This is a genomic window from Mesorhizobium sp. M0500, from assembly GCF_040321165.1.
GTDB lineage: Bacteria > Pseudomonadota > Alphaproteobacteria > Rhizobiales > Rhizobiaceae > Mesorhizobium.
This window is the reverse complement of the sequence record NZ_JAMYRB010000029.1, coordinates 1-52,902: the sequence shown is the minus strand read 5'-3', so window position 1 is coordinate 52,902 and position 52,902 is coordinate 1. Positions and strand designations below refer to the sequence as shown.

Annotated in this window: 48 protein-coding genes, 1 tRNA gene and 6 pseudogenes; 19 read left to right on the top strand and 36 right to left on the bottom strand. The window is 59.8% G+C overall.

Annotation, left to right across the window (positions count from 1 at the left end):
- Positions 1-322, bottom strand: a pseudogene (locus NKI70_RS29295) (OmpA family protein); the annotation flags it as partial.
- Between the two features lie 235 nt (positions 323-557).
- On the opposite strand from NKI70_RS29295, the gene NKI70_RS29290 reads away from it, so the two are divergent.
- Complete coding sequence (locus NKI70_RS29290; protein WP_023678278.1) at positions 558-1,004, top strand: YcgN family cysteine cluster protein; 447 nt, start codon at positions 558-560, stop codon at positions 1,002-1,004.
- A 242-nt stretch (positions 1,005-1,246) separates the two neighbouring features.
- Positions 1,247-1,606: a hypothetical protein gene (locus NKI70_RS29285; RefSeq protein WP_023678277.1), complete on the top strand. Its 360-nt coding sequence runs from the start codon at positions 1,247-1,249 to the stop codon at positions 1,604-1,606.
- A gap of 126 nt (positions 1,607-1,732) precedes the next feature.
- Here the strand turns inward: NKI70_RS29285 and NKI70_RS29280 are convergent, their stop codons facing one another.
- Positions 1,733-2,443: an SIMPL domain-containing protein gene (locus tag NKI70_RS29280; protein WP_023678276.1), complete on the bottom strand. Its 711-nt coding sequence runs from the start codon at positions 2,441-2,443 to the stop codon at positions 1,733-1,735.
- Between the two features lie 184 nt (positions 2,444-2,627).
- Here NKI70_RS29280 and NKI70_RS29275 point away from each other — a divergent pair.
- A tRNA-Ile gene (locus tag NKI70_RS29275) sits at positions 2,628-2,703 on the top strand.
- A 21-nt stretch (positions 2,704-2,724) separates the two neighbouring features.
- Here NKI70_RS29275 and NKI70_RS29270 read toward each other — a convergent pair.
- The 4 genes from NKI70_RS29270 to NKI70_RS29255 all read right to left on the bottom strand — a co-directional run bounded on the left by NKI70_RS29270 (position 2,725) and on the right by NKI70_RS29255 (position 8,872).
- Complete coding sequence (locus tag NKI70_RS29270) at positions 2,725-3,942, bottom strand: tyrosine-type recombinase/integrase (RefSeq protein WP_352623578.1); 1,218 nt, start codon at positions 3,940-3,942, stop codon at positions 2,725-2,727.
- 670 nt (positions 3,943-4,612) lie between these two features.
- Positions 4,613-5,926, bottom strand: coding sequence for an HlyD family type I secretion periplasmic adaptor subunit (locus NKI70_RS29265; RefSeq protein WP_352623580.1), 1,314 nt, complete (start codon positions 5,924-5,926; stop codon positions 4,613-4,615).
- Complete coding sequence (locus tag NKI70_RS29260; protein WP_352623590.1) at positions 5,901-7,676, bottom strand: type I secretion system permease/ATPase; 1,776 nt, start codon at positions 7,674-7,676, stop codon at positions 5,901-5,903. The genes NKI70_RS29265 and NKI70_RS29260 overlap by 26 nt, the downstream gene beginning before the upstream one ends.
- A 395-nt stretch (positions 7,677-8,071) precedes the next feature.
- Positions 8,072-8,872, bottom strand: coding sequence for a calcium-binding protein (locus NKI70_RS29255; protein WP_023678272.1), 801 nt, complete (start codon positions 8,870-8,872; stop codon positions 8,072-8,074).
- A gap of 497 nt (positions 8,873-9,369) precedes the next feature.
- Between NKI70_RS29255 and NKI70_RS29250 the strand changes: the two are divergent.
- Positions 9,370-9,687 (top strand): annotated as a pseudogene (locus NKI70_RS29250) (hypothetical protein); the annotation flags it as partial.
- Between the two features lie 77 nt (positions 9,688-9,764).
- Here NKI70_RS29250 and NKI70_RS29245 read toward each other — a convergent pair.
- From NKI70_RS29245 to NKI70_RS29205, 9 genes and pseudogenes are all read right to left on the bottom strand, one after another.
- Positions 9,765-10,027, bottom strand: a pseudogene (locus tag NKI70_RS29245) (hypothetical protein); the annotation flags it as partial.
- Between the two features lie 8 nt (positions 10,028-10,035).
- Positions 10,036-10,998 (bottom strand): LysR family transcriptional regulator, encoded by a 963-nt coding sequence (locus tag NKI70_RS29240; RefSeq protein ID WP_023678269.1) that lies wholly within the window; start codon positions 10,996-10,998, stop codon positions 10,036-10,038.
- Between the two features lie 67 nt (positions 10,999-11,065).
- On the bottom strand, positions 11,066-11,854 hold the full coding sequence (locus NKI70_RS29235; protein WP_352725765.1) for an ABC transporter permease: 789 nt from the start codon (positions 11,852-11,854) through the stop codon (positions 11,066-11,068).
- 3 nt (positions 11,855-11,857) lie between these two features.
- Complete coding sequence (nodI, locus tag NKI70_RS29230; RefSeq protein WP_352466668.1) at positions 11,858-12,769, bottom strand: nodulation factor ABC transporter ATP-binding protein NodI; 912 nt, start codon at positions 12,767-12,769, stop codon at positions 11,858-11,860.
- A 38-nt stretch (positions 12,770-12,807) separates the two neighbouring features.
- A pseudogene (locus tag NKI70_RS29225) lies at positions 12,808-13,056 on the bottom strand (carbamoyltransferase N-terminal domain-containing protein); the annotation flags it as partial.
- A gap of 35 nt (positions 13,057-13,091) precedes the next feature.
- Positions 13,092-13,688 (bottom strand): nodulation methyltransferase NodS, encoded by a 597-nt coding sequence (gene nodS, locus NKI70_RS29220; RefSeq protein WP_352623592.1) that lies wholly within the window; start codon positions 13,686-13,688, stop codon positions 13,092-13,094.
- A gap of 48 nt (positions 13,689-13,736) precedes the next feature.
- Positions 13,737-15,095, bottom strand: coding sequence for a chitooligosaccharide synthase NodC (gene nodC, locus NKI70_RS29215; protein ID WP_352725763.1), 1,359 nt, complete (start codon positions 15,093-15,095; stop codon positions 13,737-13,739).
- Between the two features lie 14 nt (positions 15,096-15,109).
- Positions 15,110-15,769, bottom strand: a complete 660-nt coding sequence (nodB, locus tag NKI70_RS29210) for a chitooligosaccharide deacetylase NodB (RefSeq protein ID WP_023678263.1) — start codon at positions 15,767-15,769, stop codon at positions 15,110-15,112.
- The gene (locus NKI70_RS29205) at positions 15,766-16,359 is read right to left on the bottom strand and encodes a NodA family N-acyltransferase (RefSeq protein WP_023678262.1); all 594 of its coding nucleotides are present in this window, start codon (positions 16,357-16,359) and stop codon (positions 15,766-15,768) included. Before NKI70_RS29205 ends, nodB begins: the two co-directional genes overlap by 4 nt.
- Positions 16,360-16,629: 270 nt before the next feature.
- On the opposite strand from NKI70_RS29205, the gene NKI70_RS29200 reads away from it, so the two are divergent.
- Positions 16,630-17,652 (top strand): LysR family transcriptional regulator, encoded by a 1,023-nt coding sequence (locus NKI70_RS29200; protein WP_023678261.1) that lies wholly within the window; start codon positions 16,630-16,632, stop codon positions 17,650-17,652.
- A 93-nt stretch (positions 17,653-17,745) separates the two neighbouring features.
- On the opposite strand, the pseudogene NKI70_RS34095 reads toward NKI70_RS29200, so the two are convergent.
- The 4 genes and pseudogenes from NKI70_RS34095 to NKI70_RS29185 all read right to left on the bottom strand — a co-directional run.
- A pseudogene (locus NKI70_RS34095) lies at positions 17,746-17,990 on the bottom strand (IS1634 family transposase); the annotation flags it as partial.
- 410 nt (positions 17,991-18,400) lie between these two features.
- Positions 18,401-19,432: a LacI family DNA-binding transcriptional regulator gene (locus tag NKI70_RS29195; protein ID WP_023678260.1), complete on the bottom strand. Its 1,032-nt coding sequence runs from the start codon at positions 19,430-19,432 to the stop codon at positions 18,401-18,403.
- A gap of 302 nt (positions 19,433-19,734) precedes the next feature.
- A complete protein-coding gene (locus NKI70_RS29190; protein WP_023678259.1) occupies positions 19,735-21,063 on the bottom strand; it encodes a dicarboxylate/amino acid:cation symporter in 1,329 nt (442 codons plus the stop codon).
- Between the two features lie 54 nt (positions 21,064-21,117).
- Positions 21,118-21,327, bottom strand: a complete 210-nt coding sequence (locus NKI70_RS29185) for a hypothetical protein (protein WP_156937379.1) — start codon at positions 21,325-21,327, stop codon at positions 21,118-21,120.
- A gap of 735 nt (positions 21,328-22,062) precedes the next feature.
- Here NKI70_RS29185 and nifA (NKI70_RS29180) point away from each other — a divergent pair.
- From nifA (NKI70_RS29180) to NKI70_RS29170, 3 genes are all read left to right on the top strand, one after another.
- On the top strand, positions 22,063-23,835 hold the full coding sequence (nifA, locus tag NKI70_RS29180; protein ID WP_352725770.1) for a nif-specific transcriptional activator NifA: 1,773 nt from the start codon (positions 22,063-22,065) through the stop codon (positions 23,833-23,835).
- A 235-nt stretch (positions 23,836-24,070) separates the two neighbouring features.
- Positions 24,071-25,210, top strand: a complete 1,140-nt coding sequence (hisC, locus tag NKI70_RS29175; RefSeq protein ID WP_352725761.1) for a histidinol-phosphate transaminase — start codon at positions 24,071-24,073, stop codon at positions 25,208-25,210.
- Between the two features lie 91 nt (positions 25,211-25,301).
- Positions 25,302-26,342: an LLM class flavin-dependent oxidoreductase gene (locus NKI70_RS29170; protein ID WP_352725759.1), complete on the top strand. Its 1,041-nt coding sequence runs from the start codon at positions 25,302-25,304 to the stop codon at positions 26,340-26,342.
- A gap of 604 nt (positions 26,343-26,946) precedes the next feature.
- Here NKI70_RS29170 and NKI70_RS29165 read toward each other — a convergent pair.
- From NKI70_RS29165 to NKI70_RS29085, 17 genes and pseudogenes are all read right to left on the bottom strand, one after another.
- Positions 26,947-28,842, bottom strand: a complete 1,896-nt coding sequence (locus NKI70_RS29165; RefSeq protein WP_352725757.1) for an ABC transporter ATP-binding protein — start codon at positions 28,840-28,842, stop codon at positions 26,947-26,949.
- Complete coding sequence (locus NKI70_RS29160) at positions 28,842-30,710, bottom strand: ABC transporter ATP-binding protein (protein ID WP_352623409.1); 1,869 nt, start codon at positions 30,708-30,710, stop codon at positions 28,842-28,844. Before NKI70_RS29160 ends, NKI70_RS29165 begins: the two co-directional genes overlap by 1 nt.
- Before the next feature lie 73 nt (positions 30,711-30,783).
- Positions 30,784-31,689: an SIR2 family NAD-dependent protein deacylase gene (locus NKI70_RS29155; RefSeq protein ID WP_352725755.1), complete on the bottom strand. Its 906-nt coding sequence runs from the start codon at positions 31,687-31,689 to the stop codon at positions 30,784-30,786.
- Positions 31,690-31,725: 36 nt separating this feature from the next.
- Positions 31,726-31,938 (bottom strand): putative nitrogen fixation protein NifT, encoded by a 213-nt coding sequence (nifT, locus tag NKI70_RS29150; RefSeq protein WP_352623411.1) that lies wholly within the window; start codon positions 31,936-31,938, stop codon positions 31,726-31,728.
- The gene (locus NKI70_RS29145; protein WP_031256099.1) at positions 31,935-32,255 is read right to left on the bottom strand and encodes a nitrogen fixation protein NifZ; all 321 of its coding nucleotides are present in this window, start codon (positions 32,253-32,255) and stop codon (positions 31,935-31,937) included. Before NKI70_RS29145 ends, nifT begins: the two co-directional genes overlap by 4 nt.
- A gap of 99 nt (positions 32,256-32,354) precedes the next feature.
- Entirely contained in the window at positions 32,355-32,549 is a 195-nt protein-coding gene (locus tag NKI70_RS29140) for a 4Fe-4S dicluster domain-containing protein (RefSeq protein ID WP_352457023.1), read from the bottom strand.
- Between the two features lie 31 nt (positions 32,550-32,580).
- Complete coding sequence (gene nifB, locus NKI70_RS29135) at positions 32,581-34,059, bottom strand: nitrogenase cofactor biosynthesis protein NifB (RefSeq protein ID WP_352725753.1); 1,479 nt, start codon at positions 34,057-34,059, stop codon at positions 32,581-32,583.
- Between the two features lie 237 nt (positions 34,060-34,296).
- A complete protein-coding gene (nifA, locus tag NKI70_RS29130; protein ID WP_352725751.1) occupies positions 34,297-36,060 on the bottom strand; it encodes a nif-specific transcriptional activator NifA in 1,764 nt (587 codons plus the stop codon).
- 182 nt (positions 36,061-36,242) lie between these two features.
- Positions 36,243-36,542: a ferredoxin family protein gene (locus tag NKI70_RS29125; RefSeq protein ID WP_352480510.1), complete on the bottom strand. Its 300-nt coding sequence runs from the start codon at positions 36,540-36,542 to the stop codon at positions 36,243-36,245.
- 11 nt (positions 36,543-36,553) lie between these two features.
- Positions 36,554-37,861, bottom strand: coding sequence for an FAD-binding protein (locus NKI70_RS29120; RefSeq protein WP_352450801.1), 1,308 nt, complete (start codon positions 37,859-37,861; stop codon positions 36,554-36,556).
- Between the two features lie 9 nt (positions 37,862-37,870).
- Positions 37,871-38,980, bottom strand: a complete 1,110-nt coding sequence (locus tag NKI70_RS29115) for an electron transfer flavoprotein subunit alpha/FixB family protein (RefSeq protein ID WP_352725749.1) — start codon at positions 38,978-38,980, stop codon at positions 37,871-37,873.
- A gap of 18 nt (positions 38,981-38,998) precedes the next feature.
- Positions 38,999-39,850 (bottom strand): electron transfer flavoprotein subunit beta/FixA family protein, encoded by an 852-nt coding sequence (locus NKI70_RS29110; protein ID WP_352639912.1) that lies wholly within the window; start codon positions 39,848-39,850, stop codon positions 38,999-39,001.
- A gap of 187 nt (positions 39,851-40,037) precedes the next feature.
- Positions 40,038-40,418 (bottom strand): nitrogenase stabilizing/protective protein NifW, encoded by a 381-nt coding sequence (gene nifW, locus NKI70_RS29105; protein WP_352480507.1) that lies wholly within the window; start codon positions 40,416-40,418, stop codon positions 40,038-40,040.
- A complete protein-coding gene (gene nifV / locus NKI70_RS29100) occupies positions 40,415-41,623 on the bottom strand; it encodes a homocitrate synthase (protein WP_352725747.1) in 1,209 nt (402 codons plus the stop codon). Before nifV ends, nifW begins: the two co-directional genes overlap by 4 nt.
- The gene (gene nifS / locus NKI70_RS29095) at positions 41,620-42,837 is read right to left on the bottom strand and encodes a cysteine desulfurase NifS (protein WP_352641273.1); all 1,218 of its coding nucleotides are present in this window, start codon (positions 42,835-42,837) and stop codon (positions 41,620-41,622) included. Before nifS ends, nifV begins: the two co-directional genes overlap by 4 nt.
- A gap of 45 nt (positions 42,838-42,882) precedes the next feature.
- A pseudogene (locus NKI70_RS29090) lies at positions 42,883-43,017 on the bottom strand (NifU family protein); the annotation flags it as partial.
- Between the two features lie 282 nt (positions 43,018-43,299).
- Positions 43,300-43,620, bottom strand: a complete 321-nt coding sequence (locus NKI70_RS29085; protein ID WP_352725745.1) for an iron-sulfur cluster assembly accessory protein — start codon at positions 43,618-43,620, stop codon at positions 43,300-43,302.
- A gap of 725 nt (positions 43,621-44,345) precedes the next feature.
- On the opposite strand from NKI70_RS29085, the gene NKI70_RS29080 reads away from it, so the two are divergent.
- The 11 genes from NKI70_RS29080 (at position 44,346) to NKI70_RS29030 (ending at position 52,817) form a co-directional block, all read left to right on the top strand.
- Entirely contained in the window at positions 44,346-45,413 is a 1,068-nt protein-coding gene (locus tag NKI70_RS29080; RefSeq protein WP_352725743.1) for a hemin-degrading factor, read from the top strand.
- 853 nt (positions 45,414-46,266) lie between these two features.
- Positions 46,267-47,484: a cytochrome P450 gene (locus tag NKI70_RS29075; RefSeq protein WP_352725741.1), complete on the top strand. Its 1,218-nt coding sequence runs from the start codon at positions 46,267-46,269 to the stop codon at positions 47,482-47,484.
- Between the two features lie 40 nt (positions 47,485-47,524).
- Positions 47,525-47,746 carry a ferredoxin gene (locus tag NKI70_RS29070; protein ID WP_352725739.1) on the top strand — a complete coding sequence of 74 codons (222 nt, stop codon included), beginning with the start codon at positions 47,525-47,527 and terminating at the stop codon, positions 47,744-47,746.
- Positions 47,747-48,074: 328 nt separating this feature from the next.
- Positions 48,075-48,695, top strand: coding sequence for a nitrogen fixation protein NifQ (locus tag NKI70_RS29065; RefSeq protein WP_352725767.1), 621 nt, complete (start codon positions 48,075-48,077; stop codon positions 48,693-48,695).
- 275 nt (positions 48,696-48,970) lie between these two features.
- Positions 48,971-49,381 carry a hypothetical protein gene (locus tag NKI70_RS29060; protein WP_352725737.1) on the top strand — a complete coding sequence of 137 codons (411 nt, stop codon included), beginning with the start codon at positions 48,971-48,973 and terminating at the stop codon, positions 49,379-49,381.
- Positions 49,369-49,773, top strand: coding sequence for a lysozyme family protein (locus NKI70_RS29055; protein WP_352725735.1), 405 nt, complete (start codon positions 49,369-49,371; stop codon positions 49,771-49,773). Before NKI70_RS29060 ends, NKI70_RS29055 begins: the two co-directional genes overlap by 13 nt.
- A gap of 5 nt (positions 49,774-49,778) precedes the next feature.
- Entirely contained in the window at positions 49,779-50,102 is a 324-nt protein-coding gene (locus NKI70_RS29050; protein WP_352725733.1) for a hypothetical protein, read from the top strand.
- A gap of 468 nt (positions 50,103-50,570) precedes the next feature.
- Complete coding sequence (locus NKI70_RS29045; protein WP_352725731.1) at positions 50,571-50,789, top strand: hypothetical protein; 219 nt, start codon at positions 50,571-50,573, stop codon at positions 50,787-50,789.
- Positions 50,790-51,074: 285 nt separating this feature from the next.
- A complete protein-coding gene (locus NKI70_RS29040; protein ID WP_352725729.1) occupies positions 51,075-51,386 on the top strand; it encodes a hypothetical protein in 312 nt (103 codons plus the stop codon).
- Positions 51,387-51,728: 342 nt separating this feature from the next.
- Positions 51,729-52,007, top strand: coding sequence for a DUF6959 family protein (locus tag NKI70_RS29035; RefSeq protein WP_352458679.1), 279 nt, complete (start codon positions 51,729-51,731; stop codon positions 52,005-52,007).
- A gap of 43 nt (positions 52,008-52,050) precedes the next feature.
- Positions 52,051-52,817, top strand: a protein-coding gene (locus NKI70_RS29030) for an IS5 family transposase (protein ID WP_352725727.1) whose coding sequence is annotated in 2 segments (ribosomal slippage) — positions 52,051-52,363 and positions 52,363-52,817 — 768 coding nt in all. Because the reading frame shifts where the segments join, the coding sequence is not laid out codon by codon here.
- The last annotated feature ends 85 nt before the right edge of the window (positions 52,818-52,902 follow it).

Here is a 52,902-nt window from a genome sequence, read left to right as displayed (position 1 = left end):
ATTCTGTTTGCTGCTGCTGATTGCGCCGCTTCTTGCGGGGTTGCTCGGACTCGGCTGGAGCGATCTGCTCGGCCGGAGCGGATTCCGTTTGCTGCTGCTGGTCGCGCTTCTTCTTTCTGGGCTGCTCTGCCTGCTGGCTTTGCGCGCAGGCCTCCGCCGACTCGCCCTCGGCGCAACTCGATTGCACTGGGATGAGCGGCGCTGCGGTACGTTGCACGGGGCTGAATGCGGCATTGCCTTGCAGCGGGAACGCGCCTAGCGGCGCGGACGCCATCAACAGGCCAAGCGCCGTGCCTGCCAGAATCCGTGGTTGGCGTTTCATCATAAACACTCCTTGTGGCGTCCCATCCCTGCCCAAACTTTCAGCAACCATGTTTGGTTCCTGTTTGTAGGTTCTAGCTGTGGCACAGGGCGATTGACCGGCGTTTTGAAGGCGACTTCATGTCATTCGTATGGTCCTGGCGCATGTTCCGGCGTATTGTCCCGGCGTATCGTTCGGACGAGGGTGCACGGTTGCCGTGCTTGACCTTGAAGCGTCCGAGGGCCACATGCCGACGATGGAAAAGCCATTCTGGAAGACCAAGACGCTCGAGGCGATGACCCCGGCCGAGTGGGAATCACTCTGCGACGGCTGCGGCAAATGCTGCCTGTCCAAACTCGAAGACGAGGACACCGGAGAGATCTACTGGACCAGCGTCGGCTGCCGGCTGTTCGACGCTGGAAGCTGCCGCTGCTCCGACTATGCCAACCGGCTGGCGCGTGTTCCGGATTGCGTCGGGCTGACGCCGCAGAATGTGCGCACCATCAGCTGGCTGCCCAAGACTTGCGCTTACCGGCTGGTGGCCGAGGGCCGCGATCTCTATTGGTGGCACAGGCTGGTGTCGGGAAGCGACGAGACCGTGCACGAGGCCGGCATCTCGATGCGCGGCCGGGTCAGCGCCAGCGAGACCGACCTTGCCGAGCCGGACGACTATTTCGACCATATGCTCGCGGACGAGCCTTAGGATTTTACCGCGAAATCGAGAATCCGGAACCGACGGCAAAACGGACGTTGTCCATCCACCATGCCCACCCTATGCAGCACCGCCGTCCATAACACCGGTTCCAGAAGCGAGAGACTATTCCGGTTCTGCCTCATGAACTGGAGATGAACGGCCGGTTCGCAAAAAATTCAGACAGACGGGTGCATTCTCCTCCCATCGGTTCGACGAAAACGTGTGGAAACCCTCAACAAGGAGAGAAGACAATGTTCAACACCATCAAGACGGCGGCTCTTTCGGCTCTTGTCGGCCTTGGCACGCTTGCTGCCATCCCCGCTCATGCTGACAGCATCTATCTCGGCTTCGGCAACAACCAGGATCCGCGCGTCGGCGTCTATACCGGCGACGAAGATGATGGTTACTATCGCGAACACCGCCGTCATGGCGGCTGGCGCCGGTCCTGTTCGCCGGAGCGTGCCATCGACAAGGCCGAACGCATGGGCCTGCACCGCGCCCGCATCATCGACATCAACCGCCGCACGGTCAAGGTCGCCGGCCGCCAGTATGGCGACCGCGTCGTGATCGTATTCGCCAACGAGCGCGGCTGTCCGATCATCTATCGCTAAGGTCTTCGGGCCTGCGGCCGGCTGACTTGCAGCCGGTAGAGTAGCGGAGCCCTTTCCGCCAGGAAGCGCGGCTCAAAAAACCCCGGAGGATCGATCCTCCGGGGTTTTTCATGCTGCAAGCGATGATCATTTCAATTCGAAAGTCACCGTCACCTGTGCGGTATAGGAATTTTCGCCGGCTTGCACCGGGACCGACGCACCGGCGGCATCGAATGCCTTGGCGTTGATCGGCATCGGCGGTGGTGCGAAATTCTGGTCGGTGATTTCCAGGACCCGGCCGATGCCGACGCCGGCCGCTTCGGCCAGCGTCTTGGCCTTGGCCATGGCATTGGCGACGGCCTTCTTGCGCGCCTCGGTGACGGCTGCCGCCGGATCGTCGTTGGAGAAGGAGATGCCGCCGCCCTGGTTGACGCCGAGCGACACCGCCTTATCGAGAATGTCGCCGGTCTTGTCGATGTCTCGGATGCGCACCGAAAGCGTGTTGGTCACCTGGTAGGCGACAAGCTCGGCCTCCTGGCTGCCGTCGGGCTTGTTGGTGTAGTTATAGCGCGGATTGATCTGGATGCCCGCGGTCTGCAGGTCGCGCTCCTTGATGCCGGACGATTTCATGGCAGCGATCACTGCGGCCATGGCGTCGTTATTGGCATCGAGCGCTGCACGTGCCGTCTTGGCTTCGCGCATGACGCTGAGCGTCAGCAGAGCCAGATCGGGTGCTATCGCCGCCTCGCCTTCACCGGTGACGACGATACGCGGCGGCGGTGGCGAATCGGCGGCGGCCGCGATCGCCGGAAATGCGATTGCGGCGGCAATCGCCAGGGGCAAAATACGTCTGGTCATGAAATCTCCTCGATCTGGGATCCCAAGACAGCCGAGTGTTGGCCGGCGTCCAATGGGCGACGTGCAATAGGTTATCAATATGGGCTGATTTGGGCGATCTCTGCCAGCCCCCTTGGAACGCCTGCTCGGAAAGGCCTCGGAAAGCCTTGTGCGGTTCAGGGAAAAACACTAATCCAGCGCCGTGGGGCCTGTAGCTCAATGGTTAGAGCCGGCGGCTCATAACCGCTTGGTTGGGGGTTCGAGTCCCTCCGGGCCCACCATTGGCTTTTGTGGCCCTTGATTTAATTGGATTTTTTGGCCATTTTTGTCCCACCTCTTTCAACCCCCTCAGAAAGTGGGACAATTTTGTTCTCTTTTCGATCGATAACCAGCAGGTATTTCGCCGCTCTCGCTACCTTCCGGCGACGCGCTTTCTTGATGTAGTGGTCGGGCTGCTGGTACGTAGTCCACCCATATATCGCCTTCAGCTGCTCGTGCGTCGCGCCGTTCTCAGCGGCGATCGTCGCGCCGGCCTTGCGAATTCCATGAGCACTGCAGTGCGGCAGCTCAGCTTGATCACACCACTGGCGCATCTTGTTGCCCAGACCGTTCTCCGAGAACGGGCGACCATACTCATTGACCAGGAAGGTCATCTGGTCGGAGGGCGTGTGCTCAAGTTCCGCCTCTAGTTCGGGCAGAAGCGGGAGCTCCACCAACACCGCATCCTTGTTACGACTGGTCTTCCCAGGCTTAATTCTGATCCACTTCTCCCACTGCTCGGTCTCCTCGTTGTAGACGAGCGTGATGTGCTGTCGACCGAAGATCGCGACGTCGGACAACCGCAGGCCAGTAAACATGAAGATCGAGAGCGCACGTCTGGCTGCGGTACCCAGCGGATGCCGCTTCTCATATTGAACGATCTCCGACACGTCCCATGGGTGCCAGCCGTCGCCGCTCTTTAGCCGTCTGATGCCGCGGGCGGGATTGGAGTCGACGCCCGGAATCTCTGTGTCCTTTGCCCACTCAAACATCGCGCTGATGGCTTTTACGATATTGTTTGCCGCGCCAAGGGCGTCGAGCCTGGTGTCCCTGATCTCCTTAACATGAGACCGTTTCATACCGGCGAATGGCAGAGATCCCTTGGTGGGATACTGAGGATCCGGGTCACCTTCGAGGGGATGAGGTAATTCGCATACGCGCTCCAGAATTGCTCGTCGGCGCGCCATAGTGTCTTGGGTGATTTCCGTGCCGCCCCGACGGTAATACTCCTGGCAAAGCCACAGCAACGTGCCTTTCTTCGCTGGCTCGGAAGGCTTGGGGAGGCGCCGGCAAATCTCGGGAAGAGTGCCGGGCCGAACATAAGTGACCGCGGCGCGCGCGCACCGCAGTTCCTCGAGGAACTCGTCGCTGCCGGTCGGTTCACGGAGCCGGACCTTCTTCCGACCCGGTGCGCGAAAATAGTACCGATCATTGCCGTGGCGATCAGTGTCCTTCACTACGCCCTTAAGAGCGACCTTCACGGGCTCATCCGTCATGTTCGTGGTTTTCGATCCCAAGGATTGTCTAGTGGCGGCGAATCTTCGTCAAGCTTTGGTGCTCCTCCGATTTGGCGGTGAGGGAGCTTTCGAAACGCCAATACAAGTTCCTCGACGTCCCAAACAATGCGCCCCTTGCTCGGCATTCGTGGCTGCGGCATCCGGCCGTCCTGGACCATTTCATCAAAGGTCGTTGAGCTTACGCCGATGAACGTCGCAGCCTGCTCGCGATTGATTCCTACCGGCGGGAGCGAGGGCGGCAAGACGCTCGGGGTGCGCAGCATCGGTTTAGTGCGTTGAAAGCGCGTCTTTGGCGCCTGCCTGTCTTTCTATGCACCTGTCCGAATATTGCAGACGCTCAATCATGTCCTGGCCCTGTGCTTGCAGGCTCACCCTAGGTCTCCAGACCTAGGATCGCTCAAGACACCGGACTCTTTTCCAGCCTTTGTGTACGATGATGGGTATCTTAATGCGCTCGAGGCCAAGAACTGAATGGGCGGCGACTTGCAAGGGCAAAATGACCGCGGAACCACGTATCTGAGTCAGAGGCGCAATCCAACTGAGGAACGCATGGTTGTGTTTTCAGACGGTTGTGACTCTCATGCATGCGTAACAACCAACAAGAATACCAACAAAATATTTCTGTGGATCACTTTCATTCCTCATGGAATGCGCGACTGATTTGGTCCGACAGCGGCTTCACAAAATAAGAAAGCGCCGTACGCTCGCCCGTCTGGATCATCGCTTCGGCCGGCATGCCGGGCACGAGCGTCAGGTCCTTGAGCTTCGTCAGTTCCGCATGCGGAACCGACAGACGCACCAGGTAATACGAAACGCCGTTTTTTTCGTCCGTCGCCAGATCGGCTGCGATCCGGCTGACATATCCGTTCAATACCGGCGTGGTCCTCAGATTGAAGGCTGACATCCGCAGCACGGCCTTGTGACCAAGCTGGATTTGGTCGATGTCCTTCGGGGTGATTCGTGCTTCAAGCGCAAGATCGTCGCCTTCCGGCACGATTAGCATAATCGGATCGGCGGGCGTGATCACTCCTCCGACCGTATGAACTGCGAGTTGTTGAATGGCGCCTGACTGCGGCGCGACAATATCGATCCGTCGCAGTTCCTGTTCAGCCGCCACCTTGCGCTCAACATACTCCCCAACCTGCGCCTGAACCTCTCTGAGCTCCTGGCCGACTTCCGTCTTGAAATCCGGATCCATCTGCAGGATCTGCAGGCGCGTTTCGGATATGCGGGCTGCCGTCTGTGCCTGATGTGCAATCTTCTCACCGCGTTCGCCGCCGAAAGTGGCAACCTGCGTCTTCAGACTGTTCAAGCGTTGGTCCGAGACAATGCCTTGGTCGCGCAGCCCACTCAAGGCAGCAATTTCCTTTTCGAGAATCTCGGTGCTTTTCTCACAAGCGATTTCCTGCGCCTTGAGCCCCTCGATCTCGTGCTCATATTGAGTGATGCGTTCCGCTAGCTGCGCCTGCCTTCCGTCGCGGGATTGTCTGCGGAATTCGAACAGCCGCGTCTCGCCATGTACTGCCGAAGCTACGTCCGGAACATCTCTGCGGGCGAGCAGCCAGTCCGGGAAGGCGATCTCCGCCAGATCGTCACGCTCAGCTTCGAGTCGTGCCAGGTTGGCGGCCAGCTCATCGAGCCGCTTGGTGACTACAGCGAGAGTGGCGCGCGTCTGGGTGGCGTCGAGCCGCATGAGGATGTCGCCGGCTTTTACTTTATCACCTTCGCTCACCAGGATTTCTCCCACCACCCCGCCGGTCGGGTGCTGCACCTTCTTCACATAGGAATCGACGACAAAGTGTCCGGACGCGACAACCGCGCCGGAGAGATTCGTGAAGGCCGCCCAGGCTCCGGCTCCTCCCACAAAGATCACGCTCGCCAGCAGGCCCGCCACCAGGTGCCGGCGAATGGACCTGGAAACGTCATTGTTCTGATGAATGCCGGACACCGGGATCCTCCATGTCAGCGCGCTCTCCCACGTTATCCTGTGTAGACTCGATGGCCTTGACGCCAGCGCCTGGTGCCATCGCTGCCCTCTTCAAGACTTTGGAAAGCGCTTCATCACGCGCACCGAATGCTCGCTGCCGTCCACCTTCCATGACCAACACAAAATCCACGGCGCGGATGGCGCTCGGCCGATGGGCGACGACAACCGCAATGCCCTTGCGCCCGCGCACGGAGGCGATCGCCTTGACGACCGCAGCCTCGCCTTCCGCATCGAGATTGGCATTGGGTTCATCCAGCACAACAAGGAAAGGATCTCGATAAAGAGCACGGGCAAGACCGATACGCTGGCGCTGCCCGGCGGAAAGTGCCGATCCGGCCTCACCAATCGGAGTTTCGTAGCCGTGCTCAAATCGGAGGATCAGTTCGTGCGTGCCCGCTGCTTTCGCCGCGGTGACAATAGCCTCAGGGTCAGGATTATCTTCAAAACGAGCGATGTTTTCGGCAATGGTGCCGTCGAACAGTTCAACACCTTGCGGCAAATAGCCGATATGACGGCCTAGCGCTTCCCGGTCCCATTGATCGAGGCTTGCGCTGTCGATGCGAACCTTTCCGGCGACCGGCGTCCATGCGCCGACGATGGCGCGCGAGAGTGTCGACTTGCCCGAACCCGATGCACCGATGATCCCGAGTGCGCTTCCCGCCTGAACGGCAAACGCAAGGCCGGTCACGGTCGGCTTCCTTTCGCCGGGCGGAACGATTGTCACGCCTTCGAGGCGGAGTTCGCGTTCAGGTGCAGGCATTGGCATAACAGGAGCGGTTTCAGGAACCTTTCCCAGGAGGTCCTCCAGCCGCGCCCAACCCTGGCGCGCCATGAGGAAGGGTTTCCAGCTTGAAATGGCCAGATCGACCGGAGCCAGCGCACGCCCCATCATGATCGAACTTGCAATCATGACCCCGGCCTTAGCCTCCTGCCTGATCACAAGGTACGCGCCGACGGCAAGAATGGCCGATTGCAGCAGCACGCGCAGCGACTTTGAAATGGCACCCAGCCCACCTGCCACGTCCCCGGCTTTCCGGCTGGCGGCCAGATACTTGGCATTGGCCTTGTGCCATCGGGCAGCGATCCGCTTTCCCAGACCGAGAGCTTGCACGACCTCGGCATTGCAACGCGCTGCTTGCAGTAGACCATTGCGTACCATGTTGTGGTCAATGGTATCGCGTATCGACCCTTGCGAGAGAGTGTTGGTAAGGAGTGTCAGAGATGTGAGACCGATCGCCCCGACAAGTGCCGTCATGCCGATCCAGAAATGAAAGAGGAAGCAAATGCCAAGATAAAGCAGCATCCATGGCAGATCGAAGAACGCTGTCGGGCCGTTTCCACCTAAGAATCCGCGAACATTGTCGAGATCGCGTAGCGGCTGCAAGCCGTCGCCCGGCATGCGCGTTGAAAGCGGAAGGCGAACGATCGCATCGTGAACGCGTCCGGAAAACTGTTCATCGAAACGCTCGCCAATCCGCAGCAGCACGCGCGCGCGCAAAATGTCGAGCAGGCACTGGAACGCATAAAGCCCTGTAGCAAGCACGACGAGCCCCACTAGCGTCGATACGCTGCCACTTGCCAGAACGCGGTCGTAGACCTGAAGCATGAACACCGGCGAGATCAGCGCAAGCACGTTCACCACGCCGCTGATCAACAGAATTCCCCAAATAGCGGAAGTCAGAGGGAAAGGTCTCAAAGCTGAATCCTTCAAGGAATGGTTACTCACGTAGGTCTCCGTGAGGATCTGGCGACCCAGCTCCCTATATTGCTCCCCGAGCGGCGACCGACTGCATCCGCTCGCTGATTCAGGATCAGTGCTCCCGCCGAATATGTTTGGTTTGGCATCTAATGGAGCGGGTCAACAACAACACCGTCCGGCTGAAGGTTTGGAAGGGCAACGTCATCGTGGCCGGCCGCAAGGGCCCGAACAGGCTTCCGCCTCCACGCCTTCAGGGAGATTTCGGTGTACGACCAGCGCGACGTGCAGGGCTTCGTCAAGCTGTACACGCTGCGACTGCTCCCGGGCGCCCCGGCCCATCGCAAGTAGCGGAAACGGAAAGCGCCCGCCCAGGGGGGCGGGGCGCTGTTCCGTATGGGTTTTCTGGATCAAACGAAGGTGAAGTCCGACGCGGTCAGGCCTAGGTCGGCCACGGTGACCACACCGCCCAGGTGGACGAACTCATGCGCGCTGTTGTCGGCGGTGACATAGGCCAGAGTTGCGACTCTGTCGGTGTAGCTGCTTTGGTAGACAATGATGTCGCCGGCGTGCTCGCCGGAGATCGCACTCGCGGCTTCAGAAGCAGAGTTGAAAGATTCGCCAGTGATCACCACGACGTGTTCGCCGTTCGCACCCGAGGCCGCACCACTGTAGAAGCTGCTCACCGGGTAGCCGGACTGTATGCTGGCGTTGTTGACGAAGTTCGCGCCAAAACCGTCGTTGTAGAGGCCCACCGCATCGAAGGCGAACTTGTCCTCCGCCGGGTTGAAATCGGTGATAGTGGAAATGTCCGGCTTCGACCCGACACTCGGGACGACCCCAGGCACCGGATTGTGGAACTGGAACACGAACGTGTCACTGTCGGTGCCCCCGGTCAACGTGTCCTGGCCGTCACCCACGTAGACGACATCCTGGCCGGGACCGCCGCTGAGCCTGTCATTGTCCTCACCGGAGATGCGCGCGTTGAAGCGGCCGTTGTCGCCGGAGAGATCGTCCCAGCCATCTCCGCCGAAGATGCGGTCGTTACCCTCGCCGCCGAGGGCTCGGTCACTGCCCGCGCCAGCCGAGATCTCGTCGTTGCCGCCACGACCGTCAATCCAGTCATTGCCCCCGAAACCCTCCATCCAATCTTCAAGCTTGGTGCCGAGGAGTGTTTCGGAACCCGGGCCACCCTCGATAATGTTTGCCATCGAAAATACTCCTAATGATGCACCCTGCCTGACGCGTTTCATATTCCTCATCGGATAATTAGAGAAATCGATTGCTTGGATAGACACACATTTACGAAATGGATGCACTCACGTTCACTTCCTTCTGCTGAGCAGTTGCGGGCTCGCAGGCGGCGGGGACGCTGGTCGCCGATGCAATCGATGAAGATTCGACACTCAAACCGGGACTAGACTAGGACGAACTTCGTAACGGGGCCGTCCTGGTTGGGCCCCAAACTTCTCTCTGTTTGCTCGACGCCGGCATACCCGCACCGTGAGCGCTGGACGAGGACAAGTTCCGCTGGCGGAGAACGGCGTGATCGGCTTGCCGCGCCGAAACTGATGGCGCTCGTCGAAGGCATGGACTGGACGCGCGTTCGAGCCGAACGGCGACGGCGTCCGGCCGGAAGGCGGTGGCGAAGTGACTCAGGCGCAAAAGGCGGGCTTCAGGCCGTGTAAAACAAGCTCCTGTCGGCGTCATGACGAGAAGCGCTTCGGCCCGTCCCCACGAAATCGATCCGCTCAAGGCGATGTTCGTCGCCATGGCGGCGGAGAAGGCCGAACTGCAACAACTCCGGAGCGAAACACTCAAGGCCGAGATCGTCCGGATGGCGACACTCAACGAGCGTGCCCAGGAGAGGATCGCCGACCTTCATGGGATCGTCAAGCAGCTGGCGCGCCGCTTCGGTCGCAGCTCCGAGAAGCTCGAACGTGCCCAGCAGGCCTTCGCCTTCGAAATCCAGACCGGGCTCGGCGCGATTGAGTCCGAGCTCGAGGCCGCAAGACCGACAGGCGAGCCGCGACGTGCTGCGCGACCGCGCAAGGCGTTCCCGGCGCATCTGGAGCGGGTCGAGATCGTCATCCAGCCCGAGCCATGGGGGAAGAAGCGCTCCCGCAGCCAATCGTCCAGTCCGTCAAACGCGGTCGGCCGCACAGGCTTGCGAAACGGAACAGTCCCGCCCTCGCTTAGATACCGAGGCACCGTGTTGCGAGCGCACCCGAATTCGTTCGCCCGTCGGTTCCCCAGCCAAGCTCATGCAGCGGCAGCATCGCTGCCACCTCTTCAGGCTGAAGGATCTGCTCTCCCTGCATCGTTCTCGACAATGCAGGAATCGCCCAATCCCAATCGCCATCCATGCCTCCTCTCATAACCGAGGGGTCGTCGGCCGACAACTGAGACGTCCGGTGCTCTTAGGCGGGGTAATCATACGAGATGCCTCCTGCAACATCATTTCCCGCATCCATAGGCTTGCCGGATCATTATTGTGAAGCGCAGGCCATTGGACGGCCTCCGTGAATGCGGCAGGAAGTGGCGGCGGAAGTTCGACAATCCGCAGGGGTGTTAATTTTGCGAAATGCTGCGCCAGCCGTAAGGGCATTGTCCCGATGCGGTTGGTGCCTGATAGAAGGGGCGGGATCATGCTAAAGCCCTGTACGACGACCTCGATACGTCTCTCGAAACCGTTCTCGAGCAAATACCATTCCTCGATGGAGGGCTGCCGGGTGTCCCCGAATTTAAGCACAACCTGCCCCATCGACAAGTATCGGTCGAATGTAAGTGGCTCTGACAGCTGCTTGTTCGTGCCGCAGCCTACGCATACGAGTATATCTTCGAACAGGGCTGCGCGAGGATGTTTCGACATGAACACTTCCGGCATAATCAGAAAATCAACGTCGCCGCGCCGGAGAAGCTCCTCGGGGTCGTCGGAAATAAGCAGACATTCGAAGCGGACGGCGGGAGCTTCCCGCGCAGCACGCTTTACGATCTTCTTAAAAAATACGAGCGTGAGGTAATCGGAAAGGATGATGCGGAAGCGACGATCCGATCGGGCCGGGTTAAAGGCGTCCCAGGAAATAATCGACAGCTGGATGTGCAGCAATGCCTCCCGGACTGCTGTGGCGAGCCCCTCCGCGCGCGGTGTCAAAATGAGTTCGCGGCCGTTCATCGTAAATAGCTCATCGCTGAAATAGGCGCGTAACCGACCGACGGCGGCGCTCATGGCCGGCTGACTCAGGTTAATACTGCGGGCCGCGGCGGTGACTTTACGCTCCCTGATCAAAGCGTCCAGCACAACCAGGAGATTTAGATCGAGTCCCTTAAAACGCATGTATTGACCTATCCGACGCGTGGATGGGTATCGCCCAAAGAATCAATTTTACGAATGGTGAGTAGCGTCAACGCATCAGCCGACGACGAAATAGAGCAACCGATAGGAAGAACGGCAAAACCGTGTATATGCAAAGCGCGCCGATATGCAGGCCCATGCTGCCGGCCGGACGGCCAAGCATCGCCGGACGAATGAGGTCAATTGCATGTGCGAGCGGCAACAAGGAGGCGACGTCCTGAAAAGCGCCGGGCAATTGGTTGACCGGAAACATCGCGCCGCAAAGGAACAGCATGGGTGTTATAACAAGCGTGTTATAAAATATGAAATATTCATAACTGGGCGCAAGCGCCGTGACGACCATCGCTAGACTCGCGAAGGCGAGGCCACTGAGAGCGATGACTGGCAGCAAGCAGAGGATGGATGGCCACGATGTGTAGCCGAGCGTGGTGGCAACAATAGTGATTGCTGTGCCCGCCATCAGGGCCTTGGTGGCTGCCCACGCCAATTCGCCAAGTAAGATATCGCCGAGCGTCAGCTGAGTGCATAGCATTCCTTCCCAGGTGCGCTGGTTGTCCATGCGGCCAAAACTCCCGTAAACCGTTTCAGCGGTCGCCGATGCCATCGCGCTTGTGGCAACCATGCCAGCCGCGAGAAACGCAATGTACGAAGTGCCCTCAACAGGACCTATCATTGTTCCGATGCCAAAGCCGAGACCGAACAGATAGATCATCGGATCGGCGAGGTTGCCGAGAACCGATGCAAGCCCGATTTTCTTCCATCCAAGATAGTTGCGGCGCCAAACCGCGACCCAATTCCACGCATTGGCGGGCATGGCCGCCACATAACGTTCGCCCATTGTTCAGTCCTCCATCTCGCGCCCGGTTAGCCGCAAGAACACATCCTCGAGATTGGGGGGACGCTGCAGAAGGCGCAGACCCGCGCGCCCGCGTAGCTGCACCAGCACCTGCTCCGGATCGGGTGCATAGCAAAAAAGCGTCTCACCGCTCACCTCGATGCGCTGTGCGTACGGCCGGATCAGCGCACCCAGTTCATGCGGATTGCCGCCGTAGACCTCGACCACGTCACAGCCGATCTGCTCGTCAATGAGTGCGGACGGGCGGCCTTCGGCGATCTTGCGCCCCTCCTCCATAACGCACAGCCGATCGCACAGCCGCTCGGCCTCTTCCATGAAATGGGTAGTCAAAAGAATAGTCTTGCCCCGCGCCAGCAGCGATCGCAGCCGTTCCCAGATCAGGTGGCGGGCCTGCGGATCGAGGCCGGTGGTCGGCTCGTCCATCACCAGCAAGTGCGGGTCATTGATCAGCGCACGCGCGAGCGTCAGGCGCCGCTTCATGCCGCCGGACAGTTCGGCGACGCGCGCATCCGCTTTGTTCTCGAGGCGGGCGAACTCAAGCAGCGACGGTATGACCGCTTCGATCTGGCGTCTGCTCATCCGGAAGTAGCGCCCGAACACCAACAGGTTCTCGCGTACAGTGAACGCGGTATCAAGATTGTCGAACTGCGGGACCACGCCGATGCGCATACGTGCCAAACGCGCGCGCGCCGGCACTGGAGCGCCGAGCACAGTAATCTTCCCCGCATCAGGCGATGTCATGCCGAGGACCATACGCGCAATCGTGCTTTTGCCCGCGCCGTTCGGTCCCAAGAGCCCGAAGCATTCCCCCGCCGTAACGCGGAACGACAGTCTGTCGACAACGAGCTTGTCATAAGTTTTGCTTACGTCAGTAAGATCGATCGTTACCGTGGACATGGGTTCATTTTACCGAGAGCGTCGCCACGACTGGCGGTTGCTGTTGCCTGCCGGACCTGAAACTGTGACTCGTCTTCGCCATCCCAGCCGTCGATAACGAACTGATCGACATCACAAGGATTTAGCCCCTGTTCCGCCAAAGCGGCGACAATTGCGTCGAGATTATCGATGGTTTGGTAACGCGGATTGTTGTGCCGCTTTTCCTGCTCTACGCAGAAGACGAGCCGTCCATCCTCGACAAGGGCGATCGCCCCATCATGGGTCAGCTTGGTACCACAGATGCGCATAGTGTCTCCACGTTAACGGCGATAGATTCGATTCATCAGGAAGTGGAAAGCGGGTTCCGGAAACGGACGAGCAAGCAGTCTTCGTTGACCGACTCGCCCCGACACTCAAGACGCTCTACCTCGATCAACGTTTCGTTCAGCATGGCGATGACCGGCTCAGCACCAGCGGCGTGACCCCAGCGACGGCAATTAGCATCCCTTGCCGATCCGAAGATCAGATGCCCGCCTGGCGCAAGCACCCGCACCAGGTTTTTGACGGCCACGCGCATCTCGGCTATGTCTTCGAGGTAGTATAGGACCTCCGCCACAACGATCAGGTCAAACAACTCGTCGGTCGAAAACTGTTGAACATCGGAGACTATCCAGTTGATGCGCGGCGGCTTCTTTATCCGTTGACGTGCTCGAGCTATCGCTTGCGCCACGACATCGATGACGGTGAGCCCTTGGCAGTAGGGGGCTAGTTTTTCCGTGAATGCGCCAGCAGCGCACCCGACTTCGAGGGCATTTGTAATGGAGCCTTGGGCAAGCGCCAGCTGGAGCATTTGCGTGTGGCGCTCCCGCTCGAACGGATTGCCGTCGAGGCGCCACGGATCGTCTGCGGCCAATTCCCGATCGAGCAACTGATGATTCATGTTCTGGGTCAAACTCGTCCACCTCTCGTCCACCTAGGTAATTAGCGATCACTCGTCGCCGCAAATGTTGCCCGACAGCGCTAATCCCGAAGAATCCCGCGCAAGATTGAGCCTGCGAAGCGGAGCCGCATGCGGTGAGAATTCTGCCCTGCTTGATCCAGTGATCGGAGTTTGGGTGGGGGCCTGTTTTCCCCCAGTGTTCGATGTAGCGACAGCAGAGCTTCGCGACAGCCAATCGCTATTGCTCAATGTACACAGCGCGTAGGCCTTCAAGGGAAGTAAGAGAAAGATGTTGATGAACGTGTGCAGGGAAAAGCCCAGAAATCGAAACTGTCGAGCGCGAAATGCTACCACGCTGCATCGGACCATGGTCATGGACACAATCATCAGGCCCGTCCACCAAGGCACAGTGCCTGTCAGTGCGAAATGTGCGAGGCCCGTTAGTACCGATAGGGCGAGGAGTAGCGCGCCGAGATTCTGTCCGACCACGTCCAACGTGAGATAGCTATTGAGGCCGGGCAGCAAGCGCAGCCCAAGCAGCGTGTCCCGGAATGTGCTTCGTGCCCAACGGAGTTGTTGGCGCAGATACGGTCCGAGCCTGTTCGGAACGACTGTGGCCGCGATGGCGCTCGGAACGTACTCGGTTCGAAAGCCTGCTTTCAGCATGAGGATAGTGAGATGGCGATCCTCACCGAAGTCGCTTGGCTTGCCCCGAAAAAATTGCGACTCGTACTGGTCCAGTAACAAAAGGAGCGCAGACCGGCGGTACATGGCACATGGGCCGCAACAGCACATAACGGCACCGAAGCGAGCCTGTGCCGCGCGCTCCTCGTTGCAAGCCAGCCAGTACTCCATGTCTATCAGCCTGGTCAGCCAGCTCTCGCTCCGGTTACTGGCCGTCAACTGACCCATGACTGCGCCGACCGCTGGATCTCGCATCTTCGGTACAAGCTTGGTAATGACGTCGGACGCGAGTATCGTGTCTGAATCAACGTTAAGCACCAAATCCCCGGATGAGCGGCGTATCGCGGCGATCTGTGCCTTGCGCTTTCCAACATTCTCGGGAAGCAAAATGATGTCGAACCTAGGGTCGCGCGCGTAGGTTTCGTGGACAGTTCCTACGGCTTCGCGATTTCCAGAACCGTCATCAACCACATAGACCCGAAGTCTTCCGGCGTATTCTTGGTCTGCAATGGAAGCCAGGCACTCTGAAAGCGTGCGCGGATCCTCGTTGAAGCAGGGGACGATGACATCCACGCTGGGCAGTTGATCGGAGCCGACGAGATCCTCCAACGCCGATGAGTCGTTTGTCGGCAGAGCATAAATCCCCTGCATGCTCTTATAAGTAGTCGAGAGCAGTGCATAAAGCGAAATGGCCACAGTGCTGGTTGTACCAAGAAGAGTCATGGGATCTCGTTTGTTCAGTGATGTTGAGGAAGTGAGCGGATTACAAATCCGCGCTCATGAAGTGCTGGAATCAGACGGGACAGCGCCGTGACCGTCTGGTCGCGCAGACCGGCGTGAGCGCCCTGGCTCAACTCGCCGGGAGGGCATCCGTCGTGCAAGAGTACGATTGCGCCCGGCCGGACAGAGGCGAGCACGGTATCGATAATCGCGTCGACCCCAGGGCGAGACCAATCTCGAGGGTCGACGGACCAATGGAGGGCCGTCAGCCCGGCGATCTGTGACGCTGTGAAGACTTCTTCGCTCCAGGCGCCGTAGGGCGCGCGAATATAGCGCACCGAGGCCTGAGGGCACGCCCTCATGATGGCGCCGTTCGCTTCAAAGATCTCACGTTGCACTTCGCCGAAGCCGCATTTGTACGGATCCGGATGAGTCATCGTGTGGTTGCCTAGCTCGTGCCCTTCTGCAAACATTCGTTGGATTAGATCCGGGTGCTCTAAGGCGTAGGCGCCGATGACGAAGAAAGTCGCCGGCACCCGCTGCTCTGCCAACACATCCAGAATCTCCGGTGTGAAAAGTGGATTGGGACCGTCGTCGAACGTCAGATAAACGCTGCGACGGCCGGTGCCGTCAGAGCACTCACGGCGCACTTCGTATAAGCAATCGGGACGGCTCATAGCTCTGGTCCGTTCCGATCGATCATCGCGCCGGTGGGCCATTCGCTGATCGGTCGTCCAACTGGCAGAACAATGACGAGTGCGTCATCGATGCGTGTGGGCGGCAGGTCGAGGCGCGCCTCTGGTCGGGTGGAGCGCACGCGAATTCCCGACAAAACAGCCAAAGGGCTGTATCGCCGCCCGAACCTCTCAACATGATTCCGCAGCGCGTCCCGGACGGTTCCGAAAGCGAATGGAACGCCAAGCTCCTGCAGTGTTGGAAGCATGACATGGATTGAATGGGCGATTCCGAGGCCCTCAAGATCCGGACGTACCCCGTACAGGCCCAGCTCAGCCACCAATAGATCGACCGCGTCAACCTTGACGAAACGGCGCAGTATGCCCATATGGGCCGCTACACCGCTCGAATCATAGGCGATTACGCGGAGTTCAGGCCTGGCTCCGGCCCAGCTTCGACTACCTTCGAACGGTTCTGCGTTGCACGCCCCAGTCGGCCCATAGGTATTTCGAAAGAACTTGGCGAGCTCGACATGGTCGGAGAGCTGCAACTCATTTTCCCAGCACAACTTCCACTGCACCTGCGAGCGCATTCAGGATCTCTCTTTCTTATTGGTTTCTTGCGGGCCGCATTACCCGGCCAAAGCGGCGGCGTTGTTTGACTGCACTCAACCGTTGTCGTTAGCGAAGGTGAGCCAGCCGGTCGGGCTCGCAAATGAGCTCTCTCGATGTTCCCGCCCGTGTTGCGGCGCCGTCGATTTGAGCTTGACGTCGGTCATTTACGTTCCTCTAATGCATGGTTCGTAAATTCGTAAAATTGATTGTTTAGATGATACCCATCCACACGCTGGATAGATCAGGACATGCGTTTTAAGGGGCTGGATCTAAATCTCCTCGTTGTGCTGGACGCTCTGATCAGGGAACGTAAAGTCACCGCGGCGGCCCGGAGTATTAACCTGAGCCAGCCGGCCATGAGCGCCGCCGTCGCTCGGTTACGCGCCTATTTCAGCGATGAGCTATTTGCGATGAACGGCCGCGAGCTCATTTTGACACCGCGCGCGGAGGGGCTCGCCCCAGCAGTCCGGGATGCATTGCTGCACATCCAGCTATCGATTATTTCCTGGGACGCCTTTAACCCAGCCCAATCGGATCGTCTCTTCCGAATCATGCTTTCCGATTACCTCACGCTCGTATTTTTTAAGAAGATCGTAGAGCGTGCTGCGCGGGAAGCTCCCGCCGTCCGCTTCGAATGTCTGCCTATTTCCGACGACCCCGAGGAGCTTCTCCGGCGCGGCGACGTTCATTTTCTGATTATGCCGGAAGTGTTCATGTCGAAACATCCTCGCGCAGCCCTGTTCGAAGATATGCTCGTCTGCGTAGGCTGCGGCACGAACAAGCAGCTGTCAGAGCCACTTACATTCGAGCGATACTTGTCCATGGGGCATGTTGTGCTCAGATTCAGGCACACCCGGCAGCCCACCATGGAGGAATGGTATTTGCTCGAGCACGGTTTCGAGAGACGTATCGAGGTCGTCGTACAGGGCTTTAGCATGATCCCGCCCGTTGTATCAGGCACCAACCGCATCGGGACCATGCCCTTACGGCTGGCGCAGCATTTCGCAAAAACAACACCCCTGCGGATTGTCGGACTTCCGCCGCCACTTCCTCATCCCGCATTCACGGAGGCCGTCCAATGGCCTGCGCTTCACAATACTGATCCGGCAAGCCTGTGGATGCGGGAAATGATGTTGCAGGAGGCATCTCGCCTGGCGCCTTTGCTTGAAACTATTGAGCGTCTCGGGCACGCCGGATCCGACCTTGCCGTTGTTGGTACCGAATTGAATGCCGCCTCCGATTTCGCGTGCGAAGTCCCAGAAGAGATTTAGCCCCACTTAAACACCGGCTGTAAGAATAATGTCATTAATCAGCATGTTAGGCGCGCGCCGGCGCGTGTTGCCACTACCTTTTTGGGGGTGATCTCAGGCGAGTTGTTTGTCGAGGTGTGTCGCAGAGCGATGCCAGCTGCCTTCAAGACGTTGCCCACTTTTGCCGTGACGTGGTGGTGACGACGCGACCATCCTTTTCGATGGTGGCTCCTGGAGGCGGTCGCGGAGGAGCGGTTGCCATTCGGGGCAGAGCGGCGCAGTTCCTTGCTGAGTACGAGGGCCAGGAACGAGCAGAACACATGCCCGGTTGGTGCTGAGTTGACTGCCGCCTCCGATTTCGCGTGCGAAGTCCCAGAAGATGTTTAGCCCCACTCAAATGCCAACTTTGCCGGCCTTGCCGCGGCTTTTCGCGCGCGGCCAGGCGAGGAGATGGCGGTCGACGAGGTCGATCCCAATGGACTGTGCCGGCCTCGGCTACTGGCGTGAGGCATCCTTGACGACACCGCCCTGCACCGACAACGTCGAGATGTTGGCAATGAAGCCGGTCGAGGTCGACGCTGCGGATGCAGGGAATTTACCTCGCGCTTCCGCCTGAACGCGCGGCCGATCCGTTCACTCAATCGGCGCTTTCATCCTGGGCCGCGGCTGAGGCCTGTGGGGTGCGGCTACCCCGCGTGGATCGGATCATCAATCAACTTTCTCTCATTTATGAAAGGAAACTCCCCGCTTACGATAGAATCCATCAGCTTCATATATTTTCCGGCAGATGGATGTCGAACGGCAGAAATGTCTGTCCTGGTGTTTCAGCAGTGCCGGTCTCGATAGCCCGCGTCATCAGCGTTATCAGCTCCTGGGAAAGCCGGCGCATTGGCGTGGCGACCGCCATCGTGATGATGTTATCTGCGAGTGCCGCCCGAGATTCCGGCGTGATTTCATTCACGATCGCGACGAGATCGCGACTTTTACCCTCTTCCCGGACCGCGGAGATGGCGCCCTCCATGCCGCCGCCGGCGACATAGAAGCCGACGAGCTCGGGTTCCCGCTGCATGAGATCAAGCGTTGCCTCGTAGGTGACCTGCCGTTTCTCCAGGTTCACAAGCGGATCGAGCACCTCGAACGTCGGCGCGTTCTCACGGCAATAGGAGCGAAAGCCGACGTCACGGAGCTCGTGCCCCTGGAAACGATGGCTGCCGACAAACACCGCCACCTTGCCGGGCCGTTTTGCGACCTTGGACACCATCCAAGCGGCCGTGCGCCCCACCTTGCGGTTGTTGAGGCCGATATAGCCCTGTCGCACGCCGGCGGCGAAGTCGGAAAGCAGCGAGAAAACCGGAATGCCTTTGGCCTTGAGGTCCTCAACCGCTGCTGTAATTTTCGGGTGGTCCGGTGCCACCATCGCGATCGCATGGCAGCGTGCGCCCAAATCCTTGAGCGGTGCGATTAGGTCGCTCGGCATATGTGACGGGGCGAATTGGATGAGCGGAATGCCGTGGAAGGACTGGGCCAAATTGACCGACGCTTCGACCTCGCGCGCAAAGTCTTGGTAGAAATGCTGGGCCGGTTTTCTCAAGATGAAGCCCAGACGGTAGCACGGTAGGTCTCGCCGCAAGCGCTGCTTGATGAGCCCGGCAGCATGATAGCCGATCGCGTGGGCGGCGTCGTGGACCCGCCGCGCGGTCTCCTCGCGCACCGGATGGCGGGCGTTCAGAACCCGATCGACCGTTGCTACGCTGACTCGGGCTTCGCGGGCGAGATCGGCAATTGTGGGGCGCTTGGTCATGGATCCTATTCTGATTGGTTTTTGACGCAGGCTGGCTCTCTGTCACCTAGCGCGATTCGACAATGGTTTCGGGTGGGCAAAGTGGAGACGCCCGCATACTGAATGATCGACAGCGTATTGGACTACTCCAGATGTAGACCGGCCGGGTATAACGGAAGGTTCATTCGCTTAGGGCGGCGATGATTTGCACTCACACATATTGCGCTTCTGATACATGGTCCGTGAGGCGCCGTTTAGAGCCTGCGAGTCGATCGTTCAGGTCATGTGACCAGCTTGGCGAAACCGGTCGCGGTGCGTCGACCTTACTCGGCGGAGGATAGCCGGTTTGATGCCTCGGCAAGCTGATGACCGCAGAAGGCGGCTTTCATCTGCGCTCGGTCCAATTCTCCTTCCCAGCGGGCAACGACGAGGGATGCCACTGCGTTGCCGACGCAATTCGTCAGCGCCCGGCATTCGGACATGAAGCGGTCGATGCCGAGTATCAGTGCCATCCCAGCAACGGGAACACTCGGAACTACGGCGAGCGTAGCAGCCAGGGTGATGAAGCCCGCACCTGTCACACCTGCAGCGCCCTTGGAGGAAAGCATCGCAACGAGCAGCAGCAGCACCTGATCGCCGATTGACAGATCCGTGTTCGTCGCCTGCGCGATGAAGAGGGCCGCCAGGGTCATGTAGATATTCGTGCCGTCCAGATTGAACGAATATCCGGCCGGGATGACGAGACCCACAACCGAACGCCTGGCGCCCGCCTTCTCCATCTTCTGCATGAGCGAGGGGAGCGCGGCCTCCGAGGAGGACGTTGCGAGGACAAGCAGCAGCTCTTCCTTGATGTAGCGAATAAGAGAACAGATCGAAAAGCCGTTGTAGCGGCAGACCGCGCCGAGAACCCCGAACACGAAGAGGAAGGCGGTGAAATAAAACGTCGCGACCAGCATCGCGAGGTTGACGACCGAACCGATGCCATATCTACCGATGGTGAAGGCCATTGCGCCGAAAGCGCCGATCGGCGCGGCTTTCATCAGAATGCCGACGAGCTTGAAGACAGGCGCGATGAGCGCCTGAAGGAAGGAAACGACAGGCTTGCCCGTCTCTCCGGCCATCGCGAGCGCCATGCCGAACAGAACCGAGAAGAACAGCACCTGCAGGATGTCGCCTTCCGCGAAGGCACCGACAATCGTTGGCGGGATGATGTTCATCAGGAAGCCGGTGACCGACTGCTCGTGGGCCTTTGCGGCATAGGTATTCACGGCCTGGACATCGAGCGAGGCCGGATCGATGTTGAGGCCGGCGCCAGGCTGGACGACATTGGCGACGATGAGGCCGACGATCAGCGCCAGCGTCGAGAAGGTCAGGAAATAGACCATTGCCTTGCCGGCGACCCGGCCGACCTTGTGAAGATCGTTCATGCCGGCAATGCCGGTCGCAATTGTCAGGAAGATGACAGGCGCGATGATCATCTTGACCAGCTTGATGAAGGCATCGCCCAGCGGCTTCAAGCTCTCGCCGGTCCCTGGATAGAAATAGCCAATTGCGACGCCGAGGGCGATGGCGGCAAGCACCTGCGCGTAAAGCTTGGCATAGAAGGGTTTGCGGGGCGCGGGACTCGCGCCGCGGACTTGTGCAGCTGACACTGTTTCTCTCTCCCTGACCGGATCGAGGTGGCGTGACTTCTCCCGGGCTTCTCCCTATCGCGGCGCTCCGGTCGAACGCTGCACCAACGCCGCCGCAATACCCATGCCAAATGGATCCGCATGACCTGAACTGACGTTGGGCTCGCCAATGATGGGATGAATGCGGTGGCACAAGACGGGAATGACAAGGCCGCCGTCCAGCACGCGCTTGATGTTCTCCGGCAGATTGCCGGTCGATCTCTCTGGCTTGCGGTTTTGCTGCACATCGTGGCGGGCTCCTCGGTTTGCCGACTTTGGGAAGGGCCGCATCGCTGGCACCAGGGCGCAGAATTGCCGTGTTCTTTGCCGCGCTCCCGCTGCAGCGACAGCTTGAAAGCGACGTCGAGACGTAGGGATTGACGCCGCTGGTGCTGACCGCGACGATGCGGTTCAGAAGTTCCAAGCACCGCCGAGAAAGCCGCGCTCGACCGCCACCTTCGCGCCTTCACACGCGACGCCGCCGCCTTATCTGCGTCATCAATATCGAGGAAATGGCGGTTGCCGCGACCGACCAGTGTCGTCGGCAGTGATTATCGCTCCCGCCCCTGGTTCGCAGGCGCTGGTGACTGGCACGGCCCGGCAACTCGGCGCGGTCAGCCGCTCGGGCACCGCATCGCCGGCGCCGTATTTCTGTCGTTCAACATCGCCGACAAAAATTAGAACTGATGAATTCTATCATAGGCCGCGAGGTTTCCTTTCACGAATGAAAGAAAGCTCGATTGACTATCCCGCCTCGCTCCAGTCTTTTGAAAATCAACGTGTGGTTGCCCCCGTGCAAGCCGAGAACGTGGCCAAGCTTCGTGGAGGGAGAGCCAAGCGATGCGTCAGGGGTCGACCCGCTTTGTACTCGACCACACGGCGGTGGCACGAGTTCACGTCAGAGCATTTTCGCGCTTGCCCGCGACGTCGCGGGCGCACATGCCGCCGGCATGCATTTCATGGCGCGAGATCGAGGATCACATGCACCACAACATTCCCAAATCAGAACAAAATGCCAGCGAGTGCCGCATTTCGCTTCCGGATGCGAAAAGGGCTTACCCAAAGTCCGAGACGAACACCGCGGTCCCTTTTGTGCCATCGCACGAGCGCGCGCTTACCGGCATCTTCGAAATATCGAAAGTACTCACCGACCCCGCCCGGCTCGAAGTCACGTTGGCCAAGGTCGTCGATCTCCTGCCCTCGTTTGTGCAGATGCGGCACGGCATCATCGCTCTCTTCGACGCTGAGGGCATACTGGACATCACCGTAGTCACCGGCTGCGACGAGAACAGCGATGAGCGCTCCCGGATGCGTCTGCCGCGCGAGGCAATCGATCGGATTGTGACGACGGACACGCCGCTCGTCGCCGAGAACATAGCGGTGCATTCGGCCTTCACTGCCGCTGACATAGAGGTGCTTGGGGCCTCCGACCCCGTGTCGTTCATCGGCGTTCCCATTCGTGTTGATGGGAACGCCGTAGGCACGCTGACTATCGACCGCGCCTTGGACAGCAGGTCAACGTATCGGCTCGATTATGATGTCCGGCTGCTCACCATGATCGCCAACATGGTGGGACAGACAGTCAAGTTGCACCGCTTCTCCGCGGGCGACCGCGAACGACCGACGGAGGTGGAAGATGGGCTGCAAACGCAATTCTCTGATGTCAAGCACCCTGCACCGCAGCGCAAGAAGGTTCACGTCAAGGGAATGATTGGCGATAGTCCGGCGCTAAGCGCGCTGCTCGAGAAGATCGCAGTTGTAGCTAAGGCAAAGACCACGGTTCTGTTGCGAGGCGAATCCGGTACCGGGAAGGAGCTGGTCGCCAAGGCAATTCACGAGTTGTCGCCGCGCGCCAAGCGGCCCTTCATCAAACTCAATTGTGCAGCGCTGCCAGAGACAGTCCTGGAATCCGAATTGTTCGGTCATGAGAAGGGTGCCTTCACAAGCGCGTTCAATTCCCGCAAGGGTCGCTTTGAGCTCGCCGACAAGGGGACGTTGTTTCTGGATGAGATCGGCGAGATCTCGGCCTCCTTCCAGGCAAAGCTACTGCGCGTGCTGCAGGAGCAGGAGTTTGAGCGCGTCGGCAGCAACCAGACCATCAAGGTCGACGTTCGCGTGATTGCCGCCACGAACAGGAACCTTGAAGAGGCGGTTGCAAGGAATGAGTTCCGCGCCGACCTATATTATCGCATCAACGTGGTTCCCTTGCTGGTGCCGGCGTTACGCCAAAGGCGCAGCGATATTCCGCTCCTCGCAGCTGAGTTTCTCAAGAATTTCAACGATGAGAACGGCCGTACGCTGACCTTCGATCCGCGTGCGATTGAAGTACTGATGAAATGTGAATTTCCCGGCAACATTCGCGAGCTTGAAAATTGCGTGCACCGGACAGCGATCCTGGCGGAGGGACGATCAATCGGGAGAAACGACTTTGCGTGCTCCCACGACCAATGCTTTGCCGAGGCGCTGCGGAAGAGCAGATCGGGCAAGGCCGCGCTGCAACCAGCGCCAATCATGCCAGAGGCAGTGAATCCGGCCACGCCGCCGGATGCGGCCGCTCGTTCGGCCGCCACCACAGTCCCGCCTGCCGGAGCACCCTACTCATTGGGCGCGAGGACCACCGACGCCGAGCGCGTCATTGCTGCCATGGAAAGATGTGGCTGGGTGCAGGCAAAGGCGGCGCGCCTGCTTGGACTGACCCCGCGCCAGATTGGCTACGTGCTGAGGAAATACGGCATCGAGGTCAAGCGTCTGTGAAAGCATGACTCAGGCGGATTAGCTGAGACCGCTTAGCGGCTTGGCCCGCGCAGGGATGCAGATCCGCCTCCGCGTCAAGCCGATCCGACCGAGGACAGCCTGGCCGAATTCCCGTGGCAGCCGGCGTTGCGACCATCTTGTGAAAGGCGACGCTGCCATCGTCAATCCGTCCGCCATGTTGCTCTCGTTGCGAGCTCATACGGATGCCCCTGTGCGACTGAAACGGAGATAAAATATGTCCGATGCAAAACTGCAAGCTGTGCTTTCGTCTCTTCCGCAAGGGACGCGACAGTTAGATGCTCTGCCGTCCAACGGACCAGCGCCGGACAGAAGTTTTGTCAAGCTGAATACGAATGAGAACCCGTTTCCGTTGCCGCCAATCATAATGCAAAGTGCAGTGGCGGCCCTCCAGCGCCAGTATCTGTATCCGGACGACGATAACATCAGCTTGAGGGAAGCTGCGTCCAATACCTATGGCGTATCCACGGATCAGGTCATCGCAGGCAACGGGTCGTCTGAACTGCTCGGACTCATCTACAGAGCTTTCCTCGCCCCTGGCGACAAGGTGGCGATGATATCGCCAGGGTTTTCGTTCAACCGCAAACTTGCCATGTTGCATGGTGCTGAGTTTCTCGAGATCGGATGTCAAAGTCATTCGCTGCCAATGGAGCAATTGCTTTCCGGTCCGGCAAAAGACGCCAAGTTCATTCTGGTGGCCAATCCAAACAATCCGACCGGAACATTCCTCTCGATAAGCAATATCGAACGCCTCGTGGCACAATCGGATCGCCTGGTCGTCCTTGATGAGGCCTACGTCGACTTTGCACCCGATCACGGGCTGCGCCTCATCAACCGTTATTCGAACCTTCTGATCTTGAGAACATTTTCGAAGAGCTATGCCGCCGCCGGCATTCGCGTCGGTTTCGGTTTCGGTCACCCTGAGATTATTGGCAGGCTGCGCAACATCCAGAACGTCTTCAACATGAACGTGATCGGGCATGCGGTTGGTATCAGCGTGCTTGCGCATCGCGGCGCCTACGCAGAGAACCACAAGCACATCAGACATGAACGACAGCGAGTGACAGCCGCACTGTCGCAACTTGGATTTTCCGTAACGCCCTCCCACGCAAATTTCTTGCTAGCCCGTGTGCCAGCGGGACAGGACGGCTCATGGTGGCAAGCAGCCTTGGAAAGGCAAAAGATACTCGTTGCCTACTTTCCGGACAATGGTTTGGAACATTGCATCCGCGTCAGCATCGGCACAAAAGAGCAATTGGATGCATTTCTTGCTGCCGCTCGCGATATAGTTGGAAGCTTAAACATACCAAGCACCACGGGCAGGGGAGCGTCAGGCTCTGCTCGTTCGGTACGCTGACGCTAATCCGATATCACACATTGCTATCTTTAGACTTGCTTGGTCACCCAAGCATGACAGCATTTTTCTTTAAAATCGGGGACAATATCGAGTGACAAACGTCTTTCCTTCAAACCTAGCCTTCGGCATCTTCGATCATCTGGACGAGGACGGCCTCGATATCGCCCGGCAGTACGAAGATCGCCTGATATTAGCAGAGGCGTGCGATCAGCTAGGGTTCTATGCCTATCATCTCGCAGAGCACCACTGTACCCCCCATGGGAGAGGTCCATCGCCGAATCTGTTCTTATCGAGCGTCGCCCAGCGCACCCGGCGCCTGCGTCTCGGACCCTTGGTGATGCTGCTTGCGCTTTATCATCCGCTGCGTGCGTTCGAAGAGATCTGTATGCTGGACCAGTTGAGCGGTGGCAGGCTCGAACTGGGCATAGGGCGCGGTGCTCTCCCGATCGAATTGGGTTACTTCGGGATTGGTGCGGACGCGGTGCCGGGCCGCTATGCGGAAGCCAGCGAAATTCTTGTTGAAATACTTGTTAATGCCATGAAGGTTGGCACGCTGTGCTATCAAGGCCGCCATTTTGAGCTCAATGACGTTCCTTTGACGCTAAGACCTCATCAGCGTCCACATCCGCCGACATGGGTCGCCGCCAATCGACCCGAGTCCGCAGCCTGGGCCGCTGCGAATGGAGCAAATATCGCGTGTGTAGGACCTTCCTCTTCTGTTCGCAAAACTACTGATGCGTTCCGCGCCTATCAAGAGGACAACACTGGCGCGGGCGATCGAGCGCCATTTATTGGATTGCTCCGCATGGTCGTGGTTGGGCGTTGTGACACACATGCCTATTCGCTCGCGGCACCTGCTTACGAACGATGGCTCAAGAGCTTCCAATTCCTTTACGAGCTTAACGCTATCCCCACTCCACCCAACCTGCCGCTGACCTTCGATGCGGCAGTCGAGAGTGAATTGTGCGTGGTAGGATCAGCAGCGTCTGTGCGAGAAGCTCTGCTCAGTCAGTTGGAAGAGGCAGGTGCTAACTACCTTCTTTGTCAACTGGCATTTGGAAATCTGCCGCTAGATGCTTCCCTGTACACCGCGACGACCATTCAATCCGAAATCATGGCTCGACTTGTCTGACCGTGAAATTCGCGGTCTGATCCGAAGGTAAATCGTTGTAACAGCGCTCCCTCACATTGCTCGAGCGTGCACGTGGTGGGGATTGGGAAATCGTGAGGGAGGCCAAACTGACGACGAGCCGGCGGCACAGATTACCAGGTTTGTGCGTTGGCCGGCATCTGGGCACGGTGTGAGACTGCACGATCCTAAGGAGATGATGGCCGAGCGCGTCACGATGCCGGCACGCATCTGCTCGTCGCGCTCGCGCTAGTCCCATAGCCCGCCGCAAGAGGTTCTTCTCGACCGGGGCGGCGCCGGTGGCGGCTCCCGCATCCAGCTTCATCAGCGGCTCGGCGGTAGCAAAGCCGTCACTCGCTACGGCGCTGTTGAGGGCGCGCTCGCGAGCGGCTTTGCTACGCCGAACGACACCACCTGGAGCGAGTTCGCCCGATGTCGCGGCGTGCACCGCGGTCGGATAACGACGCTGGAGGAAATCGTTCGCAGCCGGTCTTCACGATCCGCGCGAGTGCTTTGCATGAATGCTGCCTGCTTCCTCGTCTGCGGCGGCCTGAGTGTCCGCCGGCACGCCCGAAGTCAATGTCAGTACCACAAGGCCGCCAAGACGTCAGGTCTGGGAGCCGGCTTGTACGGTCGTATCGTGTTCTGGAATATCGTCAAAGGAGGCGTAGTTGAGATTGTAGAGTTTGGAATACAGACCCCCCATGGCTATTAGCTGATCGTGGTTGCCAGTCGCAATAACTTGGCCATTCTGAAGCACGATGATGCGGTCGGCACCCCGGATCGTGGCAAGACGGTGGGCGATGACGAGGCCAGTGCGCCCTTCAAGCAGCTTTATCAGAGCCTTCTGAATCTGCATTTCCGTGTAGCTGTCGATGTTGGCGGTAGCTTCGTCGAGCACGAGGATCTTGGCGTCGGCGACGAGGGCGCGAGCGAAACTGATGAGCTGGCGCTGGCCGAGAGATAAGTTGTCGCCGCGTTCGCCAAGTTGGGTCTCATACCCATCGGCGAGGCTCATGATGAAGTCGTGGGCGCCGACCGCCTTGGCCGCCTCCATCACCTTGTCTCGCGTGGCCTCTGTCTTGTGGTATCGAATGTTCTCGAAGACCGTCCCGGTGAACAGGAATGGCTCCTGCAGCACCATGGCGACCTGGCGGCCGAGCGATTCCTGGGTGAGATCGCGCACATCATATCCGCCGACCAGAACTTGGCCCTGCTGAACATCATAGAAGCGGTGGACCAGGGCCATCGCACTCGATTTGCCAGAACCGCTCGGCCCGACCAGTGCGACCGTCTCGCCGGGATTGACCCGGAAGGAGACATTTTTCAGCACCGAACGGTTCGGATTGTAGCCGAAGGTGACGTCCCTGAACTCGACCGAGCCGTCCATTTCGGGCGAAAGCACCTCGGCATTGGGTTTGTCCTGAACATCGATCTTGACGTCGAGCACATCGGTCAGGCGCTTGCCTGAGGCCATGGCGCGCTGCATGACCGAATATTGCAGGGTGAGTGAGCGGATCGGGTCAAAGAAGCGCTGGATGTAAAATAGGTAGGCAACCAATACGCCCACATCTATGCGGCCATTCATGACCATCGAGCCGCCGACCACAATAACGGCGGCCATGGCGAGGCCGGTGAGGCCATCGACGATAGGCACCATGACCAGTGCATATTTGGCAGCGATCAGGTGGGTCCTGAGGTTGGCATGGGCCTTGTCGTCAAAAAGGATGAAATTCACCTGCTGGCGGTCCATTGACTGGACGGTGCGCACGCCGTGAATGGCTTCGGCCAGCGCGCCGTTGACGACGGAATTAGTCTCGTGTGCGGCCATGAAGGCGTCGCGGGCACGCGGCAGCCAGACAATGCGGACGATCACCAGGACCGGCAGAACCGAGAGCGTCAGGAGGCCGAGGCGGAAGTCGAGCCACAGCATTACGAAAACGATGCCGAAGAGAAGCGCAACATCGCCTACGGAATATACCGAGGTTTCGAGGAATTCCTGTATGGAGTTGACGTCGCCTTGCAGGCGCGACATGAGGCGTCCGACCTCGGTCTTGTCCATGAAGGAGAGCGAAACCTTCTGCAGATGGCCAAACATGGCGCGGCGGATGTCGAACAGGACAGTTTCGGCCACTTTCCCAACCACGGTTTCCTGCATGTAGCCGGCAGCGAAATTGACCAAAATCGCCAAAACGAACGCGCCGACGGCCGCAAGCTGGGCTGAGCGATCGGTCCTTGCCGGGTTCATGCCTTGGTCGATCGCGTAGCGGATGATCAACGGGATGAGAAGCTGCGTCCCGGTGAAGATCAGCATTGCTGCAATCGTGATGACTACCCTGGCCCGATAGGGACGGACGAAGGCCCAGATGCGCCGGAGGATGCTCTTGTCGAAAGCCCGGCCGAACATCTCCTCCTCGATGCGGTGCGAGCCGACAACCGCGCGCGGAGGGCGTCTGCCGTCGTCACGTTCGGCTTCGACTTCGCCGGCGCGGCCCTGCGCCATCAGCGGGCGCCCCCATACTGGGTCATATTGTCATCACCCGGGCGCGTCTGGAGATCGTAAAGGGCCTTGTAGCGTCCCCGCTTCGCCAAAAGCTCTTGATGCGTGCCGCGTTCTACGATTTCGCCGTTATCGACAAAAAGGATCTGATCGGCGTGCATAAGCGCACTCAGCCGGTGCGCGATGATGATCGTCACCCGATCCTTGGCGAAGCGCCGCATCGCCGCGCGGATGCGCTGCTCGGTGCCGGCATCGATCGCCGCCGTTGAGTCGTCGAAAACGACGACGGAGGGGCGCAGCATCATGGTGCGAGCAATCGTGAGACGCTGGCGCTGGCCGCCAGAGAGAGAGACGCCGCGTTCGCCCACGACCGTCTCGTAGCCTGCTGGGAGCCCGAGGATGTAGTTGTGGAGCTGGGCGAATTCGCCAGCGCGTTCTATTCGCTGTCTCTTCGCCCAGGGATCGCCATAAGCGATGTTGTTCTCGATCGTGGTGGTGAATAGGAATGCATCCTGCTGTACGACGGCGACCGCCTTGCGAAGCGTCGCGAGGGTGACATTACGTATGTCCTGGCCGTCCAGCGTGATGGCGCCACCGGTCACGTCGTAAAAGCGGGGGACCAGATGAGCCATCGTCGATTTGCCCGAACCCGGCGGACCGACGATCGCGATCGTCTCGCCTCTACGGGCCTCAAAGCTGAGGTTCTTCAAAATGGCGCGGTTTTCGGCGCTGGGGTACGCAAACGAGACATTGTGGAAGCGCAGAGTGCCGTCGCTTATCTCGAGCGGTCTGGCCTCGAGAGCATCCCTGATTGTGATCTCCTGGTCGAGGAGACCGAAAAGCCGCGAACCGCAGCTAGAAGCGCGGGCAAAGGCATTGACCATGAGGCCGATCTGGCGGACTGGCATTTGCAGGATTGTCATGAAGGTCAGGAAGGTCGCCACCGTTCCGACGCTGATCTCGCCAGCGACGAGCTTGCTGCCACCGATCCAGAGCACCAATCCCATTGCGAAAAAGAAGGACAAGGTCATCGCCGACGTGCTGGGCACGTAGATGTCAACGCGGTCGTGGGCGAGGTCGAGCGCGTTCTTGGAAGCGCCGTCGAACTTCAGCATCTCGTAGGCTTGAGCCGCAAAAGCGCGGACCACGCGGATGCCTGCGAGATTTTCCTCCATCACGCGGCTTAGTACCGAAAGCCGCTCATGCAGGTCGAGCCAGGTGGCGCGCAGCCTAAGCTGTGTGGCCGATGAGCGCCAGGCGACAAAAGGCACGAAGCTCAGCGCGACCAGGCCGAGCATGGGATCGGTCGAGATCATCATGTAGGCGCCGATCCCGATCAGCATGGTGAGCAGGAGCACGCGAACGAGCGCGGTGGAAAAATACATCCGCACGCCTTGGAGATCGAGCATTCCGATGGTGATCAGATCGCCTGAATGGACCCGGTCGTGAAAGGAAAAGCTGAGACGCTGGATCTTGTCGTAGTAGGCGAGCCGCAGTTCGTACGCGACATGATGCCCGACGGCTTCGGCAAAATAGTTCTGCGCCATCGTGAAAAGGCCGCGTAGCGCGCTGACGGCGAGCAGCAGGAGAGCCGGGATCCAGAGCGCTTGTCCTGCCGCGGTCCCCGCGACACCGCCCCCGATGGCTGTCTGGGTCTGGTCGACAGCCCGGCCGAGAAGCTGGGGAATGAGCAACTGGAGGATTGCCGCCATGATCGTCGAGCCCATAGCGAAGGCGACCTGCCAGGGATGCCGCAAATTCATACGCGTGATGCGCAACAGCGTACTCAAATCCCGGCCCCAGCGCGCCGCTTCCACATCGGTCAACGAATTCAGAGCGTTCGTTGCGCTGCCGATAGCATCACTGCTCACGGGTGTATTCCCGACTGCATTTTGCGCCTTCGAGGCAAGCCGAAGGACCAATCATCAAAGGGGCCCGCCATTGTTAATCCTGTCCACCACCTGCAGCAGGGCGCGTTCCTATAAGCCGAGCCGCGGCTTCACTTACTGGCATGTCGATCACCGTGATTCCGCTTGCCGCAAGGAAACGCGCTTCGTTTCTGGTCAGCGTTTCCGCGTCCATTACCGCGCAATGTGGACCTCGGGAGCGCTTCATCATCTGCCTGGCGTAGGTGCGCAGCATCTGATCGTTGAAGCGGCAGCCAACGAAGAAAAATCCACGGGTGATGCGCCGTTCCTTCACCACGTCTGGGATCGGTGTCTGGATATCGATTTCGGTCAGGACTTCGACATAGTCGGAATCTGCGACGAGAAAGTTTTGCGCCGGCCTAATACTCCCGTGAGGTGTATAGAGAACCGTCTTCGCCCCCGATCGGGGGTTGAGTTCCCTCCCGGACAAATCGTAGGTTTTCGTCCAAATGTTACCGATTTCGTTCGCCCGCGTGACGCCTTGTATCTCAACGACGTCCGTTCGGCCGGTCTCTACGAGAGCCGTGCGCATCGCGCCGTCGTACCAGCTGTCGACGATGAGGGAGAGCGGCAGCCTTGCGAGCCAGGCGTGGAGGAGGGTCGGCGCCACCGGCGCTGCGAATATGTCGGTCATCCAAGCTTGAAGCGTCCGGCGATGCCGGCGCTGTTCGATGAACTGCGCAACCGACCACATATTGGTGCGGATCCTGGAAGGGGCTGGCGCCCGCGCATTGAGTGCCGCGGCAACGAGCTCCGGCGTATGCGGCACAGGCGGTTCCGCACAGTTGAACCCAAGAAGACCCGGACCGAGATAGGGGATCACCTCATCGGCGGCGAGCGCTTCCTTCGCCAGGTCAAGCAGCTTTTCGGCAAAACTGTCCCGCACGATGACGAGGTGGCCCGATGTCAGGATCGTGTTCATGCTCGTTCCTCGCGACGCACCTATCAAGGGGCAGCATCAGTCCTCTTCGGAAATCTTCCTTGCCTCGACGGTGATCGGCAGACGCGTATCCCGTGGAAGATCGGGTAGGAGGAGCCGCCACCCGTTCCTGAGCGTCACAGTTCCGCCCCACAACTCTTCCTTCTCGAACTTGATGATCGGCTCTTCGAGGTCCTTCTTCGGGACATACGCCGACAAGCCAGCATCGGTCCTGCGGATCATGACTTTCATCTGGCCGTCCCTTCATTGGTATTGCTTTCAGCACTGCAGGGCGCCTCGGCTTTGTCGAGGCTCATCAGTTCACGCGCTCGCATGCCGACGACGGTGCCACGGTCGATCCATTCGACCGCGTAGATGAAGAACTGCTGGAGAAAGGTGCCAATGTCGCGCACATATCCCTCGTCGCCCTTCCGCACGAGATTTTCGCCGATCTCCCTGCCAGGATAGGTGCCGTCATTCTTTATGTGGCGAGTGGCACGTACCCGCTCTCCCGGCATGAATCGTGGAGGCCTGCGGATTTCGACCTCCTCTTCGCGTCCGAGCGACATGTCCGTTCCCTGATTTCTCTTGAGGCTGCAGATCGTGAACAAAGGCGTTCCAGGCGTCCTGCAAAGGCATCCCCGACCATGTCGGCAGCCCAATGTCCGTCACGCAGGAACGCAGGTCTTCGGCACCGGGCATACCGAGGCACATTGCTGCGCATCGAAGACCCCCTCGCACTCGGTGCACTTGTGCGGCTCGATCACGTAGCTCTCGCCTTTGAACTTGATCGCGCCGGAGGGACATTCGAATTCGCAGGCGCCGCATTGGGTGCATTGGGATGCGATGATCTTGAAAGCCATTTTAACTCCTGGTCCGAATGAATGAGACAGCTCAGGCCGTCGCCGCGAGTGCGGGGGTCCCACACGCGGCGGCGTAAATCGCGCTGATTGCGGTCTCGATATAGTCATGGGCATAAGCGTCGGTGGCTCGGATTCCAGCGTCCGCGAGCTGATCCTCGGGGCAATTTCCGATCTTGGCGCACAGCACGATATCTATGCCTTCAAGCGCTGCGATGACGCCATCGAGGGCGGCTTCTCCGCCCCAGCCGCCGAGGCAATACTGCTCCACCTTGCGATGCCCGACAAAGCTGATCCCTCCCGGCGAGGCTTGATAAACCTGGAATTCCTTCGCATGGCCGAAATGTTCATTGACGCGGCCGCCGCCCTTGGTCGCCACCGCGAAGAGAAGGGACTTGCCGGGGCTCGCTGCCTTGACCAATCCGATCGCTTCTCTCCTAGCAGCCACGTGATCACGGCGCTCCTCCGCGACCAGCTCCCGATAGGCCTTGCGATTGCTGGCATCGTAGGTGACCTCGCCGGGAATCCGGTCGACTGTGAATTCCTGGCCACGATCCTCTCCGAGCAGGCCGACGGCATCTGCCCGGCACTGCCGGCAGTGGCGCATCAACTGGGCGCCGCCTTCGACACGATCCTGAAGAGCCTTCATCTCCATTGCGTTTGGGCCGCGTTGCCCGCTCAGTCCGTAGTGCGTGCCGTGCGCCGGGTCCGAAATCAGCGGCATGAGGTTGTGCAGGAACGCGCCTCGCTCCTTGACCCATCCATTCACCTCGATCAGATGCTCATCGTTCACGCCGGGGATCATCACCGAATTGATTTTGGTGAGGATGCCGCGCGCGGTCAGCATCTCCAGGCCCAACATCTGCCGCTCGTGCAGGATCCGGGCGGCTTCGATGCCGACGTAGCGGCGATGGTCGTAAAAGATCCAAGGATAGATCTTTGCACCGACCTCAGGGTCGACCATGTTGATGGTGATCGTCACGTGATCGACATTCATGTCGGCAAGCTCCTCGACATGGTCCGGCAGCGCGAGCCCATTCGTGGAGATGCAAAACTTGATGTCTGGGATTTCCCTGGCGACTCGTTCGAACGTTGCCTTCGTCTTCTTCCAGTCGTAACAGGCATCGCCAGGTCCGGCGATGCCGAGCACGGAAAGCTGCGGCACCTCGTTGGCGACCGCGATCACCTTGCGTAGCGCCTGGTCGGGCGTCAGCTTTTCGGAGACCACCCCAGGCCGGCTTTCGTTGGCGCAGTTATATTTGCGATTGCAGTAGTTGCACTGGATATTGCAGCCGGGCGCGACCGCGACGTGCATGCGCGCGAAATAGTGATGCGCCTCTTCTGAAAAGCAGGGGTGATCCTTGATCTTCTCCCAGACAGCCGGATCCGTGTCGTCCGGCTTTATCGACGAGCCGCAGGACGAAGACGCGCAGCCACCGGCTTTCACGGTGGCAAGCAACTGGTGATCGAATGTCGTGCTGAGGCTCTCAAGCGAAATTGCCGGTGCGGACATCGAACGGCTCCGTTGCTGGGTAATGTCGCAGTTCGAACCGCAAGAGCTATGCCATGTCAAAGAGCGGTTTTGGTTCACGAATTGGCTTTCGTGTCGGATTCCGTCGGATTGCTCCGACACACCTTTGTCGGGCTTCCGACAGTGGACAAGCAAATCGGGTCGCGAAGGTTACCAGCCTTGGGCGCGCAGAGTGTGAGGGAGACTACTCCGGGCTTACGTTTGACGTCATCACGACGTCTAGAATTTCTTCACCTCGATGCCATGTCGGCGCAGCGCGTAGCCGATTTGCCGCGGCGTGAGGCCGAGGATACGAGCCGCCCTGGCCTGAACCCAACCGGCCTTGTCCATCGCGTCGATCAGCCGGTCGCGTTCCGGCAGACGCGGGGGACAAGCGGGATCGTTCGGATCGCCGGCCGCAAGGGGAGATACGTTGCCTGCGGAGGCACCGATGCGACTGGCCGGCAGCCGCAATCCGACCGGCCCTGCGTTGACCCGTGCGAGATCGTCGATGATAGTGCCGCCATTCGAGCGGTCGGCTCGCTTCCAGAGGAGCCAGGAAAGGCACTGGCTCTTCTTACAGGCGAAATCGGATGGCGTGATCGTCCTTGAACGCGCAAGTGTGGCCGTCCGTTGGACGCAGTTCTCCAGCTCGCGGACGTTACCAGGGAAGTAGCATTGCGAGATCAGGTCAAGCGCCGACGGCGCGAAGGCGAGTGCGCGATCGTTCTCCTTGTTGAATCGGTTGAGGAACGCGTTCGCAAGGCGTGGAATATCGCCGGGTCGCTCTCTGAGCGGAGGCAGGATAATTGGCACCACATTGATGCGGTAATAAAGGTCGGCCCTGAACTCCCCTTTTATGACGGCCGTCTCGAGGTCCTTGTTGGTGGCGCATATGAGGCGCACGTCGACCTGTAGCGTTTTGGTGCCGCCGACTCGCTCCAACTCGCCTTCCTGCAAGACACGCAACAACTTGGCTTGAAAGGCCGGCGAAATCTCGCCGATTTCATCAAGTAGCAGCGTTCCCTCATTTGCCAATTCAAAACGACCGGCGCGCTGGGAGATAGCACCCGTGAAAGCGCCCTTTTCATGCCCAAACAGTTCTGACTCCAGAACGCTTTCAGACAGTGCGGCGCAGTTTAATTTGACGAAAGACCTCTTCCTCCGACGTGAGAGCTTATGGATGGCTTGCGCAAAGAATTCCTTGCCGGTGCCGCTTTCACCCCGCAGTAGCACGGTGGAATTGGTCCCTGCTACGACCGAGACGGTTTCGAGGACCTGCTTGAGTGCGGGGCTTTCCCCGATGATCCCGTCGATTTTGACATCCGCATGCCGGGCAGGGTCGTAGGTCCTACCCTCGTTGGGCGATTTCTCCGGTCTCCATTGCTCATGGACACACCGCTGACGATCTGTACTCAGGATGCGATGGAGACGGATGGTCCGGCCTACAAGGTTGGCGACCATCGTCAGGAAGTATGTGTCCTCGTCGTCGCGAAAGTCGGTGGCGCCGTCTCCGGCGCGGTCGATCGACAATGTCCCAAGGATCTTATGATCAGCCTTTAGCGGGATACCGATAAAGGCAATTGGGATGGTGCCGCTGCTCGAAGACGTTTGAAGGTCAGCCTGAAATAGTTGGGACTTGCGGACGTCCGGTATCAAGAGCGGCGTCCCCGTAGCGACGATTTGATCTGTTACGGCCTGTGGTATGACGCGGCGAGTGCCTGATTGAGGTGCGTGGGTATTGCCGGCAGTTGCGGCAATCTCCGGCTCTCCTTCAGCGTCCAGGACGATGATTGCTCCGTGACGCATCTGCAGAAACGAAGGCAGGATGTTCACGACGTTGGCGAGCGTAATCTCCAGCTCGCTGGGGGCGGTCAGCACCTTCGATATCTCGTAGAGTCCCCTGAGCGCGATATCTGCTTGGGGCATGCTTTTGATGGGCGGTTCAGGGCGGGTATCCCGAGGTGCTACCTCGTCGACCCGATCTTGCGGTACGTGAGCCATGGAAACACCTCAGAGGTTGTCGTCCAGAGTGCTCCTCCTTTTGTATCTGGGTCTGAATTGTGAAAGCACAGTATTCACGAGCTTCTCTTCGTTGCGAGGCGATTCAAGCAAAGATGAGACTTGGCGTTGGTCGCGACCTCAGGTGTACCAAGACTAACGCTCTTGATACGTGCGTGCGTCGGTCATCCGAATTTGAAGAGGACTCCGAAACCGCCGCGTGGATAGTTCCACTCGATCTCGCCACTGGTCTCACACAAAATCCGGCAGGTGCCGCACTCCATGCAGCCGTCGGCAGTGATCTCCACTTGACCTTTGTCGTTCAACTCATAACATTTCGCCGGGCAGACGTGGGTCAGCGCGAGCAAGTTCGCGCTTGGCCTCTCGTGCGGTAGCACTTTGATATGCGGACGGCCGGAATCCACCAAGTAGCGGTTCTGGTAAAGCTTGTCCTCGACACGTGACTTCGTCACTGCGATCGTCATTTCGTCTCCCCTCAGCGCCACGCCAATGCAAGGCGGACCGCGTCGCTGACCAGCCCCCAGCGCGAGCGCGCCTTGATGAAGGCCGCCGTGGTCGCCTTTTCCTTCTCGATCTTCGGCGTGCCGTCGACACGCATGAAATTCTGCGCGGCTTGCGACATCAACCGCGGATAAGTCGTGAAGTAATTGCAGGAATTGGTGTGGAGCAAGGCCGGCATGTCTTTGTATTTCCTTAGGTCCTTGACCACGAAGGACTTGTCCAGCATGGCTTTGTAAAGGGCGAGATTCCGTTTGGTCATAGGACCGTTGCGGCTCTTGACCTCGATGATTGCCTCAGCCGCGATGCGGCCGGAGGTCATGGCGAGGTTCGAACCCTCGCGGTGAATGGCGTTGTTCAGTTGCGCGGCATCGCCGACCACGACCCAACCGTCGCCAAAGAGCTGCGGAATAGCCTTGTAGCCGCCTTCGGGAATGAGATGCGCGGAATATTCTTTCACTTCCGAGCCGGCGATCAGCGGCCGGATCGAAGGATGGGTTTTTAAGGCGTCGAGGAGGACGTAAGGGCTCTCGACCATCGCGGCGAAATCGGAGACGAGGCAGCCAATGCCCAGTGAGATCGACTCCTTGTTGGTGTAGAGGAAGCCGAGCCCGGCCATGCTGCGGGAGGTCGTGCCCACCGCCTCGATCACGCAGCCTTCATCGCCTTTGAGGCCGAACCGCTGCTCAATGACCTCTTCGGGCAGGAAATGCATTTCCTTGACGGCGAGCGCCACGGTTTGCGGCTTCGGCATCTCGCGCAGGCCGGCCCGCGTGCCAAGCAGTCCGCATACACCTTCTGCGAGGACGACCACGTCCGCGTAGATGGCTCCGCCGGCCCGGTCTGTGCGGACGCCGATCACCCTGTCCTTGGCGTCACGGATGAGTTCCGTCACGGTCGTCTCGCACAGAACCGTCGCGCCGGCCTCGCGCACCTTACGCGAAAACCATTTATCGAACTGGGCACGGATGATCGTGTAGCGGTTGGGCTTCGCCTCATTGAAGTCGTCCGACCGATAGTGAATCCCGGTATGGGATGTGTCGTCCATCACCCAAAGCCGCTGTTCAACCAAATGCCGCTCGAGAGGCGCATCGTCCCGGAAATCCGGGATGATCTTCTCCAGCATGTTCGCGTACATGATGGCACCCTGGACATTCTTGGAGCCCGGATATTCACCCCGCTCCAACTGCAGCACCTTCAGGCCGTGGCTGGCCATGGTGTAAGCAGCTGCGTTTCCGGACATGCCGGCCCCAATAACAATGGCGTCGAATTGTTCCTCAATCATGTCCATCCCTTAGCTCGCAAGCTTGTCGCGACTGTGGGGCGACAGCCGCCGGGTGAAGGCTTCCGTCAGTGCGGGCAGGAAGCGGATCGCGTCGGTGACGATCCCGAGGTGAGCGAAATCGAAAATCGGCGCGTTCGGGTCGGTGTTGATGGCCACGATGAGATCCGCCCCCTCGACGCCAACCCGATGCTGGACGGCGCCGGAAATCCCGGCCGCTATGTAAAGCTTCGGCCGGATGGTCTTGCCAGTTTGGCCGATCTGCCGATCAGCTGGCATCCAGCTCTTCTGGACCAACGGGCGCGAACAGCCATGCTCGGCGCCGATTGCCCGCGCGAGATTCTTCACAAGCTGCAGGTTCTCCGCCGCGCCTAGACCGAGGCCTCCCGCAACCACGACGTCGGCATAGGCAAGATTTGCCTTTGCCGACTGACTATCCGGCAGGAAGCCGAGGATTTTGGTAACGATCTCGTCCTCGGCTACCGAGAGCTTGTGCCGGATGACACGCCCGACCGGTTTATCCGCCCGCTGCGGCATGGGCATGACCCTCGGTCGCACTGTCGCCATCTGGGGGCGGAAATTGAGCGTATAGATCGTGCACAACAAGGAACCGCCGAAAGTCGGACGGGTGGCGGCGAGCGAACCGTCGGTATCCACATCGAGTTCGGTGCAGTCGGCCGTGAGCCCTGTCTGCAAGGTCGTCGCCACGGAGCCGGCAAGATCCCTGCCGAGTGTGGTGGCACCGAGAAGAAGGATCTCGGGTTTGTGGGTATCGACCAGATCCGTCATCGCCTTGGTGAAAGGCTCGTTCCTGTAGTCGGCGAGCAGCGGCTCCTCGACGATGTAGACCAGGTCGGCACCATAAACGAAGGCTTCGGCAACGGCGTTCCCGATGGCCTCTCCCGGCGGTCCAAGCACGACGCCCGCAAGCTGGACCTGAAGCTTGTCTGCTAACTTGCGGCCTTCGCCGAGCAGTTCGAATGATACGGAATGGACCTGACCGCGTTCGAGCTCGATGAAAACCCAAACGTGCCGGTAGTCCTTGAAATGCGCGGGCAGCTCCTTCTTTATGCCGGCACGGCCGGCGGCAGGGCGAGGGGTTTCTCGGTTCGCGGTCGACATCGTCTGCTCCTTGCCCTCTCACGCGCCGCCGTTGAAGGCGAGCTCATGTTCCAATGCCGGCTGGCGGGTGAAAATTGCCGTGATGAGTTCGTCAGCGACATCGCGCAAGGCCATCTCGGCGGTGTCGATTTTTGCCGCCTTTTCCGCCCGCGCAGGAGGGGCGAAAACGCGCTTGACGACCGTTGGTGAACCGCGCAGGCCGCATTTGGTGAGATCCTCAATGCCGGCGTCGGCCGCACTCCATTTCAAGACCAGGCTGCGCGCGGCGCACAGGGCGTCCTGGATCGAGCCCCGGCGGATCTCGTTTGTGCCTTCCAGCATGGTGATGAGGCAAGGGAGCCTGCTCTTCAGCATCTGTGTGCCGCCTTCGGAGCGGCGCTCGACCTTGATCTCGCGTGCAGCAAGGTCAATAGAGGCGATCTTCGCGACATAGGTCAGTTGCAGGAGTCCGAGGCGCTTGGCGATGCCGGGCCCGACCTGGGCGGTGTCGCCATCGATCGTCTGCTTGCCAGTGAAGACGAGGTCTGGCGTGCCGAACGTCTCGCCAACCTTCGCGATTGCCTGGGAAAGGGCGAACGAGGTCGCCAGCGTGTCGGAGCCGGCAAAATAGCGGTCGGTCAAGAGCACCGCTCGGTCGGCGCCGTAACCGAGCGCCTTGCGCAGCGCGTCCTCTGCCATGGGCGGACCCATAGTGAGCACGGTGACTTCGCCACCATAGGCGTCGCGCAGCCTGAGGGCTTCTTCGAGGGCGAACAGGTCGTAAGGGTTGATGATAGTCGGAACACCCTGGCGCATGATCGTGTTCGTCACCGGATGGACCCTTATCTGTGCCGAGTCCGGCACCTGCTTGATGCAGATTACGATGTGCATTGGCGGTTTCTCTAGGCTCCTGTCCGGATGCGGGCTTGGCGGTTATCTCTTTGGAGCGCATCATTCGTGCCAACTGTTTTGCGCTGCCCCCTATTCCTAGAACTTCGCTTGGTTGCTTCCGAGGGCGCCGTGGTGATGACGGATTTGTCGGCTTCTCGACATTGTCGCGTCGCAACCCGTGTCGCGGTCATTCCTGTCCGAACCGCTTCAGTACGGAGTCGAACGGGACAAAGGTGCGGCCCGGCGTGGCAGGTTTGTTCGGATCGTGGTCTTTGAGCACCTTGAAGACCCGATGCGAGAGCGGCGAGGAAATCGCGAAGTCTTCGTAAGCGCGTTCGAGCGTCGCGCGCACCCGCGCGGCAATCACCTGGTCGGGCAGACCGGAGAAATCTTCTTCGGCAAGGTATTGGCCCACGCGCTTCATGATATGGAGCCGCGAGACATTCAGCACCTTCGGATCATAGGAGACGCCAAGGACTGCGAAGAACTCCTCCGCAGCCGACAGGCGCTTCAGTCGTGCGAGGATGTCGGTGACATCGATAGGGCGGCTGTCAGCGGAACAATTCATTGCATTCTCCCTGGTCGGAAAACTGTGGTGTCGGTGGGCTCGCGCACGGCTGACCTGGACCCGCACAGCTCCGCGAGGGATGCCTCGCTGCACATTCCATCGTAGAGCTCGACCAGTTGAGTTGCAGTGACGGTCGATTTCGTCTCGGCCGCCTCGCGCCGGACGCGGGCCACCATCGCGGCTGCCAGATCCGGGTCGAGATCGCGACCGCTTTCGCTCAGCACATGGGCAATCGCAGTGGCGCCGGAATGCTTGCCGATGACGATACGCCGGCAGCGGCCCACGAGAGCCGGATCGAGCCCTTGATAAGTACGCGAGTCCTTTAGCAGCCCTGCGACGTGAATGCCGGATTCGTGCGTGAAAACATCGGCGCCGACGACCGGTTTAATGGCCGCGGTCTGCCGGCGGGCGGCCCAAGCCACCTGGGCGGCGAGGTCGGGCAATGCGGTCAGCTCGATGCCGGTATCCGCGCCGTCGAGGACCGCCATCGCGGCGGCCACCTCTTCCAGCGCGGCATTGCCCGCACGCTCGCCGAGCCCCAGGACGGTGACGGACGCATGGCGCGCGCCTGCGCGGATCGCGGCCAGCGTGTTGGCGGCAGCAAGTCCGAGATCGTTGTGCGCATGAAATTCAAGGTCGATTGGAGACTGCGGCACGAGCTGGGCGACAAGTTCGAAGGTCGAAAACGGGTCGAGAACGCCGACTGTGTCGGCTAGCCTGACGCGGCTTGCGCCGGCGCGTGCAGCCGTCTCGATGACGCGGGCGAGATGATCCCGATTGGCCCGCGAGGCATCCTCGCAGCCCACCGCGACAAAGAAGCCGGCGGCGGCGGCGCGCCTGACCATATGATCGATGACCTGGAGCGCTCCCGCCTTATCGAGGCCGAGCTTGGCGGCAAGTTGGATGTCCGACGCAGGCAGCGATAGATTGACGGCGTGGACGCCGCTCTCGATCGCTGCATCGAGATCCAGCGACGTCATCCGGCACCAGGCCATGAGCCGAACCGGGAGACGCCGCGCGACCACGGCGCGAATTGTTTCGATCTCGTCGGCGCCCATGACCGGCGTGCCGATCTCGATCTCTGTGACGCCGGCCGCCGCAAGAGACTCGGCGATCTCCAGCTTTTCCGTCGTGGTAAAGGCGACGCCGGGCGCCTGCTCGCCATCGCGCAAGGTCGTATCGTTGAGAAAGACATGACGGGTCATGAACGGTAGCCTGTTCTGCTGCCGCTCAGGCATAGACCGGATTCAACGTCTTCGGAGCTTCGCTTACCCGGCCCAGAACTGGGAAAGCCACGCAGCTTCTCCACGATTGCCGGCATGACCTCGAGCACCCGGTCGACGTCCGCTTCGCCGTTGTCCCGCGCCAAGGAGAAGCGGACTGCCGCGTGTGGCGTTTTCATCGCGCTCAGGACATGGCTCGGTTCCAGAGAGCCGGAGGTGCAGGCAGAGCCGGAGGAACACGCGATGCCCACGCGGCTGAGGAGGAGTGGAATTCCATCACTTTCGACATCTTCGAAGGAGATGTTTGCGGTGTTGGGCAACCGTTCCAGGGGATCACCAGTGACACAGGTGCTTGGGATGCGCTGGAGAATCCCGTCCTCTAAACGGTCGCGGAGCGACTTTACCCGTGTGGTCTCGTCGTCCATGAATTTCAAGGCGAGTTCGGCCGCCATGCCGAGCCCGACTATGCCGGGCGTATTCTCGGTGCCAGCACGCCGGTTGTGTTCTTGGTGGCCCCCCTTGATCAGCGAGTGGAAATTGACGCCACGTTTTACGAAAAGCGCGCCGATCCCTTTCGGCCCGTGCAGCTTGTGGCCGGAGAGAGACAGCATGTCGATTGCGGTCGACTTCAGGTCCATCGGAAGCTTGCCGACCGCCTGCACAGCATCGGTATGGAAAAGGGCGCCCACTTCCTTGGCCAACTCGGCAAGCCTGGCCACGGGGAAGATCACACCAGTCTCATTGTTCGCCCACATTATCGAGACGATTGCCACCTGTGGGGTGAGGGCGGCCATATAGGCGTCGAGGTCGAGCCGGCCACGGCAATCCACCGGGATCCTGTGCACCTTGACGCGGCGGGTCTTCTCAAGATGCGCGCAGAGCGTCAGCACGGCGGGATGCTCGACCGCGGACGTCACGATCTCGGTTCGGTTGGGCGCCGCCTCGAGCGCCGAAAGAAGCGCTGCATTGTCGCTTTCTGTCCCACCCGAGGTGAAGGTGATCTCATCGTCGAACTCCGCGCCGATCAGCGCTTGCAACTGCCTCCGCGCCTTTCTCACCGCCGCACTGACTGAGGCGCCAAGAGCGTGCGCCGACGAAGGGTTGCCGAATTGATCCGTAAAGAACGGCAACATCGCTTGCACGACCGCAGGATCGACCCGTGTGGTTGCGTTGTTGTCGAGGTAGACAGGCTTCATAGGTTCGATCCTCAGTTTACCGGAATGACGCGAGCGCGAGACCGCCTCATTGAGCCTCTGGCGCATGCCGTTGATGATGATGGGCCTGAACTGGCAGCCGGCGCAGACACCCGACAGTTTGACGTAGACCGGATCGGCCTCGACATGGCCAAGTTCGCAGTCGCCGCCGTCAGCCCGCAGGTAAGGACGCCCGAACGCGACGACGTTATCGATAAGCCGAGTTTGGCGCAGCGGCGCGATTTGGTCGCCAGCAGCTCGGGTGTCACCAGGAACCGAACTGTTTCGGGAGGCGACGTTCTTTGCATCCTACCTGAAGCGATTGCCGGTCCCAAGATCGGCTTCGACCTTGCCTTGTTCTTGAGGACAGGGACATCTGTTGTGCCGGCCATATAAGCCTCCTCTGCCGCAAATGAGTCCGTCGGCGGCAATCGCTTCATGGACCCGCACAGGCGCTTCGGGCGATCAACTGAAGGACTTGCCGCAGCCGCACTTCTCGCGCGCGTTGGGGTTATCGAAGACAAAGCCGGAAGATTCGAGCCCGGTGAGGAAGTCGACGGTCATGCCGGCGACATGCGGTTGCGAGCCCGCGTCCACGAACAGCTTGATCCCATCTGTCTCGGTGATCGCGTCGCCCTCGCGCGACATGCTCTCCAGGCCCATTAAGTATTTGAAGCCGGCGCAGCCGCCGGCCTGGACCATGATGCGAAAGCCTTCCGCCGGCTCGCTGGCGCGGGAAAGAGCAGTCTTGATGGCGGCAACAGCGTTGTGGGTGAGCGTAATCATGGCTCCATTCTCCTCAGTCCGGGACCTGCTTGCGCATCACGTTGCATGCACCGTGCCAAAGCGAAAAAATGTTTCAACACAGCGCGGCATCTCTGACACTGCGGTGGTTCTTGTGAGTCCATTGCTGCGAAGGTGTCGGCCAACCGACACGTACTGTCGGGTTTGTCGGGTCCGCCACGGGGGATGTTGGGCCTGAGTTGTTGGCTGAACTCACATTAAAGTAATGACCATTACAGAAGACTTCTTCTGAGCTTGCTTCGGCGCAATTGGCACGGTTTTTGAAGCTCCATTTGGCGAGGCGGCAAGAGACTGCCGATCCACAATCATGTCGGGGTGCCCTCGCGGTCGATGGGGCGAAGCAAGGGAGCAAAATGTCAGGACTGGGTCAGATACGCTTTGTTTGGCAAAGCAGCGCCGCCCGTGGCATCCGAATGCCCGATTGGCCGATTGCGACAACACCCACAATCGCTCACCACCGCCCAGTGGCCGCCGACCGGCTCGATGGGATTCCGTCGGCATGTGCCTGCTCGTGTCACTCGGGTCTCGCCGCTCCGACAGCACCCCCGGTTTTCGCGCGGGTGCGACGAGGTGCGCACGCTGTCCAGCGACACTTTGTTCACGGGCCAGCAGCAGATCAGGGTCGAGCATTACGGCGCGCCCGATCGGCTGAAGATTCACCGGCAGGGCAGCTGATCCTCACACGTAGGTGGAAGCAGGGGTAAGACATGGACCAGCGCGAGAAACCGTCGCCGGACGAAATCCGGCGGGCGTGCGAAGACAATCCGAAAATCCGGGAGCATGATCTCGCCGCTCGATTGGGGATTTCGGAAGCCGAATTGGTCGCGGCGCATTGTGGTCACGGCGCGGTGCGCATCGAGCCGCGCGTCGATGATCTGCTGACCGGCCTCGAAGCGGTCGGCGAGGTGATGGCGGTCACCCGCAACCAAAGTGCCGTGCACCAAAAGATCGGCGTCTACGACAAAGTGGTCACCGGCAACCCGCATGCCATGGTGCTCGGCGACGAGATCGACCTGCGCATCTTCCCGAAAGCGTGGGCGTATGGCTTCGCCGTCGAGAAGCGCGAGGGAGCCGAGATCCGCCGCAGCCTGCAATTCTTTGATGCCACCGGCGAGGCGATGCACAAAGTACATCTCAGGCCCGCCTCGAACCTGCACGCCTATCAGAATCTGGCGGCAGAGCTTGTATCCTCCGACCAGGAGCCGATCATATCGGTCGAGGCGAGCGGGGCGCTCGATAATGCAGTGAGTCCAGACCAAGCCGCCACGGTCGACGACCTACGCGAGCACTGGAGCCGGCTGAGCGACGTGCATCAGTTCTACCATATGTTGAAGACCCTGAAGCTCAGCCGCTGCCAGGCGATGCGTATGGCCGACGAGGATTACGCCTGGCTGCTCGACAATGATGCCGTTGGCGCCCTGTTCCAACAGGCGGCCGAAGACGAGATGCCGATCATGTGCTTTGTCGGCAATCGTGGTTGCATCCAGATCCATTCCGGCCCGATCAAGTCGGTCAAGCAGATCGGGCCGCGGATCAATGTGCTCGACGAGAACTTCCATCTCCATCTTAGGACTCATCACATCCGCGAGGTCTGGGCCGTGCGCAAGCCGACGAGGGACGGTCACGTCACGTCCGTTGAAGCCTATGGCGCCGACGGCAAGATGATCGTCCAGTTCTTCGGCACGCGCAAGGAAGGCGAACGCGAGCGCAGCGACTGGCGGTTTCTGGCCGAGAGTCTGCCACGCGTTCCCGGTCCGAACGACCGGGATGTGTAGAGTGCCGACAGGCCCTCGGATTGAACCGGCCGCCATAGGACTCGGCACCACGTTCCGACAGCGGCTCGCGAGGAAATATAGGTCCATGTGCGATAGAGCTTGCCGTCGTAGCGCATACGCACGGTCAGGTGTGCACGCCGGAATTGACCGCATCGATACAGTCAGGCTCGTCGCCGGCCGGATCGCTGCGCACGAGTGCATCGCTCGTCTGACCGGAAATCCTTGCAGCGGCTACAACAACGCATATGCCATCAGCGCCGAACCGAAGCGGAAGCGGGGCGGGGTCTTGTCGGACCGCACCCGAACCTTGCGCTGGATGGCGTCGTTGCTCAATCCGGGCCGTGCGAGCGATCTCCTCGCTCGTCGACCGGAAGGCTGTGCAGCAGCAGCCAAGCCGAACAGCCCGATGTCGCGGACTCGACAAAACCGACCACGGATGTCGGTTGTCGGACGTTGTCCTAAGAATGATGGACAGGTGATCATCAGCGGCGGGCCTAGTGCAGGCTGGCATTGCTTGGTGCAGCGCCATGGGTACGCCTATCCGGCACGCGACTTGCTTCGACAATTTGATCAGCAGGGCATCAGCAGTGCGTCACGGAGCTCAGAGGTGATTGACCAGCCTCTCAACCCTAACGGGGATAAGCGGCGGCTTTGCTTCATGACCGCAGCGCGGCGGAGATGCCCCTTCTGATCGACTTCGCAACCGATCTCATCCGCGCTGGTGCAGGTGGGCTGTATCAGGCGACAGAATCTAGAAGGCGCCCGACAAGAGACGTGCCCATGCTGGAAATCGACTTTATGAACAGCGGTGCAATCTCAATCGAGCCATGAACGCCAATGTAGAGAAAACAAAATGGCGACCAACCCCGTTCCAGATCATGTCCCGCCCGAAATGGTGAGGGACTTCAGCCTGTTTACATCGCCAGGGATGCCACCAACACCCAACGGGGATCCACATGCAGCTGTCGCTTGCGTACATGACGGGCCTCCGATCTTTTACTCCCGCTACAACACGCAAGATGGCCGGGGTACCTGGGTCATCACCCGTGCCGCGGACCAGCGGAAGGTGCTGCAGGACGCAGAGACTTTTTCCAGCCATCGCAGCATCTTCTCCTCCATACTGGGTGAAAACTGGCCGACGATCCCGCTTGAGCTCGATCCACCGGCCCATGGCGTCTTTCGCTCACTGCTCAATCCGCTGCTTTCGCCAAAGCGGGTGTTGGCTTTGGAACCGGCTGTCCGCGAACGGGCGGTCGAGCTGATCGAAAGGATCGCCGCGTCGGGCACAAGCTGCGACGTGATGAAGGATTTTGCCTTTCCTTTCGCGGTGAGCACCTTTCTTCGCTTTCTGGGGTTGCCCGATGACCGACTCGATACATTCGTCGGCTGGGGGAAAGATCTGCTGCACGGCGACGATAAGGAACGACCTGTGGCTGCCCGGACGATCGTGGCATTCATCGACGAACTTGCAGCCATGCGCCGCCAGGAGGCGGTTGACGATTTCATGACCTTTATCGTGCAGGCACAGGTCGAGGGCCGCGGGCTGACGGACACCCAAGTCCGCGGCATCGGCGTGCTTGTCTTCGTCGCTGGGCTCGACACGGTCGCAGCAGCTATAGGCTTTGACTTGGCGTACCTCGCGCGCAACCTCAAAGATCAGCAATTGCTGCGGAGCGAACAGGACCGCATCCCGCTCGCAACCGAAGAATTGCTGCGGGCCTATCCGCCCATTCAGTTGATCCGCGTGGCTACGAAAGATATCGACTTCGAAGGCGCGCCGATCCGGAGGGGGGACTATGTTTCCTGCGCCACCATGATTGCCAATCGTGACCCGGCGGAATTCGAATGCCCCAACACAATCGATTTGGAGCGGGAGGACAACCGCCACGCCGCCTTTGGCTATGGTCCCCACCGTTGCCTTGGCTCACACCTTGCCCGGCGGGAGATTGTCATTGGCCTGGAGGAGTGGCTGGCGCGCATCCCGGCTTTCAGGATCAAGCAGGGTACGGCACCCATAACCTCTGGCGGCCATGTATTCGGGATCGAAAATTTGATCCTGGAGTGGTCCTAGGCCCGCCCCAAGCCGGGGCACAGAGAATGGAGGCAGCGCCATGCGCATCATCGTCCAAAATGCCAAATGCCAGGGTCACGCGCGATGCGCGGCGCAAGCGCCGGACATCTTCAAGCTTGATGACGAGGGTTATATCCTGCCTGGTGACATTGAAGTTGCGCAAGGGGAGGAGCTGCCTGCATCGCGAGGCGCGCGATGCTGTCCTGAACGTGCGCTGGAACTCACTCGCCGACGCTCTGAATCAGACGTCATTCAACCGTGAGTCTGGCGGGCTTGAATGGGGCCGACCATGTGGCCGCACTGGAAAGGACGGCACGCGACCTCTGTCCCAGCACGGTCCACGTCCAACTCCGCGGGGGCATTTCCGGCGCCGAGGTGTTCCCCATGAGGCAAACGGCAGGGCGGGGGTTCGCGAAACACCTCTTCCAATCATAGAATTTGCGACAGAGCCGATGGACCAGACGAAAATTACCGAACTACTCGACCGCGCGGCGATCCGCGACTGCCTCTACCCGAAGAACTGCCCGACCCATGTTGCGGCCGGTCGGGTCGCTGCATGACTTAATAGGACAAACCAGGAGAACGGCACCATATTTGCCCAACACTATGCCCGGCTCAGCACCGGCCGATGGCCGCAGATCGAGCTGGAGAGGAGGTTCGACCAGCATGTGCTTGCCTGTGTGCTTTCACTTGCGCTCGAGGAGATCGAGGCCGGCGAGGCGACGGCGACGGAGGCAACCGGCCTTGCGCGCGCCGAGCTGCGCGATGTCCTGGCCCGCTGTTTCCCTGCTTTTCCTATCAACGCGTTTGCCTTGGAAGAGGTGAGCGAGCCCGAGCCGGATCTGGAGGAAGAACTTCTGCGCGGACTGCTGCTGGCGCATGCCCGGCCGGGCGACCCGGCAAGCGCCCGCTTCGCCAAGATCATCGCCCGGCGTGCCATGCGCAATGACCATCTCTGGCAGGACCTTGGCCTTTTTAATCGAAGCGACCTCGGCCGCCTGCTCGCCGCGCATTTTCCGACGCTGGCGGCCGGCAACACCCAAAACATGAAATGGAAGAAATACTTTTACCGCAAGCTCTGCGAGGCCGAAGGTTTTTCGCTGTGCAGCGCGCCCAGTTGCCGGGAATGCAATGATTTCGAAAGCTGCTTCGACCCGGAGGAAGGTGAAAGCCGCCTCACACGGATCAAGAACGGCACCGCCTCGGATTGAGAGCCGCTTTCGTCAGTCGTACAGCGCCAGCGCTCGCGCCGCGCCATAGGTCTCCTGTCGAATGTCGACGGACGCCTTCGAGGATTTGAATGCTGTGCCTGCTGTCCGGTTGCTTGCGATGCTCGCTTCGGCGGGTGCCGTCATCATGGCGGTGCAGGACCCGACCCGCACCATCGCCGCCGAGCAACTGCTGTTCTCCGGGCCGTTGCTCCTCGCTTGCCTGGCCGGCTCTATTCGCAAGAGCCGGCGTCTTCGACACCGGGCTCAAGCGCAAGATGCTGGCCGGCGCCTTTGCGGCGCCCCGGCGGCCGCGGTTATGGCTCGGCCTGGGCGCCGCCGTAACCACCGCCGTGGATTTTTGCGCTAGTGCACGGGTTCGCGATGGAATGGGAACTCTCGACGCACTGAAGAAGCAGCTTGAGGCCGTCGAGACCGAGATTGTCAATCTCGGCGGTGGCAGCGACCAGTTGAAGGCCGCGCTCAAGGAACTTTCCGACATCACCGAGCGGGCGGGCGGCGCGTTCAACAATTCCGCTACGTCGGCCGCGAACTTCAAGACGGTGCTCGCCGACCTCAAGAACCTTGTGCCGGAGCTCAAGGCGAACTCGATGAGCTCGGCAAGCTCGACGCGATCGACGCCGCCTTTAAAAAGGCAGTCGGCAACGCCACTACCATGTCGCAGGTGATGAACGCAGTGGACATCGCGAACCGCGCCAAGAGCATCACGCGCTTCGGCGCGCACGACAATATCCTCGATTTGATCGGCGCGGCCGAAGGCACCGACAAGGGGCGCGGCTACAACGAAACGCTCGGCTATGGCGCTTTCACCGGTGGCGCCGTGAACCTGACCAGCATGACGCTTAGTCAGGTGCTTGCCTTTCAGAAGCAGATGCTTGCGAACCCGGCGAACACCTTCAATTCCTCGGCAGTCGGCCGCTATCAGGTGGTGCGCAGCAGGCTTCAGGAGGCCATGAAGGACTTTGGTTTGACTGGCGACCGCATGTTTGATGAAGGCACCCAGGACGAGGTTGCCCGCTATCTGCTTCGCCGCCGTCCTGCCGGCCTTCGCAACGAATAGAAGGCTTGCGCGGTGTAGACGATACGACCATCAGCAACGCCTACAATGGCACCCCGACCGCCGGACAGGCTCTTCCGCCGACCGATGGGCAGCAGAAGCAGATTGACCTTGCCCAGCAGCAGACCGAAGCCCGCAAGAACCTGAATGCCACCATTCAGTACGGTCTCGACAAGGCCAAGTTCGAACAGCAGATTTCCGGCATGTCCGAAAGCCACAAGCGCGTCGAGCTTCAGCTTTGGGAGTATCAGGCACAGGCCAAGCGCGCCGGCATCACGCTCACGGATGAAGAAATCCAGAAGATGCGTGAGAAGCTGACGCTCACCGATTAGCGTGACCAGAAGAACAAGCAGGCCGCGCAGTCGCAGAACGCCCTTCAGCAGGCCGGCATGTTCTTCGGGCAGCAGTTTACGTCCGGCCTGTCGGGCTTGCTCACCGGCACCATGACGTCTCCCAACTCAACCGCCCGGTCTAATCACCGGGCGGTTTTTTCTCTTTGGGCGGCAGCTTTATGGAGATAAGTCATCTATTGCTTATCTAAGTATCTGAAACAACTGTGTTATTTGTCTGGCGCGCTCCCGCATAATGAATCATAAGTTGCGGGCAATCAGGCAAATGGAGATCCACCTTGGGCAACGTCTACATCGCTAACGACCGACACACCCGGCTCATCCTGGCGCTCGCCGCGATCGAACCTTGCCCTTCAGCGGCAAGCGCGAGCCCTACCAATTCGTGGATGCACTCATGGCCGCTTGGATCTGGCCGGCTAGCGTTCAGGCTGATGATGGCAAGACGGCGTGATGGGGAAGCGCACCGAATACAAAGACCAACACCGCACGCTTAACGGTGAGTCCTACTCATTCGAAGTATACGAGCAAAACGACATGATCCATGTCCAAGGCAACGGTGACAAACGATCGACCGGCAAACTGGCGTCCGGCGATGCCGGCACAGTGATCATCAATGATTTGATCGCAGAGCTTTTCAGGCGATGCAGGATCAAACCTGTCGGACACTGACAAGAATGGCGGGGCATTTTTACCCCGCCATTTCTCTTAGGGTGTCCAGTGCCCGCTTCCCCATCCTTTGTCGCGCCCCGTTAGGCATTCCACGCTTTGTCTAATACAATTTTGACTCGCTTTAGGGAGTCGGCCGTGCGCGGGCAAACGAATTTATAGGCCTTCACTTAGTCCCTCCAAAACCCACAGTTCTTTCAGTAGCCGAGCCGCCCCCCTCCGTGCAAGGATGACCTTGCAAGAACGATCGAGATTCGGCTAGCCGAAGCGCCGAAAGGTTTCGCTCTTGTGGCAGCCATGCTCTCTGCTGCGGTGCGGGAAGAGTTAGAGGAAATGCAGTCTTCGCGCCCAAACAGGCCCGACGATCTCGCTCGCTTCGAAGGGCTTACAAACTTTTTAGAGGAATTAGCAAAGTCTCTTGATCGGCTAGCTGAAGCTATCGAACAAGCCGGCAAGAACCCCGGTAGTGGCGACTATTCGTCGGCTCGCGAAATTGTCACTGCAATTAGAGATCGGATAGAGAGTTGGGCGAGCGAAAACAAGGGAATGGTCGCGGGAATTTGGCGAACTGGCATTATTGGTGTGAGCACGTCCTTTTAACACTCTGCGGAGCGCCTGCAACTTACGCAGCGTTGATGAGCATGGCCACTTTTGGTGGGGCGAAGTTGATCGAAGTCGTGAAAGATTTCGCTAAGAAGAGTGGCGACAACGACTATGGATGAAGCGCCGCCACGAAGGGGAGAAAAATGCCACTAGCGGAACATTCGGTCTTTAGAAGGCCCGCAAAGGAACAGGTTCTATGGCGATATATGAATTTTCCGAAATTCGCCTCAATGATTACAACGAAAACTCTTTGGTTTTCTAGGTCGTGAACCCATAAAGGGTTGCGGAGTGAGCGGGCTCATGCTCTGACGGTGCAGCAAGCCGATCCGCGAGACACTGATGCGTAGCGAGAACGTCGAGATACTATCGGACAAGACCAATGCCGCTGTCATGCGGCATCCTGGTCGGGCCTTCCCCGGCGTTCTCGTTCAGGGTGACAGCCTTTATATTCTGTGTCAACGAGCGGATCTGGCCTGCAAGGAAGTCGGGCGAGGTTCGCCGGGTTACGACGAACTGAATGATCTTCGCAACGCTCTGTGGTCATATCTCAACCATTATAAGGTTACACTGCTGGAGCACGACATAGCGCTTCCCTTCTCAGAACAGCAGGCACCCTGAAGCCGGCCTTTCAATATCGTCGCTGATGTGATTCAGCGGCTGGATGAGCCGATATGATCTGACCGACTTCGAATGGCGCGTGATCCAACCGCTCCTGCCCAACAAGCCGCGAGGCGTGCCGCGCGTGGACGACCGCCGCGTGCTGAACGGCATCTTCTGGGTGCTACGATCAGGCGCACCGTGGCGCGACCTGCCGCAGCGTTATGGACCGCGTACGACCTGTTACAACCGCTTCGTGCGATGGCGAAAAGCAGGCGTGTGGCATCGGCTCATGGACGCTGTCAGTGCCGCGCATGACGGTGAAATCCAGATGATCGACAGCACTTCTATCCGGGCGCACCAGCAGGCTGCGACAGGAAAAAAGGGGATGCAGATCAATGTCTCGGCCGCTCCCGAGGCGGGCTCACGACCAAGATCCACGTGGTCGTCGATGCGTGCGGGCTGCCGATCCGGCTCGGCCTGACAGCAGGGCAAGCCCATGACGGGCAGATCGTCGATACACTCCTCGACCACCTCGGCCCGCGCGCCATCGTGCTGGCGGACAAGGCCTATGATGCCGACCGCATCCGGGAGCTGATCCAGCAGCAGGGTGCCACGCCGAACATCCCGGCCAAGCGCAACCGGAAGTGGAAGCCCTGCTTCAGCAAGCGGCTCTATCGCGAGCGCAACCTGATCGAGCGGTTCTTCTCCAAGCTGAAGCATTTCCGTCGGGTCGCCACCCGCTACGATAAGCTGGCTGCCAACTTCCTCGCCATGATCCAGCTCGCTTCGATCAGGCTATGGCTTCGCGCTAATGAGTCTACGGCCTAACACTACTTTGGCAGATTTTTAGCGGAGAGGGTTCTGCAGCAGTGGGGACAACGGATTGGGGGCGGCTGCGCGAGCGCGGTGAGGA

Coding starts and splice junctions, on each gene's coding strand:
- NKI70_RS29060 (WP_352725737.1), top strand. CDS start 48,971: ATGCTGGCCGGCGCCTTTGCGGCGCCCCGGCGGCCGCGGTTATGGCTC.
- nodC (WP_352725763.1), bottom strand. CDS start 15,095: ATGACTCTTCTTGGTACAACCAGCACTGTGGCCATTTCGCTTTATGCA.
- NKI70_RS29235 (WP_352725765.1), bottom strand. CDS start 11,854: ATGGGCGAACGTTATGTGGCGGCCATGCCCGCCAATGCGTGGAATTGG.
- nifA (WP_352725770.1), top strand. CDS start 22,063: ATGCACCACAACATTCCCAAATCAGAACAAAATGCCAGCGAGTGCCGC.
- NKI70_RS29075 (WP_352725741.1), top strand. CDS start 46,267: ATGGCGACCAACCCCGTTCCAGATCATGTCCCGCCCGAAATGGTGAGG.
- NKI70_RS29145 (WP_031256099.1), bottom strand. CDS start 32,255: ATGTCGCTCGGACGCGAAGAGGAGGTCGAAATCCGCAGGCCTCCACGA.
- NKI70_RS29110 (WP_352639912.1), bottom strand. CDS start 39,850: ATGCACATCGTAATCTGCATCAAGCAGGTGCCGGACTCGGCACAGATA.
- NKI70_RS29195 (WP_023678260.1), bottom strand. CDS start 19,432: ATGACCAAGCGCCCCACAATTGCCGATCTCGCCCGCGAAGCCCGAGTC.
- NKI70_RS29280 (WP_023678276.1), bottom strand. CDS start 2,443: ATGACCAGACGTATTTTGCCCCTGGCGATTGCCGCCGCAATCGCATTT.
- NKI70_RS29285 (WP_023678277.1), top strand. CDS start 1,247: ATGTTCAACACCATCAAGACGGCGGCTCTTTCGGCTCTTGTCGGCCTT.
- NKI70_RS29045 (WP_352725731.1), top strand. CDS start 50,571: ATGGGGAAGCGCACCGAATACAAAGACCAACACCGCACGCTTAACGGT.
- NKI70_RS29290 (WP_023678278.1), top strand. CDS start 558: ATGGAAAAGCCATTCTGGAAGACCAAGACGCTCGAGGCGATGACCCCG.
- NKI70_RS29240 (WP_023678269.1), bottom strand. CDS start 10,998: ATGCGTTTTAAGGGACTCGATCTAAATCTCCTGGTTGTGCTGGACGCT.
- NKI70_RS29085 (WP_352725745.1), bottom strand. CDS start 43,620: ATGATTACGCTCACCCACAACGCTGTTGCCGCCATCAAGACTGCTCTT.
- nodS (WP_352623592.1), bottom strand. CDS start 13,688: ATGAATCATCAGTTGCTCGATCGGGAATTGGCCGCAGACGATCCGTGG.
- hisC (WP_352725761.1), top strand. CDS start 24,071: ATGTCCGATGCAAAACTGCAAGCTGTGCTTTCGTCTCTTCCGCAAGGG.
- NKI70_RS29125 (WP_352480510.1), bottom strand. CDS start 36,542: ATGACGATCGCAGTGACGAAGTCACGTGTCGAGGACAAGCTTTACCAG.
- NKI70_RS29035 (WP_352458679.1), top strand. CDS start 51,729: ATGCGTAGCGAGAACGTCGAGATACTATCGGACAAGACCAATGCCGCT.
- nodI (WP_352466668.1), bottom strand. CDS start 12,769: ATGTCCACGGTAACGATCGATCTTACTGACGTAAGCAAAACTTATGAC.
- NKI70_RS29070 (WP_352725739.1), top strand. CDS start 47,525: ATGCGCATCATCGTCCAAAATGCCAAATGCCAGGGTCACGCGCGATGC.
- NKI70_RS29155 (WP_352725755.1), bottom strand. CDS start 31,689: ATGAACACGATCCTGACATCGGGCCACCTCGTCATCGTGCGGGACAGT.
- NKI70_RS29080 (WP_352725743.1), top strand. CDS start 44,346: ATGGACCAGCGCGAGAAACCGTCGCCGGACGAAATCCGGCGGGCGTGC.
- nifT (WP_352623411.1), bottom strand. CDS start 31,938: ATGAAAGTCATGATCCGCAGGACCGATGCTGGCTTGTCGGCGTATGTC.
- nifV (WP_352725747.1), bottom strand. CDS start 41,623: ATGACCCGTCATGTCTTTCTCAACGATACGACCTTGCGCGATGGCGAG.
- NKI70_RS29165 (WP_352725757.1), bottom strand. CDS start 28,842: ATGGCGCAGGGCCGCGCCGGCGAAGTCGAAGCCGAACGTGACGACGGC.
- nifW (WP_352480507.1), bottom strand. CDS start 40,418: ATGAATTGTTCCGCTGACAGCCGCCCTATCGATGTCACCGACATCCTC.
- NKI70_RS29205 (WP_023678262.1), bottom strand. CDS start 16,359: ATGCGCTCGCAGGTGCAGTGGAAGTTGTGCTGGGAAAATGAGTTGCAG.
- NKI70_RS29115 (WP_352725749.1), bottom strand. CDS start 38,980: ATGTCGACCGCGAACCGAGAAACCCCTCGCCCTGCCGCCGGCCGTGCC.
- nifA (WP_352725751.1), bottom strand. CDS start 36,060: ATGGCTCACGTACCGCAAGATCGGGTCGACGAGGTAGCACCTCGGGAT.
- NKI70_RS29140 (WP_352457023.1), bottom strand. CDS start 32,549: ATGGCTTTCAAGATCATCGCATCCCAATGCACCCAATGCGGCGCCTGC.
- NKI70_RS29120 (WP_352450801.1), bottom strand. CDS start 37,861: ATGATTGAGGAACAATTCGACGCCATTGTTATTGGGGCCGGCATGTCC.
- nifB (WP_352725753.1), bottom strand. CDS start 34,059: ATGTCCGCACCGGCAATTTCGCTTGAGAGCCTCAGCACGACATTCGAT.
- NKI70_RS29255 (WP_023678272.1), bottom strand. CDS start 8,872: ATGGCAAACATTATCGAGGGTGGCCCGGGTTCCGAAACACTCCTCGGC.
- nodB (WP_023678263.1), bottom strand. CDS start 15,769: ATGAGCCGTCCCGATTGCTTATACGAAGTGCGCCGTGAGTGCTCTGAC.
- nifS (WP_352641273.1), bottom strand. CDS start 42,837: ATGAAGCCTGTCTACCTCGACAACAACGCAACCACACGGGTCGATCCT.
- NKI70_RS29200 (WP_023678261.1), top strand. CDS start 16,630: ATGCGTTTTAAGGGGCTGGATCTAAATCTCCTCGTTGTGCTGGACGCT.
- NKI70_RS29055 (WP_352725735.1), top strand. CDS start 49,369: ATGTCGCAGGTGATGAACGCAGTGGACATCGCGAACCGCGCCAAGAGC.